34 protein-coding genes (1 of these 34 only partly in view) are annotated in these 57,671 nt (G+C 62.1%); 18 read left to right on the top strand and 16 right to left on the bottom strand.

What is annotated here, in order from left to right:
* Both K1X71_05045 and K1X71_05040 read right to left on the bottom strand, forming a co-directional pair.
* Positions 1-1,872, bottom strand: the 5' portion of a protein-coding gene (locus tag K1X71_05045) for a hypothetical protein (protein MBX7072493.1). It extends 1,875 nt beyond the left edge of the window; only the first 1,872 of its 3,747 coding nucleotides appear in the window; the start codon lies at positions 1,870-1,872; the stop codon falls past the left edge of the window.
* Positions 1,873-2,428: 556 nt separating this feature from the next.
* Positions 2,429-3,349: a hypothetical protein gene (locus tag K1X71_05040; GenBank protein MBX7072492.1), complete on the bottom strand. Its 921-nt coding sequence runs from the start codon at positions 3,347-3,349 to the stop codon at positions 2,429-2,431.
* Between the two features lie 416 nt (positions 3,350-3,765).
* On the opposite strand from K1X71_05040, the gene K1X71_05035 reads away from it, so the two are divergent.
* Positions 3,766-5,280, top strand: coding sequence for a PRC-barrel domain-containing protein (locus K1X71_05035; protein ID MBX7072491.1), 1,515 nt, complete (start codon positions 3,766-3,768; stop codon positions 5,278-5,280).
* A 39-nt stretch (positions 5,281-5,319) separates the two neighbouring features.
* Here the strand turns inward: K1X71_05035 and glgX are convergent, their stop codons facing one another.
* The 3 genes from glgX to K1X71_05020 all read right to left on the bottom strand — a co-directional run bounded on the left by glgX (position 5,320) and on the right by K1X71_05020 (position 11,030).
* The gene (gene glgX, locus K1X71_05030; GenBank protein ID MBX7072490.1) at positions 5,320-7,479 is read right to left on the bottom strand and encodes a glycogen debranching protein GlgX; all 2,160 of its coding nucleotides are present in this window, start codon (positions 7,477-7,479) and stop codon (positions 5,320-5,322) included.
* A 62-nt stretch (positions 7,480-7,541) separates the two neighbouring features.
* Positions 7,542-10,469 (bottom strand): malto-oligosyltrehalose synthase, encoded by a 2,928-nt coding sequence (gene treY / locus K1X71_05025; protein ID MBX7072489.1) that lies wholly within the window; start codon positions 10,467-10,469, stop codon positions 7,542-7,544.
* A gap of 171 nt (positions 10,470-10,640) precedes the next feature.
* A complete protein-coding gene (locus K1X71_05020; protein ID MBX7072488.1) occupies positions 10,641-11,030 on the bottom strand; it encodes a response regulator in 390 nt (129 codons plus the stop codon).
* 179 nt (positions 11,031-11,209) lie between these two features.
* Here K1X71_05020 and K1X71_05015 point away from each other — a divergent pair, with 179 nt between their 5' ends.
* Together K1X71_05015 and K1X71_05010 are read left to right on the top strand one after the other, a co-directional pair.
* Positions 11,210-11,722: a DUF488 domain-containing protein gene (locus K1X71_05015; protein MBX7072487.1), complete on the top strand. Its 513-nt coding sequence runs from the start codon at positions 11,210-11,212 to the stop codon at positions 11,720-11,722.
* Between the two features lie 258 nt (positions 11,723-11,980).
* Positions 11,981-13,324 (top strand): tyrosine-protein phosphatase, encoded by a 1,344-nt coding sequence (locus K1X71_05010; protein MBX7072486.1) that lies wholly within the window; start codon positions 11,981-11,983, stop codon positions 13,322-13,324.
* A gap of 12 nt (positions 13,325-13,336) precedes the next feature.
* Here the strand turns inward: K1X71_05010 and rpiB are convergent, their stop codons facing one another.
* Entirely contained in the window at positions 13,337-13,780 is a 444-nt protein-coding gene (gene rpiB / locus K1X71_05005) for a ribose 5-phosphate isomerase B (GenBank protein MBX7072485.1), read from the bottom strand.
* 33 nt (positions 13,781-13,813) lie between these two features.
* Complete coding sequence (locus K1X71_05000; GenBank protein MBX7072484.1) at positions 13,814-14,293, bottom strand: flavin reductase family protein; 480 nt, start codon at positions 14,291-14,293, stop codon at positions 13,814-13,816.
* Between the two features lie 410 nt (positions 14,294-14,703).
* Here K1X71_05000 and K1X71_04995 point away from each other — a divergent pair, with 410 nt between their 5' ends.
* The 3 genes from K1X71_04995 (at position 14,704) to K1X71_04985 (ending at position 18,337) form a co-directional block, all read left to right on the top strand.
* A complete protein-coding gene (locus tag K1X71_04995; protein MBX7072483.1) occupies positions 14,704-16,203 on the top strand; it encodes a GGDEF domain-containing protein in 1,500 nt (499 codons plus the stop codon).
* Positions 16,200-16,673: a hypothetical protein gene (locus K1X71_04990; protein ID MBX7072482.1), complete on the top strand. Its 474-nt coding sequence runs from the start codon at positions 16,200-16,202 to the stop codon at positions 16,671-16,673. The genes K1X71_04995 and K1X71_04990 overlap by 4 nt, the downstream gene beginning before the upstream one ends.
* A gap of 281 nt (positions 16,674-16,954) precedes the next feature.
* Entirely contained in the window at positions 16,955-18,337 is a 1,383-nt protein-coding gene (locus K1X71_04985; GenBank protein MBX7072481.1) for a DUF1501 domain-containing protein, read from the top strand.
* 36 nt (positions 18,338-18,373) lie between these two features.
* Here the strand turns inward: K1X71_04985 and K1X71_04980 are convergent, their stop codons facing one another.
* Positions 18,374-29,578, bottom strand: coding sequence for an NF038122 family metalloprotease (locus K1X71_04980; GenBank protein ID MBX7072480.1), 11,205 nt, complete (start codon positions 29,576-29,578; stop codon positions 18,374-18,376).
* Positions 29,579-30,169: 591 nt separating this feature from the next.
* Here K1X71_04980 and K1X71_04975 point away from each other — a divergent pair.
* Positions 30,170-31,768, top strand: a complete 1,599-nt coding sequence (locus tag K1X71_04975; protein ID MBX7072479.1) for a BBP7 family outer membrane beta-barrel protein — start codon at positions 30,170-30,172, stop codon at positions 31,766-31,768.
* A gap of 15 nt (positions 31,769-31,783) precedes the next feature.
* Here the strand turns inward: K1X71_04975 and K1X71_04970 are convergent, their stop codons facing one another.
* On the bottom strand, positions 31,784-32,920 hold the full coding sequence (locus tag K1X71_04970; protein ID MBX7072478.1) for a DUF1080 domain-containing protein: 1,137 nt from the start codon (positions 32,918-32,920) through the stop codon (positions 31,784-31,786).
* Between the two features lie 88 nt (positions 32,921-33,008).
* On the opposite strand from K1X71_04970, the gene K1X71_04965 reads away from it, so the two are divergent.
* On the top strand, positions 33,009-33,377 hold the full coding sequence (locus K1X71_04965; GenBank protein MBX7072477.1) for a nuclear transport factor 2 family protein: 369 nt from the start codon (positions 33,009-33,011) through the stop codon (positions 33,375-33,377).
* A 118-nt stretch (positions 33,378-33,495) separates the two neighbouring features.
* On the top strand, positions 33,496-34,032 hold the full coding sequence (locus K1X71_04960) for a DUF456 domain-containing protein (protein ID MBX7072476.1): 537 nt from the start codon (positions 33,496-33,498) through the stop codon (positions 34,030-34,032).
* A 14-nt stretch (positions 34,033-34,046) separates the two neighbouring features.
* On the opposite strand, the gene ppk1 is transcribed toward K1X71_04960, so the two are convergent.
* From ppk1 to K1X71_04945, 3 genes are all read right to left on the bottom strand, one after another.
* Entirely contained in the window at positions 34,047-36,287 is a 2,241-nt protein-coding gene (ppk1, locus tag K1X71_04955) for a polyphosphate kinase 1 (GenBank protein MBX7072475.1), read from the bottom strand.
* Positions 36,288-36,544: 257 nt separating this feature from the next.
* The gene (locus K1X71_04950; protein MBX7072474.1) at positions 36,545-38,461 is read right to left on the bottom strand and encodes a protein kinase; all 1,917 of its coding nucleotides are present in this window, start codon (positions 38,459-38,461) and stop codon (positions 36,545-36,547) included.
* 148 nt (positions 38,462-38,609) lie between these two features.
* Positions 38,610-42,002: a hypothetical protein gene (locus K1X71_04945; protein ID MBX7072473.1), complete on the bottom strand. Its 3,393-nt coding sequence runs from the start codon at positions 42,000-42,002 to the stop codon at positions 38,610-38,612.
* Between the two features lie 640 nt (positions 42,003-42,642).
* On the opposite strand from K1X71_04945, the gene K1X71_04940 reads away from it, so the two are divergent.
* Positions 42,643-43,212, top strand: a complete 570-nt coding sequence (locus tag K1X71_04940) for a hypothetical protein (protein MBX7072472.1) — start codon at positions 42,643-42,645, stop codon at positions 43,210-43,212.
* Positions 43,213-43,264: 52 nt separating this feature from the next.
* On the top strand, positions 43,265-43,933 hold the full coding sequence (locus tag K1X71_04935) for a nitroreductase (protein MBX7072471.1): 669 nt from the start codon (positions 43,265-43,267) through the stop codon (positions 43,931-43,933).
* An 11-nt stretch (positions 43,934-43,944) separates the two neighbouring features.
* On the opposite strand, the gene K1X71_04930 is transcribed toward K1X71_04935, so the two are convergent.
* From K1X71_04930 to K1X71_04920, 3 genes are all read right to left on the bottom strand, one after another.
* Positions 43,945-44,961 (bottom strand): methyltransferase, encoded by a 1,017-nt coding sequence (locus K1X71_04930; GenBank protein MBX7072470.1) that lies wholly within the window; start codon positions 44,959-44,961, stop codon positions 43,945-43,947.
* 32 nt (positions 44,962-44,993) lie between these two features.
* Positions 44,994-45,761 carry a 3-hydroxyacyl-CoA dehydrogenase gene (locus K1X71_04925; GenBank protein ID MBX7072469.1) on the bottom strand — a complete coding sequence of 256 codons (768 nt, stop codon included), beginning with the start codon at positions 45,759-45,761 and terminating at the stop codon, positions 44,994-44,996.
* A 103-nt stretch (positions 45,762-45,864) separates the two neighbouring features.
* On the bottom strand, positions 45,865-47,034 hold the full coding sequence (locus K1X71_04920; protein ID MBX7072468.1) for a hypothetical protein: 1,170 nt from the start codon (positions 47,032-47,034) through the stop codon (positions 45,865-45,867).
* A 445-nt stretch (positions 47,035-47,479) separates the two neighbouring features.
* Between K1X71_04920 and K1X71_04915 the strand changes: the two genes are divergently transcribed.
* From K1X71_04915 to K1X71_04900, 4 genes are all read left to right on the top strand, one after another.
* Positions 47,480-48,760, top strand: a complete 1,281-nt coding sequence (locus tag K1X71_04915; protein MBX7072467.1) for a serine hydrolase — start codon at positions 47,480-47,482, stop codon at positions 48,758-48,760.
* A gap of 188 nt (positions 48,761-48,948) precedes the next feature.
* A complete protein-coding gene (locus tag K1X71_04910) occupies positions 48,949-49,320 on the top strand; it encodes a hypothetical protein (protein ID MBX7072466.1) in 372 nt (123 codons plus the stop codon).
* A 173-nt stretch (positions 49,321-49,493) separates the two neighbouring features.
* Complete coding sequence (locus tag K1X71_04905) at positions 49,494-51,212, top strand: hypothetical protein (protein MBX7072465.1); 1,719 nt, start codon at positions 49,494-49,496, stop codon at positions 51,210-51,212.
* A gap of 62 nt (positions 51,213-51,274) precedes the next feature.
* The gene (locus K1X71_04900; protein ID MBX7072464.1) at positions 51,275-52,066 is read left to right on the top strand and encodes an enoyl-CoA hydratase/isomerase family protein; all 792 of its coding nucleotides are present in this window, start codon (positions 51,275-51,277) and stop codon (positions 52,064-52,066) included.
* Between the two features lie 5 nt (positions 52,067-52,071).
* Here the strand turns inward: K1X71_04900 and K1X71_04895 are convergent, their stop codons facing one another.
* Positions 52,072-53,484 carry an amidase gene (locus K1X71_04895; GenBank protein MBX7072463.1) on the bottom strand — a complete coding sequence of 471 codons (1,413 nt, stop codon included), beginning with the start codon at positions 53,482-53,484 and terminating at the stop codon, positions 52,072-52,074.
* Between the two features lie 151 nt (positions 53,485-53,635).
* Here K1X71_04895 and K1X71_04890 point away from each other — a divergent pair, with 151 nt between their 5' ends.
* The 3 genes from K1X71_04890 to K1X71_04880 all read left to right on the top strand — a co-directional run bounded on the left by K1X71_04890 (position 53,636) and on the right by K1X71_04880 (position 57,201).
* Positions 53,636-55,153 (top strand): glycerophosphodiester phosphodiesterase family protein, encoded by a 1,518-nt coding sequence (locus K1X71_04890; GenBank protein MBX7072462.1) that lies wholly within the window; start codon positions 53,636-53,638, stop codon positions 55,151-55,153.
* Positions 55,154-55,222: 69 nt separating this feature from the next.
* Complete coding sequence (locus K1X71_04885) at positions 55,223-56,428, top strand: hypothetical protein (protein MBX7072461.1); 1,206 nt, start codon at positions 55,223-55,225, stop codon at positions 56,426-56,428.
* Entirely contained in the window at positions 56,425-57,201 is a 777-nt protein-coding gene (locus K1X71_04880) for an SDR family oxidoreductase (protein ID MBX7072460.1), read from the top strand. The genes K1X71_04885 and K1X71_04880 overlap by 4 nt, the downstream gene beginning before the upstream one ends.
* Positions 57,202-57,671: the final 470 nt, after the last annotated feature.

Raw genomic sequence — 57,671 nt, 5'->3', positions numbered from 1 at the left:
GGTGGCGTTGATCGAATTGGTGAGCTTTACCAAGAACTTTTCATCGGCCTCATGGACGAGATCGCCATTGATGGTGACGGTGAACGACTTTTCGGTTTCGCCAGGAGCGAACGTCAAGAGACCGTTATTGGTGACATAGTCGCCGCCTGCGCCCGACGAGGCCGTGCCGTTCTGCGTGCCAAAGCTGACGCGCACCTGCTGAGCGCTGGATGCGCTGAGGGTGGCGACAAAGGTCATTGTCTTGGTCCCGGCGTCACCTTCGGTGATCGAGACGTCGGCAATGGACAGTGTGGGGGGGCCATCATCGTCGGTAATGGTCCCGGCACCGACGCCCTTGGCAATTGTTGCGCCCACCGCATCCGAAAGGTTGGCGGTGAACGTCTCGTTGCCTTCGTCAAGCAGATCGCCATTGATCTTCACCTCGACGTCCTTCGAGGTTTCGCCCGGCAGGAAGTTCACGGCGAAATTCGTTAGCGCTTCGTAATCGGCGCCCGGCGGCGTGGAAACGGCGGTGCCGTCTTGCGTCGACACATTCACCGACACAGGGCTGGCCGATGGGTTGCTGAGCGATATCGTGAACTTGAGAATTGACTGCCCGGCGTTCCCTTCGACGATCGACACGTCGTTGATCGACAACGCGGGTTGCGCATCGTCGTTGTTGATCGTGCCAATGGCCTCGGCCTGCGTTGGGCTGAGCACCGCGTTGCCGCCAGTGATGCCGGTGAGCTTCACGAGGAACCGCTCATTTGGCTCGAAGGTGGTGTCGCCATTGATGGTGACGCTGATCGTGCCGGTGGTCTGGCCGACCGCGATCTGCAACGAGCCGGTTACCGCGACGAAATCGTCGGTGGCGCTGGCCAGATCGGTGGCGCCGGCTTCGGTGAGCGCCAACGCCTCCCAGTCGATGGAGACCGCCTCGGTGGCGGCCTGCGAAAGAGTGACGGTGAAATTGAGCGTCTTCGTGCCGGCGTCCCCTTCTGCCACGGAGTTGTTGGCGATCGATGCGGTGGGGGCGACGACGTCGATGCTCTTGGCGCCAAACAGCACCTGAGTCTCAGGATCGAGGGCGCTCTCGTCGCCGTGGATGCCATACTCGTGGTCGTCATCGTCGGCCGCATTCGAGGCGAAGTTTAATGTTCCCACCGCCGTTGCCTGCATGGGAACCTTCCATAGCAGCCGCTCGGTATTGTCGGTCGTGGCGAAGCCAAACCCGCCCGCCTCGTCGATCAGGCCGTCGACACTGGCATCGCCGTCTTGTTGATTGGGGAAATCGGCGCCGTAGGCCAAGCTGCCAGTCACATCGGCAAGACCTCCCTGGTAGGTCACATCGACCCAAGCGCTAAAGACGCCGTCGCCATCGGCGCGCAGATCCTGCACATAAGCTCGCAACTCAAAGGACTGACCGACGTTCAATGTGGTCAACTCGACGCCGTTGCTGTCGGTGACTTTGAGGATGACCTGCATGAGATGCGTGTCGGCCTCGGCGTTCAACTGATTGACCACGCGCAGCGCGTCGATGGCGCTCACGGCGCCATCGTTGTTGACGTCGTACAGCATGCTCGGCGTGGCGGCCGCTTGCGGCGCGGCGGGGAGGTTGGCGGCCATTAGATTGGCGGCCATGCCCAACCGGCGCGAGCCACCGCGATTGAGTTCGTTGATGATCGCCAACGCGTCCATGGCGGAGGTGCGCCCGTCGTTGTTCACATCCGTGGCATTGGCCGTGTTGTGCCAGGCGTTGTAGCCGTCGATGGCGAGCAGCGCGCGGCGCTCAAGGGTTTCGAGCTGCAGCGAGCGCTTTTGAAGCTGCTTCTTGGTCCCGATTGGGGCAGAGGCGAACCGGCGAGTAATCAAGTGCAGCGGATTCAGATTCATGGATCTCTCTGCTCTAGGTTTCCTGGCAAATTGGGCCAGCGCGCAACGAAATGGCCTGTCCCAGCGCGTAGGGTTGCGTTGGTTGGCTCCTGCCACCCGGTTCATCCGGTGAAGACCGCGAGGGGGTTACCCACGCGGATCAGGAGAGTTCCTGCCGATGACCGGCCCCAGCCCGGAAACAAGTCAAGAGATTCCGGTAGGGAAAGGTCGACGCGTTCCGTCGAGATTTCCGGCAATGCTTCCAAGGTAATTAAGGACAAACGGTCCGGCAACGACCAAAAAGCCAATTGCGACGGCTTTTCTTAGGTCTGTCTGGCGCCATCGGCCGGCGTAATGCCAGTGAATCCTCGGCGGCGCGAATGGGGACCGCTGGCGAGCGCAACCTGTCGGCTGATCCGCCGGTTTTCACCCAGGAAATGCCGCATTAGTCTTGCGCGGGAATTGCGCTGCGATCGAAGCGCAAGCGGGGGTGTCCCCAAGACGCAGCCCCTACTTTAGGAGGGGCGATTGCTGTTGCTGACGCGTCTGACAAGCGCCGCGGCAGTTGCGCGGCCTGTTAAGGAGCGGCAGGCGCCCGTGCGATGCGGCGCGACACCGGAACGGCCTCGACCAGATCGGTGGGCACCAGCTTGGGGGGCGCGGAGTCGTCGACAATTGGCTCCAGTTCCTGGTCTTCCGCAAGGACTGGCGCTTCGGCCTCGTGCGAATCTAATGAGTCGATAGACGGCCGCGGCGCCGCAGTATGCGTTCGCCTGGCCAGCGGCACGCCAAAACCGCTGTAATACATCGGCTGCTCCTGGGTCGGTTGGCGCATCCGCGCGACAAGGGATTGGCCGGCGACAACGAGAGGATTCTTCGCGGGCGGCGTGTTCGTCGCGCCATAGCCAATTGAGTAACCGGCGTAGGTGCGTGGCGCCGGAGTGGCTACGTTCGGACTACGACGCTTGGCGACTGGTTGCCTGGGGGGCTGGACCAGCGCCAGCGCTGGCTGCTCGATTCGTAGCAGCACTTCCCCCTCTTTGAGTTCTTCAGGCGTCACTTCTTCCGGCGCGCTGCCAGGGGGAGGCTCAGCGGGAGTTGGCTGCTGAATGGCTGGAGTCAGGGGAATCATCGGCACGACTTGCGGCGCCACCATGTAGGGCGCGGCGACGGGGACAAACGTTCCCGGATACCCCGATGCCACACCATACGACATGTTGGCGCTTGTGCCGCATTGGCCACACTGGCCGCATTGCGGACCGCAACCATAAGCGCCGGGATAGCGGGGCCGCGCACAAGGGTCGCCGTATACTGGGTGCGCCCATTTGCCATACCCGGGACAACATTCGTAGGCGTGATATCCGGGACCGTGGCCAATGCCGATCGAACGGCACCAGGGGGAATTGTCGAGCGCCTGCGCCGCGCCGCCCTGATATGCCCATGCGGCCGCGAGCAACACGCCTCGACCAAGGTTCGCGATCCATCCACGGGCCGGCATGGCTTCTCCAATCGAACGAGTCGGACGCCGCATACGGAACTGCCTGCCGCGCGCGGCGCGGATTAATGCTTTCATCGAAACAGCAGCATGCTGAAGTCGAGTGGCGAATCGCCAATTCAGCTCGCAGCAACTGGATGCCGCGCTAGTTGTGCCGACCCGGCAAACTGCTCCAAGGAGCAGCACGTTTATGTGTCGTGCGGCGGCCACGAACTAGCTACGCCCGACAGCCGCCGCCTTTGCTCCACTGGACGGTATCGGCCTCTTTGCTGAGGCGGGTGGCGCCGATTGTACCGAGTGCGCCGGACGCCTGGAGCCTGGTTTGGCGACTTGTCGCGCCGCCGCGTGGAATGGCTGAACGCGGCTGTCTATTGTGGAACCGTATGTGTTTGACTCGGGCATCTTCCCGTGAGCTACTCATGACATCGCGAATTGGATTCTTCTCGCTCTGCGCCACGCTTTGCCTAGCCAGCGCCGCCGCGCGCGGCGACTCCTTTGTTGTGCCGACCACGATGATGCAATACTCCAAGCTGGTCGGCGCGCCGATCGTCGCGAGCGATGGAGCGCCGTTGGCCAAGCTCGACGACGTGATGATCGATGCGCGGAGTGGCGAGATCTTGGTGGCTGTGGTCACACTGACTGGCGACGGCAAGCGCATGGCCCTGCCCGCCTGTCAATTCACGCCGCGCCTGCGCGACGAAAAGGTGGAGCTCGTTTCGATCCACGATCGCGCGCATCTGGAGAAAGGACCGGCATGGGATGGATCCATCGACAAGTTAGCGGATCGCGCTTGGCTGGAGACCTGCTACCAACACTACGGCCTCGGCCATTGCTGTCCGGTGAATGATCCCTATTGCGGCTGGGGGCCGCGCGGCGCGCTGGAATTGCTGTACGCCAACGCGACCGATATCGAACTTCAAGGCAAACTCATTCGCGCGGAGTTGATCGATCTGGTGGAAGGGCTCTGCCCGGCCGTGCAGCTCTTTGTCGACGTCGAAGGGGTCACACGGCGCGTTGTGCTGGGACCGAATTGGTGGGTGCTTGGCAGCCATCCCAAGTTGACCAATGGCGCCACCATCCAGGTGCGCGGGCGCGAGTTGCGCATTCCCGGGTATGATCTGTCGCCGGAGCCGGTCGTGATGGCGGCAACAGTGACCAACGAAGCCAGAGCTTGGACCATTCGCGACGAGCAGGGACACGCCGGCTGGTACGCAACGCTGGCGGGATTGCCATATCTGACGGGCGCCGAGATGCTCGCCGCGAACGTCTATTTGCCCAGCGACGCCCGACTGGGAAAGGTGGTCGACCTGGCCATCGATCTCTTGGCCGGCAAGGCGCGGTACCTGGCAGTGGAACCGGCCGATCACCCGGAAGAGGCGTTGTACGCGATTCCGTTTTGCGTGTTGACGCCGATTCGCATCGAGAACGAATTGCGGCTGCGGCTAGCAGTCGCGCCGCCGATCACCGCGCCGCGCTTCACGCGCGAGACCTGGAACATGGCGCTGGCGCCGGAATGGGGCGCTTACGTGCTGGACTATTACGGTTGCCATCACTGCTGGTACGAGCAGCCGCTGTTCACGGCGCTTTACGATCCACGCGGCGTGGCGCAAATGCGCGGGCGGATTCTTTCGATCGAACACGCCACGGGGATCGCCGCGGGGCTGAACGCGCGGTCGACGGGCGAAGTCATTCGCATACTCTCCGCCGATGGTCCTGTGACCGTGGAGCTTGCCCCGGCCGAATTCTTCTCGCGGCACGAGGCACTACTCACGCGCACGGGTCTGGTCACCGTTTGGGGATGGTGGTGCGACGAGTGCCACTTGATTGCGCGGCGGATTCAGATCGGCGAGGTCGTCCTGGACCTGCGCGACGCAAATGGTCGACCCTTGTGGCTCGAAGCCGCCAGTCCGGCGCCCGCGAGCGAGCAGCTTTGAGCGGCGCGCCGTAGCGACGTCATCGGAGCGCTCCAAAGCCTAGAGCAACTCCTCGGGCGTGGTGATCTTGGAACGCAGCACCGCCATCGAGCAGGGGGCGAGCGTCATTTGCCGTTCGAACACCGCGTGTTGGTCATCGCGACCATTCGTGAATTCGACCGCGGTGTTGATCAACAGCTCCCAAGGGGCGCCGTCGCCCGGCGGCGGCAGAGTGAAGGGAATCTGGTTGGCATGATCGGCGTTGAACAGCATGAGGATGGTGTCGCCAGAGATCGGCGCGCCGCGATCATCGACATCGATTTGTCCGCCAAAGAGTTGCACACCTAAACAGCGGACGAAGTCGCCTTTCCAGGCTTCGTCAGACATTTCGTTGCCGGAAGGCTCCAGCCATTTGATTTCTGGGGCGCCGTCGCCGCGCAGTTCCTTGCCGTGAAAGAAGCGGCGGCGATGAAACACCGAATGCTCGTGAAACACTTTGATTACCCAGCGGGTAAACCTGAGGAGCGATTCTTGACGTTCGTTCAACGACCAGTTGAGCCAGGTGAGCTCGTTATCCTGGCAATACGCGTTGTTATTGCCTTGCTGGGTGTGGCCGATTTCGTCGCCGGCGAGCAGCATGGGTACGCCTTGCGACAATAGCAGTGTGGCGAGAAAGCCGCGTTTCTTCTTATCGCGGAGCGCGATGATCGCGGGGTCGTCGGTGGGACCTTCCGCGCCGCAGTTCCAGCTAATGTTGTCGTCGGCGCCGTCGCGATTGTCCTCGCCGTTGGCCTCGTTATGCTTCTTGTCGTAAGAGACCAGATCGTTAAGCGTGAAACCGTCATGGCAGGTGACAAAATTGATGCTAGCGTGCGGCCGGCGACTGCTCCACTCATAGAGATCACTGGAGCCGCAGATGCGGGTGGCGAATTCGGAAGCGATGCCTCCGTCGCCTTTCCAAAAATGCCGGACGCAATCGCGATATTTGCCGTTCCACTCCGACCATAAGGCCGGGAAGTTGCCCACCTGATAGCCTCCGCTCCCCAGGTCCCACGGCTCGGCGATCAATTTGACCTGCGAGATGATCGGGTCTTGTTGAATGATGTCGAAGAACGCCGACAAGCGATCGACCTCGTGTAACTCGCGGGCGAGCGTGCTGGCCAGGTCGAAGCGAAACCCGTCGATCCGCATCTCCGTGATCCAATAGCGCAAGCTGTCCATAATGAGCTGCAACACCCGTGGATTGCGCATATTGAAGGTGTTGCCGCAACCAGTGTAGTCGACGTAGTAGCGCGGGTCGTCTGGCGAAAGTCGGTAGTACGCCGCATTGTCGATGCCACGAAACGAGAGTAGCGGCCCTAGCTGATTGCCCTCGGCTGTGTGGTTGTAGACCACGTCCAAAATAACTTCGATGTCGGCGGCATGCAGCGTGCGCACCATGGTCTTGAACTCGCGAACCGCGTCGGCAGGGTTGTTGTTCGACGCGTAACTCGGCTCCGGCGCGAAGAAGCCGATGGTGTTGTAGCCCCAGTAGTTGACCAGGCCCCGATCCACCAGATGGCGATCGTCGGCGTGCGCGTGCACAGGCAGCAGTTCCACAGCCGTGACGCCGAGGTTGGTGAGGTAGCGAATGGCCGCCTCGGAACTGAGGCCGGCATAGGCGCCGCGGAGATTCTCTGGAACTTCGGGATGGAGTTTGGTGAAACCTTTGACGTGCAGTTCGTAAATGAGCGTGCGGTTGACGGGCGTTTGCGGCCGTCGATCGTCGCCCCAAGTAAAGGCGTTGTCGATTACCGCCGCCAGTGGCGCCGCAGCGGCGTTGTCGCGTTCGTCGAACGAAAGATCGGCCGCGGGATCGCCAATTTTGTAGCCCCACATTTCGTCGCACCAGCGCGCCTCGCGGCCAATTGCCTTGGCGTAGGGATCGAGCAACACCTTATGGTGATTGAAGCGGTGGCCCGCCTTGGGGTCGTAGGGGCCATGCACGCGGATGCCATAGAGTTGGCCCGGCAGCACATCGGGAAAATAGCCGTGCCACACCTGGTCGGTGTTGTCGGGCAGCGAAACGCGATACGACTCGCGCTCTGCATCAGGAGAGTCGAAAAAACAGATCTCCACTTGGGTCGCGTTTTCCGAATAAATCGCGAAATTAGTGCCGCTGCCATCCCAAGTGGCGCCGAGCGGATAAGAACGTCCTGGCCAGAGCCGCAGCTTCGACATGGAGTTTTGATTTCTTTCCAAAGAGTCTCGTCGGATGGAAGCGCGAAGGTTTCGCGATGAGGTTAGCCTTCCAATAACGCGACGGGAAATTGAGCCAACACGTCGGCAACATCGATAGCGCGATCTTGCGACGCGCCTACCCAGCGCTCGGTGAGGCAATCGCGGCACTCGACGGCCATTTCGGCCGGCAACCGTAGGGTCGTGCCGCGCCACCAGGCCGCCGGTCGCCAGCCCGCGGCGCCAGTCGCGGGACTTGCGTTTGCCTCGCGCCAAGCAGCGAGTGTAAAGCGCGGAGTGACGCAAACCACGTGCCGCCCCTCGTGTTGCCGCGCGAAGGCGCACACATGCTCCGCGCGCGATCCTTCGACGTTCAGCGGGACGTAGCCGCCTCGCAAGAAGAGGTCGGCATGCGCGCGGCGATAACGCAGCGCGCGACTGACGACAAACATTTTCACTCGCGGGTCGGGCCAAGCCGCCAGCAGCCCGCGCACTGTTTCATTAAGATTTGATTCCGCCGCGGCGTCGAGTTCACTCAAAAGCGCCTGCCGCGCGCCAAAATCAACCGGTCGGCGGTTGTCGGGATCGACCAGACTGAAATCCCACAACTCCGTGCCTTGATAGAAATCTGGCACGCCAGGCGCGGCGATCTTGATCAGCGTTTGCGCCAGGGAATTGGTGAATCCCGCCGACGCGACATGGTCTACCAGGCGCGTCAGCTCGTGAAGAAATTCCGGGCTTTGCGCCGGATCGAGAATCGTCCGCGCGAAATCGGCCACCGCCGCGTCGTGTTCCTGATTGGGATTCAGCCAACTGGTGTGGACTTTGGCTTCTTTGAACGCCTTGTCGAGGTATTGAAGGATGCGCTCCACCAGTGCGGAGCGTTCCGCCTCGTTGGGCGCGGCCAGTGGCCAGACGCCCAGCAGGGTTTGGTAAAGCAAGTACTCTTCGTTTTTGTCCGGGGCCATGACGCCATCGACATCGATTTGCCGAGAGGCGTTCAACTCGCTCCAGTGGGCCACGATTTCGGCCCATTCATCGGGCATTTCGGCGAGCACGTTGAGCCGAGCCCGCGTGTCCTCGCCGCGCTTGGTGTCGTGCGTGGCGGTGGCCAACATGGAGAAGGGCCAAGCACTGTGCCGCTCGATATTGCGCCGATGAAACTGATCGAGGCTTACGCCGGGAATCGCCGGGTCGCCACCTACTTCGTTCAACGAGGCCAACGGATAGTCGCGGTAAAACGCCGTGTCTTCCACTCCTTTGGCCGTGACCGGCCCGGTGACCTGTTGGAACTTGAACACGAAATCGCGGCGCACCGCGATCTCTTCGTCCGAGAGGCCATCGGGATCCTCCAGCAAGAGCACCGAGGCGATGAAGTCAAAAAACGCCGAGCTCATTTCGGGGTTGCGCCGCTTGGCGAAGCGAATCGCGGTGGCAATGCGGCGACGGTCATCTTCGGTGGGTTGGCTTTCGCCCGGCCGGATGTAGGTGCGATACACGGGGAAGCAGGCAATCACCTCGCGCAGCGCGCGGCGCAGCGACGTGCGCGTGAAATCCCGCGACCAACGGTGCTGCTCCGAGATGCGATCCAGTTGTCCGGCCAGCACATGCAGTTCGCTGGACATGGAAACGTTCAGGATCGTCTTCTTGCTCGCGTAGAGCACGTCGGCAAAGCGACTGGGCGCGTCGATGAAGCGGGCATAGCACTGCCTGAGCCGCACGGCGCCTTCGCGGTGCACAAAGAGCCCGTTCAGCAAATTCAAAAAGTCGTAGCCGGTGGTGCCATTCACCGGCCATGCGGCGCACAGCGTTTCGTCGTGGGCGAGGATTTTCTCCACCGCGATGTAGAAACTGGCGGGGGGCCCAGGCGGTGGAGCATCGGGCGTCTGACCAAGTTGCCGGTACGCGTCCTGCAGGTTTTCGAAATATTGCTGTGGATCGAGCAGGCCATCGGGATGGTCGATCCGCAGGGCCGTAACCCAGCCCCGGCGGATGAACTCGAACTGCAAGGCATGCACCGCCTCGAACACTTCGGGGTCCTCGACGCGAATGGCCGCCAGTTCGTTGATGTCGAAGAAGCGCCGGTAGTTGATCTCGTCGGTGGCCACTCGCCAGTAAGCGAGCCGATAGGGTTGCCGCGACAACAACTGCTCCAGGCGGTCAAAACTACGTGGGTCGTGCTGGCGTCCATTAAGTTCGCGCAGCGCGCCGTTCAGAGCGTCGCGAATCGCGGCGCTGATTTCGACCAGCGCCGCCAGGCGGCGGCGCGCCACTTCTTTTTCTCGGTAGCGCTGCTGCACCAGTTCAGGATCGCATTCATCCTGCGGCGGCAGATTATCGAGCGCAGTGGCAATGCTCTCCAGCTCCATGCGGTCCGGATCGTCGGGCGACATTTCGACCGCGACCGCCTCGAGCGCCAGCCGCAGCACGTCGGCCCAGGTGCGCGGCGCCAGAGGAAATCGGCGGTCGTGATAGGCGACTTTGAGCCGCTGATCTTCCCAGACAATCTGCAACTCTTGGTTTTCGAGCGCGCGGCCATACTGCTCGCCGAGGATCGGCAACAACACCTTTTGCTTGAGCGCGTCTTTAGGCGGATCCCAATCGACGTCAAAAAAGTTGGAATAGACCGAACTGCGGCCGTTCTCCAGCAAGTCTTGCCACCACAAGTTGTTGGGATCGTCGATGCCCATATGATTCGGCACGACGTCCATCATCAACCCCAGTCCGTGCTGCTGCAGCGACTCCGCCAATTGGCGAAAATCTTCATCTGTGCCGAGCGCGGGGTCGATCTGACGATGATCGACGACGTCGTAGCCGTGCGTGCTATGCTCGCGGGCGCGCACCAAGGGAGAGGCGTAGGCCGCTCCGATGCCCAGCTCCGCTAAATATTCGACCAGCTCGCACGCTTGCGCGAAGCGCAAATTCGGCCCAAACTGCAGCCGATAAGTGGAGACCGGAATGTGATCGGGTATCAGGTACACCGCACTGCGCAATCCCTGGGTTCATTCAGGCCCGCGGCAGGAAGTGCGACGTCGCAGGCGCGTCGGCAGCCGGCGCCACAGCCCGAACGGGCCGAATTAGTGGGGCCAATCGTGGCCTACAGGCCGGCTGCTGCTAGCAAGATCGTAGTGGATTGCGCGTCACTTGGGCAAGCGCGGTCGCGGTTACGCTGTTCGGTCGTCATTCAAGACCGACTGCAACTGGGCTAGCGCGATCGGCTTCACCACATGGACATCAAATCCCGCCTCGGTCGCGCGGCGGCGGTGATCCTCGTCGGAATACCCCGTAAGCGCCACTAACTTGATCGCTTCCAAACCCGGCACCAGTCGCAATTGTCGTGCGAGCTCAAAGCCGTTCATGCCCGGCAGTCCAATATCCAAGAGCGCAATGCTCGGCTTGAACTCGCTGGCCACGGTCAACGAGCGGACGGCGTCGTTGACGACACGCGACTCGTGTCCACAATGCTGGACCAACGTGCCAATCAAATTGGCCATGTCGACATTGTCGTCGACAATCAAGACTCGGCCAGGTTGTCGCGCGACAGGAGATGACACGCCATGAGCCAGTCTGTTCAAAATGGAGGCATAACGTGGGACACTGAATCGGCGCCACGTTCCGCTTCAGTGTCCCACCCTGCGGCGCGCGTCGTCAAGATGGCGGGAAGTGGCCGATTCGACGCCAGGTTGCATCCGGGCCGATTCAGAAGCGGATGCCCGCTGATTGGGGATTTGCCATGATCTACACGCTGGGCCACTCGACGCGGTCGATCGACGAGTTCGCCGATCTGCTCTTGGAGAACGGCGTTCAGCGCGTGCTCGACGTGCGCCGGTTTCCGGGCTCGCGCAAGTTTCCGCATTTCACCGGCGATACATTTCAGCAAGGACTTGAGGAGCGCGGCATCGGCTATACGCATCTTCCCGAATTGGGGGGGCGCCGCTCGGCCGGCGGGGCCGATGAGGGAGGCTATTGGCGAAACGCCAGCTTTCGCGGTTACGCGAAATACATGCAGTCGCCGGAATTCCGACAAGGTATGGAACGGCTCTTGGCGTTGTGCGACCAGGAAACATGCGCCTTGGTTTGCGCCGAGGCTGTGCCGTGGCGCTGTCATCGCAGCTTGATTGCCGATTGGTTAGTGGCCGCGGGGCATTCGGTAACGCACATCATGGGCAAGGGAAAACGGCAGCCGCATACGCGCAATCCGAACTCGCGGCTCATGCCAGACGGAACGCTTGTGTACGTGGCCTGAACCACCTTTTGGCGACCGACCGCGCCATTTCGACTTCGTTGGCCGTCCAACTACGCTGAGTTCGCAGGTGAATCTTGGTAAAGCACTGCGCGCCAGTTCAGAAGCCGTTGATGGATTGCGTGAACCTGGTAAGGAGTCTGCGGTCGACTCACCTCGCCATTCCGCGCAGACTGACAATCGCGAACTGCTAGCACGTGTTTGGGTTGACCCAAAAAGTCGATCACACCTATAGTCGCCCCGGTGGTTCGGACGACAGCAATGCCAGCAACTCAGGTGTGGGTGAGGATGATCCAACGCTTCTGGTCCCAACCATCGCGAGCGGCGCGGTGGTTCGTATTGGCGCTGCTACTGGGCGGCGTGGTCTACGGACTGTCGCAGCTTTGGTGGATCTATCACGCCAAGCGATTTCAAGAACTGCGGGCGGGCGTCTTCTATCGCACTGGGCAGCCCACCGAAATGGGTGTGCGTTATCTGGCCAGCAACAAGGGGATTCGAACGATTGTGCGGCTGCAGAGTTTCAACCCGACGCTGAAGCGCGGCATCTTCGATCCTGGTCAGCCCAGCGGCGACACGGAAATCGACTTCGCGCGGCAGTTGGGACTTGCGTACCGCGCTTGGCCCTTGGGCGATGAAGCGTGTTGGCCTTGGCCGGCGCCTTGGCACTTTGAGCAGTTTTTCAAACTCGTTGACGACCCGGCCAATCATCCGGTGCTGGTGCACTGCCAGGGAGGACGCCACCGCACGGGAACCATGTCGGCGCTGTTCCGCTTGGAATACGACCGCTGGCCCGTGGAGCGCGTTTTGGCAGAGATGTACTCGTATCAGTTTGGTCCGCGCGTGCCGGTGCAGGAACACAACTTGCGGACCTATTTTCCGCGGCCGCGCCCCGATGCCGCGACCTGGAAACTCCTGCTCGCCAGATTCGCGCCGGTGCTGAAGCGGTCGCCCAGCGATTACGAGTCGCTGGTGCGGATGCTGCGGTCTCGTCGAGGCGGAGCGGTAGACGCCGTGGCGCGCGCCGCGCTAGCGGCAAGAGAACCGTTTTCGCTGTGCGTGGCGCAACGATTGATCGACGCGCCCGACGATCCGCTCGCGCAGATCACCACGCAATACGCCGCTGAGTTGTTAACAGCGGTTGGGGCCAACCCGATCGAGCGTTCGATCGCCGCGGCGCTGGTCGCCGATTTTGGATCGAGCGATCAGCAAGCGGCTTTGCTCGAACTGCTCGTTGCCGAGCCAAAATCAGGCCCGGTCAGCGAGCGCTATGCCGCCCTTGTGCGCGGCGTGACCAACCGCTACACCGGAAACCGATTGGCCTATTTGCGTCCGCTATTGGACGATTTGCGTAAGCGTCCCGAACCAGAGGCGGTTGGCTTGCGCTATTGCGACACGGCCGTGGCGCGATTGACGTCGATCGTGGACGAGACGTTTTACGATCGCAACCAAGCCAATAGTTGGGACTCTGGACGCGGCAAGGCAGTGACTTGGTTCGCGGATCACGCGAAGGAGACGCAACTTACGCATCTGCTGCCGCCGACCGGCAAGGACGTGATCCGCGTGATTCGCGCGGAGAATTTGGTCGACGAACGACAACTGCAATAGTTGGTCGGCGGGTCAGCGTCCTTCTGGCGGATGATCGAGCAGATAAATGCGCCGCTCATGTCGGCCCCCTTCAAACGGGGTGTCGAGCCAGACGTGGACAATCGCCAAGGCGTCGTCGAGCGAGACCATGCGCTGGCCCAGCGAAAGCAGGTTCGCATCGTTGTGCTGACGCGCCAGCCGAGCGGAGTCCAGGTTCCAACACAATCCGCAGCGCACTCCAAGCACCCGATTGGCGGCCATCGCCTCGCCATTGCCGGAACCTCCCAGCACAATGCCGCGTTCAAACTCGCCAGCCGCCACGGCCAGAGCCACCGGACGAATAAACAGCGGATAGTCGACGGGCGATTCGGAGTCGGTTCCGAAGTCTTGAACTTCATGTCCGCATTGCGACAGTTCCGCGATAATTGCTTGTTTGTAGCGATAACCGGCATGATCGGAGCCAATGGCAATTCGCATGTGAGGTTGCCTCGCTGAGTTGCGGCCGAGCCATTACTCGGTCGATTCGATTTGTCGGTAGCGTCCGCAGTAATACAGCAGTGGTTCGCCTTCGCCTGCTTCGCCAGCGACGATCTCGCCAACGAAAATATCGTGGTCGCCACCACGATACACTTCGACCACGCGGCAATCGACCCAGCCGAGCACGCCGTGGAGGATCGGCGCGCCGGTCACGGCGGTGTGCAATGGAAGATCGCTGAAATCCTTAGGCCCCGCCATGGCGAAGCGCCGCGACAAGTCTTCCTGATCGCGGCGGAGCATATTCACGGCGAAGCAGCGCGACGATTTCAGAAATTCATAGGTGAAACTGCAACGGTCGATCGAGACCAGCACCAACGGCGGATTCAACGACAGCGACGCGAACGCGCTGACGGTCATGCCGGTTTGCTCGCCGCCTAATTGCGTTGTGACTATCGTGACACCGGAGGCGAAATGCCCCATAATTCGGCGCTGCAACACGGGATCGAATGGCACGGCGAGGTAGTTCCTGTAGGACCAGAGTTACATCAGCAAACATAGCCATCGCAGGATTTGCGGCAATGCAATGCGCGCATATGCCATCGCCTGCCGCTACGAAATTGCAAGGCACGCCATTCTAATGTTCGAGTGCCCGCATCGCATGCCCCTGGCTGGAGCAGCAAAATATTGCTTTGCCCCACATCCCTAGCGGCGGTCGGCCGCTAGGCGTGCCAAGGGCACCTGCCGGAAAGAGCGTCATAATCCAAACACCGCAGACCAGAGGCGCCGTCGAAGCGGCGAAAACGACGCATCAGAGGGTGAAATTCGCGCCCATTGGCGCCGGTTTCCTGGCCTATGTTTGTTACGGGGCAAGCGCTCTGGATGTCCGAGCGCTGTCGTTTTCATTCGATCATGAGTTGCCACCCATGCTGCTTGCCGAACATTCGTTTTTTCTTGCCGCCGCGGGCCGCATCCTGCATGCCGCCGTGTATTTAATTGCCGGCGGAACTTGTGCCTGGTGGTGGCTTCGCCGCGAGGCCCCCGTTGCCGCGGCGACAACGCCCACCTTGGAACTGCCGCCGCCCGTCGCCAACAACACATTTGACCAACACAAGGCCGAGGCGCTGCTGGCGCAATTGCACGAACTGACGACCGATGTGGCGCACGGGGTGGGCGAGCATAGCACGCACGTGGCGGCGATCAGTCGTGAGTTGACCGTGATGTCGGCGTCCAGCGACACCGCCGCCGCGGCGCCGGTGGTGCAAGCGATCGCCAGTTTGTTGGCGGCGAACACTCGCTTGGAAGAGCAACTCGCGCACGCTTCGAGCAAGATGCAAGAACAAGCGCACGAATTGGAGGTGCAACTTGCCGACGCGCTGACCGACCCCTTGACCGGCATTCCTAATCGGCGCGCGTTCGATCGCGAAATGTCGCGGCGCTTGCCAGAATTCCGGCGCATGGGCACCCCGCTGTCGCTGGTGATGATCGACGTCGATTTTTTCAAGAAGTTCAACGACACGCACGGGCATCAAGCCGGGGACGAAGTCCTCCGCTGCGTGGCGCGGGTGTTGAAGGAGACCGTACGCGACATGGACCTGCCAGCTCGATTTGGCGGCGAAGAGTTCGCTGCGATCTTGCCCACCGCCCGGATCGATGTGGCGAAGCAGGTGGCCGAGCGCATTCGAATCGCGATTGAGAACGCGCGAATTGAATTTCAAGGCGTCGAGTTGCGGGTGACGGCGAGCATTGGCGTGGCGGAAATCTGCACCGCGGACGACAAAGACAGCCTGGTGCAGCGCGCCGACCAAGGGTTGTACGCCGCGAAGAAGGGGGGGCGCAACTGCGGCTATTACCACGATGAGCGGCAATGCTTGCCGATTGTCGCAGGCCAAGGCGCCATTGCCAGCGCGAAACCGAGCGGCGAAGCCGAGGACGAAGCCGGGACGAACGAGTTCTTTCGTGAGCTGGAACGGCTCATGAAGCGATTGAAGAGTTCGCCGCAACCGGCGTCCGCGCTGTTGATCGCCATGGTGGGACCGGGCGCTGGCGCCGATGCCGAATGGCAGCGAACCGCGCATCTCTCGACTTTGACCGGTATTCGCGAGCATGCGGCGGAGTGCATGGTGGCCACGCTCAAACCGTTCTGCTACGGAGTCATTCTCAACGACAAGGACGCCAACGGCGCCGTCGCAACTGCAGACTCCATTCATTCTCAACTGGCCTTGCTGGGCCTGGCCGGACCGAACAAACCGCTCACTGCCAGCTTTGGCGTGGCCGAACATCGCCCGGGCGACGACGCGGCCTCGCTGTTGGCCCGAGCAGAAGAATCGCTGCGGTCGTCGCTAGCAGCCGGCGGCGATCAGATTTATTTCCATACCGATCAGACCACCCGCCCGATGATGGCTGACCTGCAGATCGCGCGATGACGATTCTATACGATTCTTATTCCGTTTCGCCGGCCACGGCGGCAGTGGCGCTGGCCATCGATCCGCAGACCCTTGCGGAGCCACCAGCGGCTGTCGCCACCATGATCGCCAGATTACACGCCGCCGAAGACGACGCCGACGAACGGCGCGAGCATTCGCGAAGGCAAGTAATCGCCACGGTGATTGTCTTGCCATTGGACAAGTGCGGACAGCCAAGCGACCCACCGTTTAAGGCGTACACGCGCGATCTGACGACACACAGTATTGCGCTGTTGCACACACGATCGTTGCCGCATCCGCATGCGCTGTTGCGCATTGCCATCCCGGGTCGGCCGCCGCGCTGGCTGCAGATTGAAGTGCTACGGTGCCGGGCATCTGGGGCGTTTTACGATATCGCCGCCATCTTTCGCGGCGAAATTCCAACCGACTCCGCGACCGCCGCGGGGCGCAAGTCGGACGGTCGCGATTAGCGATCGATAACCCTCTAGCCCGTAACCTGTTATCGCAGAACAAGTTGCACGCGTTTTTTCAGCCGAGGCTAGTTGCAATGTCGTTTCGCTCCAAGATATGATCATGCGCTGATCGGTGAAGCGCTGGCCGCCAACGACTGCTGATGGAATGGATTGCCAGTAGCGGCCAACAAGCGCTGGAACTGATAGTTGGATTTGCCCGGCAGATGGCAAGCCAGGTGACTAGCTCAGCGCAGTCATGTTGCGTCCCAGTAGGTTCGTCTTCAAATGCCAGGAGCGCGATGATGCTGACGATCTGGGGAAAATCGAGGATCGGCCGCTGCGACGGCGTTGCGCGGCGCGACTTCATCAAAGTGGGCGGCCTGGGCGCGCTAGGGCTCACACTGGGCGACGCTCTGCGAGCGCGCGCCAGCGCAACCGCTGCTGGCGCTCCGACGAACGACAGAGCCGTAATCTTGTATTGGGTGGATGGCGGCCCTTCGCATCTGGAAACATACGACCCCAAGCCAGCGGCACCGGCCGAGTTTCGCGGCATGTTTGGCACGATCGAGACCAGCGTGCCGGGAGTTCGCATCAACGAACTACTGGTGGAACAGGCGAAAGTGATGGACAAGGTCTCGATTTTGAGATCGGTGCATCACGACAACGGCGATCACTTCGCGGCCGCGCATTGGATGCTCACCGGTTACCTCGGCTCCAACTCGGCCAACCTCGATCCGCAATTTCCATCGTGTGGCTCGATCATCGCCAAGATGCGCGGCTCGAATCGCGGTGGCATGCCCCCCTATGTGGCGATTCCACAGGCGATGACCGTTGGCCTGCAGCCGGGCTACTTGAGCGGCGCGTATTTGGGAGTCGCATACAACCCTTATAACACCGGTGGCGACCCCAATGCGGAGGGGTACAAAGTCGCCAATCTCGATTTACCCACGGAGGTGAATCTATCGCGAGTGGACGACCGCAAATCGCTGCTCGGCTCGCTCGATCGCATCCGGCGCGAATCGGATCGCAGCGGACTGATGAACGGGCTCGATTCGTTCAATCAACAGGCGTTTGACCTCGTGACCGGCGACGCGGCGCGCAAGGCGTTCGACATCAGCGACGAAGACCCGCGCACGCGCGACAAATATGGGCGCAACACCTACGGACAAAGCGCGCTCTTGGCGCGGCGACTGGTGGAGGCAGGCGTCACCTTTGTGAACATTCACAACGGCGGCTGGGACCACCATTGGGACCTGGAGTCGGGCATGAAGTCGCGCTTGCCGAGCTTTGATCAATCGGTGGGTGCGCTGATCGACGATTTAAGCCAACGGGGCCTGTTGGATCGGGTGATGGTAGTGGTGATGGGCGAGTTCAGCCGCTCGCCACGCCTAAATGACGGCGGCAATGGCGGCGCGCCCATGAGCATGGGCACGCCCGGGCGCGACCATTGGGGCAACGTCATGTCGGTGTTGATCGGCGGCGGCGGCGTCAAAGGCGGCCACGTCATTGGGGCCTCGAACTCCAAGGGAGAGTTTCCCGTGGAGCGCCCCCTGCTGCCGGCCGATGTGCTGGCCACCATTTACCAGTCACTGGGCATCGATCTGGGGGCGTACATCATCAACCGCGCCGGTCGTCCCACGGCGATCAACAACAACGGCGCCCCGATCCACGAACTGCTGTAACAGGTCGATCCGGCGCGTCAGTAATCAGCCGGTCTGTTAAATCAAGCTCTTGCGCTTGCCGAACAGCCGGTTCGCGGTTGTCTCCTCGGCAAGCGACGACTCATCGGTTTGGCCATGTACGGCAAAGACATGGGAGAGGGCCGAGTTGTAGGCCAATGCGGATTGAATTTCCGTAGCGTCGAGACGCGGCGCCTCGGCGAAGGTTGCTTTGGGGGCGGCCGCCTGCAAATAGGCGGCGGCAAGCAGTTCGTCCGCCAGCCGCTCCGATCGCAAGGTTCGCGGTTTCTCCACTGGCGCATTCGATTGGGTGGCGACAGTCATCGCGGCGCTGGCAATCATCGGATCGGCCACGAACGGCGCGGGCAAACTGGCCGCGGCGATCGCCTCGGTTGGCGTCCAAGCAGGAGCGGCGCTGGCCATCGGCAAGGCTGCCGCCGCGGCAGGTAGCGCGGCTGCGGCGACTTGCGACGCTTTGAACGCGGCCACCATTTGGGCCTGCGCTTCGGGCGGGCTATTCAGATAGTTGATGATTTGCAGCGCGTCGATGCTGGTGAGCGTGCCGCTGCCGTTGACATCGTAATACGGCGGCGCGATGGCCGGCGGGTCGGGCAACCCCAGCCCCGCGTTGATGCGGTTAATGATGACCAGGGCGTCGATGCTGGTCACCTTGCCGTCGTTGTTGACGTCGTATTTGTTGGTGGCGTTCTGCCACGGCTTGTCGGCCACACGAATCGTCACCGATTCATAGGTGGCCGCCACCGCGCCATCGACGCCATAAACCAGCGTGTCGTGCACTGCGGCCAGATCAGCGGGGTCTAGCCCCAGCACAAAGCTGCCGCCGAGTATGGCGTCTGGCTTGACCACGCCGCGGACGCTGTACAGCAATCGCTTTTCGCCCGCGCCGAGCGGCGTGATATCGGCCAGTCCGCCCGCTTCGTCGACCAGTTGGTTCGGCTCGTCAATGACGCCGCTCTGGGCGTTCGCGTAACTGTCGCCGTAAGCGATTGATCCGGCGACAAAGTTGAACGAATCGACGTCGTAGCTCAGATCGGTGAAGCCGCTGAACACGCCGCCGGCGGCGCCCACATCACGCAGATCATTCACGTAGACATTGACTTGCACCGCGGCGTTGGGGGGCAGCACATAAATGCCACTCGCGTCTTTGCCGTAGGCTTGCTGATTGGACGGATTCACTAGCTCCATCGTGTAGGCCACCGATGGCGGAATCTGCACCCGGTAATCCTCCACCTCGCCATCCTGTGCGACGCCGGTGGGCGCAAGCCCGCCCGCGGTGCTCAAGCGGAAGCGGGCAATCGCCGCCGTGAGCGGGGTGGCGGGGACGGCAAAGCTCAGCGAGTTGGCGCCACTGATAACGCTGCGACTTTGGAAGACTTGTTCGCCGGGATCGGCCCAATCGCCATCGCCATTCCAGTCGATCCAGGCATCGAGCTTGGCGGCGGCCGATGCCGTGACGGTGATCGAGGCAGTCTTGCCGGGCACAATCGCGCCATTGAACACAACGCCGTCGTCCCCATCGTCGGCGTCGGCGGCCAGACTGGGCTTGCCGTCGCGATCATTGGTGACTGTGGCGCCAAGGCGCAGTCCGGGAACCAGGATGTGCCGTGCGCCGTTATCCGCCAAGAGCGTGGGATACGGCAGCGGCGCGTCGCCGAAGTCGATCTCGCGCAGCCCAATTGTGAAGATCGTCTTGCCGGTCGCCTGCTCGTTCGGCTGCAGGAAATTCCCGGACAGATCGCGGACGCCAAAGGGGCTGGTGTTGTCAATGGCGATTTCGTAGGAGTGGCCGCTGAGCCACAAACCCACCGTGGGCGTGAAGCGCACCAGATCGTTGGTGGTGTCGTAGCCCAGGATGTAATCCACACCCTCGACGAGCGCCACGCCGTCCATCTTGAAGGTGAAGCGGCTAGGCACGACGCTGGCGTCGTCGATGCCGGTTCCGGAGCCATCGCTCAGTTGGATCTCGATATTCGGCAAGGCGCCGCCCGAGTAGAAGACCTTGTTGGGCGCCGGGTCGAGGTCGACTCCCGCCGTGTCGTTATCGAACGGGGTGGCGAGCACCGCGGTGGGACCGGTGAAATCGCTGCGGTCGAGCGCGCCGCGATCCTTGAACACGTTGGCTCCAAGACCGGGCGGGGGCGCGCTGGCGGGATCGTCCACGCGAAGCTGGCCCGAGGCGTCGTAGGCCGGCGCCAGGATCGGCGAGACGCCGATGCCGACCGGGTTGGTCACTACAGTCACATCCGGTCGATCCTGCAATGAGTTGACCGAACTGTCGATCGCCTTGCTGCCGCCCATCAGGCGGAAGTTGCCCTTCAAGGCATCGACGAACAAGGGATCGCTGTCCCCCAGCAGTATCGAGAAACTGCCGAGCGTGGTCCCTTGCACGTTGGTTTCGTTTTCTTTGTAGAGCGCGGCGCCAACGACCGTGGTGGCCGAACTGGCGTCAACCGATATGCCGACGTCGAGGGCCGACACAATATTGTTGAGCAACGTGGGGCTGGCGTTGTTCACCACCTCGATGCCGATGCCCAAGCCGGCGCCGTAAATCGTGTTGTTGATAATGCGGCCGAACGGCACGACCGATGTCGGCATGGCGCCAACGGGCGGCACGGCGGGGGATGCCTGACCCGAGAAGCGGATGCCGGCCTTGCCCGCCCCGACGATCAGGTTGTTTTGCAGGACGACGCCCGGCGCCAAGCGGGCGTTGTTGAGCTCGATAAGATTGCGCGGCGCCCCGGGATGGGCCCAAGAATCGGGGGCCGGCGGCTCGACCTTGATGCCGTATTGCGAAGCGCTAGAGATGGTGTTGTTCTGAATAATGAGCTGACCCTGCTCGCGCAGCGCGTCGCGGTCGCCGCGCAGGTTATTGCGGTCGACAATGATCGCGCTCGAGCCTTCCGACACGGCAGCGGCGCCGAACAGTTCCACCCGGTTGCTGGTCGAGATGACGCTGGTCGAGACATTGAAATTGGCGCCCCAGCGCGAATTGATGGCGCCGCGGATGCTCTGCGCCACTTGCGGCGCGGATTGCCCACCACTGAACGGAACGGCGACATTGCCCACAATGACCGAGCCGTTGGAGTCAAACTCGAACGTGAGCCGATTGACGCCATCGCTGACTTGGAAAGTTTGGCCGTCGGCGATCTGACCGCCGCTGGGGGCGAAGAGGGTGACACTCTGCGCCAAACGATCATTGGTGTCGAATGTACTGCCGATCTGGATGCGCGCTGAAGTGCCAAGCGCGCTGTTGGCGTACTCGGCGCCGCGGCGAATCTCTAGCTGATAGGGGCCAACCAGAACCTGGCTGGGCATCCCGGGGAATAGCACTTGGTTTTGTTTGGCCAAGAACTCCGGCGTCTGGAAGAACGACGTGTCGACATCGGCGCCAGTGACCATTTCACCGCGCTCGCTGAAGCCGACGATGATGTCGTCGATGTAAAAGCCGCGGAAATTGTTGTTGGTGAACTGTAAAGTACTCGTCGGATTTCCAAACTGGTCGCCTTGCATGCCGCCGCCAATGGCGCCGGCAGTGGCAAAGTCGAAGCGCAACTGAATTGATGGCTTGCCGGCAAAGTCGCCCAGATCCACTCGCGCTTGCCGCCAGCCAGTAGCGGGGCCATCGAACAATTCCTGCACTTGCTGATTCGGACCGAACCAGCCGATGTTCGAGTTGGCGGTGGGGAAAAACGGCAACTCGGCGTCCTGGACGAGCGTCGTCTGCACGGAGTTATTGGTAGCGAGCTGAGTCCAGGTGACGCCGCCGTCGGCGCTGGCGAAGACGCGCGCCGAATCGCGCATCTTATTTTCTTTGACTTCGTTGGCGTTTTCCGTTTCCAGGAAGTAGTTGAAGTAGAGCGTGGGCTTGTCGGTGGTGTCGTAGCCGGCGAGGCTGAACGCGTTGGTCACCAGGCTGCCGTGGGCGCCTCCCGGCATGTTGTAGTTGTTGCCGATTGCAAAATCGGCGGGCACAAATCCAGGCCGATCGGGATCGGCAAGATCTTGGTGCGTGTCGCTACTCAAGATGCCGAACTGGGCCTCGGCGCCGTAAGGGATGTAGCCCCCCTTCCAATTTTCAAAGCCGAAGTAGTAGCTGGCGCCGCCGGCATAGTCGGGGCCGGTTACGTCTCGGCTGTGGTCTGGCGCCTTATTGATGCCGTGGCCGGCTTCGTCCTTCTTTTGTGTGGTGGGATGCCACAGGTTGAAGTCGAGCGGCGAGAAGGCCAATCCCGTGGCGCCTCCCAGGCCGGTGCTCACCGAGGTGGCGCCGCCGGCAAAGACGTCGTTGCGCAGCGTGCCATTGGTGTTCAGCGCATATAGCTGGCCGGACGTGCTGACGGCAAACAGCGTGTTGGCGTACTTGCCGTTTTCCACGTTCTGCGGGCCCAGCGACAGGCCGGCGAAATTGATGCCGAGGTTGGAGATGACCGTGGCCTTGCCGTTGCCGGTATTGATGGTAAAGAAGTGCCCGTTGCTGCCGACGCCATAGAGCGTGCCGCCGACAAACGCCATGCCGGTGGTGACACCGATGTCGCCGGGGGTTCCGGCGTTGATCTCACCGCGTTTAAAGAAGACGCGGTCGTCGCCGTCGTCGTTGGCCTCGCCGGTAGTGGGGTCGGCGTAGTACAACACCGAGCGCGCGGGCCCGGCGTCGCTAGCGCGAACCCCGAGAAACAATTGGTAATGCTCGTTGACGCCGCCGCCGGGACTGTCGCCATGTGCCAAGCGGCGAAATGTGATGGCGTCGACCCGATTGCTCAGCGTGCCGTTGTCGCCATCGTCGGGAATGTTGTCTTCGCCGACGGTGATCACTCCCGCGTTATCAGTGCGGATGAACACCAGTTGTCCCGCGGTGTCATCTTCAACCAGACTCCTGTCGCCGAACAGGAAGCCGTCGCTGCGCATCACGATGTCGGTGACGTCTCGCATGTCGCCGACTTTCACCCGGCGATTGCCGCCGCGCGGGTCGACGGTCCACAGTTCATTGCCCGTGGAGACATAGAGCGCCACGTCGGCGAGCGTGAACGGACGCGCATTGGCGGCCACATCGGCCGGATTGCCGATGGGCAGAATGGCGCCGGTGCTGGAATCGACCAAACCGCCCGCATCGGTGCGGTAGCCGCTGGCGCCAATGTGGTCCTCAACCACGCGGCGCACGGAGTTGACTGGCTCCAGTCGCACCAACTCGTTGAAGGCGTCCGGGGCGAAGGTTTGATCAAGCGCCCTGGGCAACTGCGCGTTGGAAGTGATGGCCAAATAGTAGGTCTTATTGGTTCCCTCAGGCAATTGCACCGAGCCAAGATAAGCGTCGAGCTTGCCAAAGGAACCGCGCGACAGGTCATTGGCCGAGGCATTTCCCAGCGGCAGTGGCTGATCATCGGCGATGCTCGAATCGCGAGCCACGAAGATGAGCTTGCCCGTGGAGTCGTACAGCGAGAGAGTCAGGTCGGGGCGCGTCAGTCCATCGGCGTAGTCGATGTCGAAGACGGTGGCCCAGGTCTTGCCGGCGTCGCTACGACCGGCAATGGATTGAATCGCCTGATAGTCGATGGTGAACTTGTACCAGTCGGCGTCGAGCGGGCTGACGAGCGCACTGGCGACCGAGATGACGTTGCGGTCGCTCGCCAGCAGGTTGCCGATATCTTGCGCCTGGTCGAGAGTGGTGTTGCCCACCGACACGCGCGCCGCCTCGCCCACCAGTGGAGAGTGCCCTGGCAGGCCTTGGATGTCGATCGCGGTGACTGCATTGCGAATATCGGCGAAGCGCACAGTGCTGCCGGGGAATTCGTCGGCCTCGCGCAGGCGAATCTGCAGTTGATATTCGCCGCTGGTCTGGCCACCACTCAAATTGTTGAGATTGGAGCTATTGCTGCGCACGCGAACGTAATAGGTGTTGGTGCTGCCGACGGCGCCCGGCAGGACCAGTCGCATGCCGGCGTCCTTGATGTTGGTTCCATAGAAGTCGGCGTTGGAAAAGTCGCCGCGCTGCATGACCCGGCCAATGCCGGTCGGCGTCTGGGAGGCGGAATCGTTGGAGCGCGCGAGGACGTTGCCGTTTCCATCAACCAACTCGACTACGGTGTCGAGCGACACCGAGGTGCGGTCGATGTCGAACCAGACCTCGGTTCCGGCCGTGCCGTTGAAGCTGTAGACGTCGACATCGCCGGAACGATCAAAGCTGACGGCGCCATGCACCTCGAAGCCGAGGCGGCGGATGTCGTCGCCGTTTTGCTCGTTAGCGGCGAGCGTGCCGAGGAATTGCGCCGTGTTGGGCGTCTTGTTGACGTCGTTGTTCAGCGTGTAGGAGGCCTCCAGTTCGTTGACCACCTCGACATTGCGGTCGTTGCTATAAGCCTGGAACTGCAATCCGCGCCAGTCGCCGGCCGTGCCGGTGTTGAGTTGGCCGCTGCCGCTGCGATTGACAACATCCCAACCAATGAGGTCGAAGGCGCGGCGATCGGCATACGTCACCACGCCGTAGTCTTCCTCAATCGGGTCCATGATGCCGATCGAGGTCGACAGCCCGAGCAGTTCACGATGCTTCCAATGACTGGCCTGGTTGCCATCGCCATTGAGTCGGCCGGTTGAAAGCGGGATTTCACCACGCCCGATGCCGGGGACGGGAAGCGACGTGGTGCGGAAGATTCCGCCGTCGTAAAAGACCTGATTGAACTGCGTGGGATCCATAATCCGCGGGGCGGTGGCGAAGTTGACGCCTTGCCCCGGCGCGACGCGGAACAGATCGAGCGGCGACATGGGGATGTCAGTCTGACCGAAATCAACGCCATCCTCGCTACTGACAAAACCCAGCACGTGGCCAATTTCATGCACGGCCACGGCCAGAAAATCCACGCCCGTCAGACCGTCGTCGCGATTGAAGTCGAAGGGAAATTCGCTGCTGAACTCGACCGTGGCGTCGATCGGCGTCACGTTGTCATAAACCGAAAGCTCTGTGGTGAGCTGGCTTGGCGAATAGCCCAGCGCCAGCGCGTTGGCGCGATTGATCAAGATCTTGGGAATGGTCTTGACTGTCTCGCCCGTCGTCGGGAACACGACATTCAGATTCTCATAAGTGGGAATCTGGCTGACGATCGACTCGGTGACGCCGGCATCGGCGATCATGTGTTGGCGCACGTCGTTGTAATCGAGCAGCGTTTCCACTGAACTAGCTTGACCCAGGATATTGGGTCCCAGCGCTTTGAAGCTCAGGTCGATCACAATCCGCACGGGGTCGTCGATGATCGACTCCCAGTACAAGGCGGCGCGCTCCATCGCCTCGACAAACTCAACGCTCGACGCGGTCGCCGCGTCCATGCGGAATTCGATCGAGGCCTTGCTCGGGCCGGAGACGGGCTTGAAGATGCTGCTGCCGGTGACTGTGTTGGGACGGCCGTCGGGATCGAAGCCGGCGCCCACGCGATCATCGTCGATCGAGGTGAGCACCACGGGGCGGCCGGGCATGCCGATCACCTGCACTGTTCCGCCAATGCGATCGTCGATGTCGAGCGGGCTGCCAGCGGCGGTGAAGCCAGCCTTGGCGCCTTGCAGCTTGACCACCAGGCTCTCGGTGGCGCTGCTTTGCAGCCGCAAGCCGCCATAGATATGCAGGTTGGGAACCTGAATCTCGTCGCGCAGCACGTGCACGATGTCGGTGTCGTCCCAAACGGTTTGAGTGGTGAGCGTGCCACCACGAACCACCATGGCGTTAATGTCGTTGTTGGTGAGCCGATTTTCGCGCACCAAGGGGCCGTGGTTGTCGTCGTAGCGATCAAAGCGGCCAATGGCGCCAGTGCTGCGACCCACGTCAGGCAATTGACGATAGCTCATCGAGTTGGCGTCGATGGAGATGGCGTCGCCCACGTTGTCGCGCAGCGTGTTGCCCGCCAATACCGGCTGGGCGCCAATCACATAGATCGTCGAACTGGTGTTGCCGCCACGCCCGTTGCGACTATAGGAGGTGAGCCCGCCGTCGTTGAGTTCGAACACGCTATTGGTGATGCGGACATTGGCCTGGTGGATTTCGATCGCGTTGAAACGGGCAAAACCTCCCTCGATCGTGGTTTCTCCGCCGCCGTAGGTCAGTCGCACGTTGTCCATACTGCCTTGCGCGGTGGGTCGGAAGTAGATGCCGCCCCAATCCCCTTCCTGCGCAATCGCGGACGAGGCGCCCATGGCGGTTTCGAACTGTCCACTGGCGCCGTAACTGTCGTCGAGCAAGGAGGTGAAGATTACCGAGTTGCCGGCGTTTCCCTCGGCGATCAACTGCGCGTTCATGCCAACTTCGATGCGCGCGCCCAGACTCTTCACGATCACGCCCGGATCAATCGCCAGCCGACCATGCGTGCGCGCCTTGCGCACGCCCCCCTCGACAATCGGTCCGCCCGGCGTGCCGGTGATCATTAGCGACTCGGCCAACACATACACGATATCGGTGTCGTGGAAGCGGGCCGACACATCGAGCGTGTCGATTGGGCTGCCCGCGTTGGTGGCGATTCGCACGAAGAGCCCGTTGATGCTGTTCTCTGGCAGGCCGGTGGTGGCGCCGTCGCTGAACTTGTTGCCTTCGAGATCGGGCCCCATGCGGCGATAATCGGCGGTGTATGTGTCTCCGCGGACCAGCGACTCTTCAAAACTGTTGGGATCGGCCGAAATGACCGCGTCGGCGCTCGCCAGAATGGTGTTGTAGCTGAGGGTGGGGCGCGACTGCTCAAGATGAATTGGCGTGTACACCTGCGAGATCGAGTTGACCACCACCTGACCGCCGCCATAGGTGATGTCGGCATGGTTGACGTAGTTGAGGAAGATGCCGGCGGCTTCGTAGTCGGAATCGGCGCGGAAGACGATGCCCCCCCAATTACCCTTGGCGGGGGTGGTGACTAGCGTGTTGGTGTCCTTGCCGACGCTTTCGTTGTCGTACGAGGTGAAGACCACGCTACGATCGGGCGTGCCGAGCACTTGGAGCGCGCCGGTGGAAAGATCGATGCCTTGCTGGAAGCTGCCGACGTTGACGTTGGCGGCGCGGAGCTTGAGGATCGCGCCGGCGTCGATCATCAACGTCACCCCTTGAGGCACGTTGAGGTCGGCGCCGTCGGACAGTGGTTGATCGAAGATGTTGCGACCGATCTCGTAGGCCAGATTGTCGCCTTGCGTGGCCAGGTTGCCATCGGCGCCGCCGTTGCCGACCACGCGCACGATTTGTCCGGCCGACGCCGCGGCGAGCGCTGTTTGCAAGTTGTTGAAGGGCGTGCCGATGGCGCCGTTACCGCCGTTAGCCGCCGCTTTGTCGACGAACAACGTGCTGCCTGCCTGGAACCAGAAGTTGTAGGCGCCTCCCGGGCGGCCGTCGCTGTCGCCATCGAACTTGGTTCCGGTGGCGTCGGTGAGCACCACGCCACTGGGTGTGGCGCTAAAGTTGAGCCGTAGCTCGTACGGCCCTTCCGAGGTGCCCCCCATGCCGCTGTTGGCGATCTTGGGATTGTTGTTGGTGTTGCCGGTGCTGGCCACGCCGATGTAGTACGTGCCCGATGTCAGCTCGATATCGATGAACGAATCGTTGCTGAAGTAGTCGTCGTTGCGGGCAAGGATGTTGCCTTGCGCATCGTAGAGCGTGATCACCGAGTCAAGCAGGCTGGAATCGGCCATGCGCTCGGCGATCGTCTCGGCGGTGAAGCGGCCACTGGTTTCGACCTGAAACTTGAAGAGGTCGACGTCTTTGTTGTCGGGGCGATACAGGTACTGTCCATGCACGATGTCGTGATCGCCCGGAAAAACAGCCTCGGACGAGCCGAGGTTGCCGTCGCTGCCCATCACGGTGACCGGCGGCAGGTCGTAGGTGTGCCCTAGGCCAAGCAAGTGGCCAATTTCGTGCATGGCGGTATTGAACCAGCCGCCGAGGGGCTCGCTGTTGCCCCAATTCACGGCGCTGTTCATCACGGCCAGGTTGCCGCCGGCAATGCCCCCCACACCGCCAGGAGGAACTCCCGCATCAACCGCGCGCGGATCGCCCGTAGCGATCGTGAACCCGGAGGCTTCGGTCTCGACGAACTTGACACCTAAGTAATAGCCGTAGAGTTCGAAGATTTCGCGGGCACGCTGCTTCTGCGCCTCGGTGATGGCGTTGACCAAGGGGTTGCCGAGCGGGTCGCTGCCGTAGTCGCGTTTGAAGTTGTATTCGCGAACCGCAATGCCAGGATCGCCATCGCCGCCGCCAAGCAGGTGGCTTTCGGCCGGGATGTCGCGATGACCTGGTTCCTGGCCTCCCCCCGGATATGCGAGCGTATATGGCGAATCGGCGCCGTAGATCCCCTGCCCTTTCACGACAATGGTGCTGCTGCCAAGCGTTTGCAGGAAGGTGGCGTTGTCGAGGTAGTCGAGCGCGTCTTGCGAGGGGGTCTTGTTGATGACCGTCGCGCTGGGCGCGGCGTTGTCGCCCACGCGCAAGCGATAGGTTCCGGCGGGGATGGCGCTAAAGGTGAGAGTGGCCTTGTTGCCCGCCGCGTCGTACGCGACCGACGTGGGATTGGTGACTGTGTCGTCGTTGGTGTTGGCCGTGCCTTTGGTGTCGATGAGTTGATAGACAGAGGGGTTTTGCGCCAGTCCGCTATTGAGTCGATCGTTGTTGAAGTAGACGACGATCTTGTTGAGGTCTTGCACCAGGTTGCCCTGGGCATTGCGAGACACTGGTTGTGGCACGACGGCGGTGATTTGCGCGCCGAGATCGAGTTCGAAGCGGCTGGTGAGATTGACGCCGCTATTGAAGGCTAACCCGGAGGTGTTCTTGAGCGCGCTGCCGCCCGCGCCAACGATGGTGATTTGATAGAGATCGTCATCGAGCGTATCGGCGAAGCGCACAATCACTTCGTTCGCGCGATTGCCCGGCAGCACCTTGTAGATGTCGCCCAGCGCCACATCGCCGGCGTTTCCGAAGACGCCGTCGCCGCCGCTGCCCACGACTTGAATGGAGTTGGTGGTGGCGGTGGCGTAATCGATGATCTGCCCTTCATCGAAGCGGAATGTAAGTTCGCGCGGCGCGATGTTGCGCACCTGGCCATCGAGCAGCACATCGCCTTCGTTGGGCTGAATGGCCACCAGCGTTGGCGCGATGGCGAACAGAATTCGCTGCTCGAATTGCTCCACTGCGAGGCTGCGCCGCTTATCGGCACGCGCCTGTGAATTGAGCGACAGATCGGCGGCTTTGCTCTTTTTGAGAAACGGTAGGCGCACGCTGGCATCCCCCTGTAATCCCGATGATGACCACGGCGCAGCACGAGGCTTTTGCCGGGTCGACCTCTCTTGTCTTCTTTGACGAAATGTTCCGGATCGGCAGATCAGGCCGACAGCGCATTCTAATTACGGTCAAATGCGCGTGCCAAAGGAAAAACGCGGTCGGCGCAAACTTTGTCGATTATCACAACTGCTTTGCCCTGGGTCGCTTGCAGCGCGCGCACCGCGAACCCAGTTGCCGCCCTACCAGCGGGGGGACTCGCGTCATTCCCTACGCGAGGGGGCCCATTCCCTGACAGCTCGCGACCTCGGCATCGCCGGCGACCTTGCCGGCCCCTCCGATTGCATCGCTGGCCGAAAGCTCAGCATCTGGGAAAGCTGCGCTGACGGGCTGAACGCGACGGTTGGCGTGGAGCAGGGAGACCTTGCGGAGACCGGCCGTTTTGTTGGAACAACCGGACTAACCAGACGAATCCATACTACCGGATGATCTTTCCCGTCCACAAGGCTCAGACTCTACCTGCCCCCGGAAAGTAGGGATGTCGAATGACCCGGCGTTGCCTTACGAACGCTTTGCTCTTGGCAAGCTTGATGGCGTGCCTCGCCGCGCGCCCTGGCGCCGCCGCAGGGCGCGAACCTGTTGTCGACCCCTATTACGCCAGGCGCCAGGCTGCGCTCCATGGGGAATCGCCACTAGCCGCCGACGATGATCCGGAGGCGGTCGAAGCCACCGACGAGAGCGAACTGGCGCAGCCCACTGCGTACGACAAGTACTATATGGCGCGCGCCCAAGAGCCGGGCACGGCGACGGTGATGGAAGCGGCGCCGCCCGCGGAGTATCTCGATCAGGGAATCGTCGACGAGCAGCCGATCTACGACGACGCCACGTACGACACAGCGGCTTACGACGACAATGGGTGCGCTGGCTCCAACACCTGCAACGGGTCTGCCGACTGCGGTTGCGGAGCATGTGGCGCTCATGAAGGAAAATACCTGAGCGACTTCTTCGCCTGCCCCAAACGCTTCTTTGGCATGGGTGGCGGCGGCACCGATCTGTACAGCAGCGTGCTCTGGACCGACGCGCAGCGGCAATATCATGCCTGGGTCGGCATCGACTATCTCAATTTTTGGGCCAAAGGCAACGCGCTGCCGCCGCTGGTGACGACCAGTCCGCTCGGCACCAGTCAGAGCGATGCCGGCGTATTGGGCGAGTCCACGACGCAGATACTTTTTGGCAACAACCGCGTGAACACGGGCAACCGCCCCGGCGGACGCATCCAATTCGGCTACTGGCTGGCGGAAGGCGAATTTCTCGCCTTGGACGGGCACTACTATGCCTTGGAGAGCGAGTCGACCAACTACAGTCGGTCGTCCAGCTTCAGTCCGGCCAACGCCAACTCGATCATTCTCGCGCGGCCGTTCTTCAATGCCGCGCTTGATATTCAAGACTCGTTGGTGCTGGCGTACCCCGATTTCATTGCCGGCGGCTTGTCGACCGATCTGAGCGGCAGCGTCAACGTGTCGACCTCGAGCGATATTCAGTCGGCCGGATTCGGGCTGCGGCACCTATTATTCGTTGATTTCTACAAGGATCATCGCTCGTTCCTGACAGGAGGCTACCGGTTCTTCAAGCTGGACGAAGATCTGTCGATCGCGCATCGCATCTCACCGGACGGCGGCATCTTTCTGCCGGGCACGTTCTTCGATTCGTACGACAACTTCAACACCACCAATCAGTTTCATGGCGGCTACGTAGGCTATTTGCACGACATTCGCCGCGGCCGCTGGTCGCTGCAAACCAACTTGCAAATCGCGATGGGCAACATGCGGCAGATCGTCGATATCCAAGGGCAACAAGTCATCTACGACGGCATCAGCACCACGACCAGCGAAGGCGGACTGCTGACCAAGCCCAGCAACATCGGCCGGCACGCGTTCGACAAGTTCTGCGTGATCCCCGAGATCGAGACGAAGCTGGGCCTGCAAATCCTGCCCGGCGTGCGGGCGACCTTTGGTTACAACTTCACCTATGTCAGCCGTGTGGTGCGACCGGGCAACGAGGTGGACTTGGTGGTGAATCCCAACCAGAGTCAGCAGCAGATCGTGGGGCCGGCCCGCCCCGAAGTGAAGTACAACCCTACCGACCTCTGGCTACAGGGCTTCACGACTGGCGTGGAATTTCGGTTCTAGTCGCGAGAGTCGTCGCTACAGCGGCTTGATCTTTGGATCCTTGAAGCGAATCCAAGCGTCGCGACTGTGCATCTGCAGCGCGATGTGACCGGGCCGCACAATGGTGAGCTTGTCGGTGGTGGCCACGGTCACGCCGTTGACCCGCACCCGACATTCGGCGCCGACCACGCGCAGTTGCAACAAGAACCACTCGTCGTCAGCCACGGGCAGCGGATTGGCCCGCACCAGATCATAAATGCTGCCGGTTGGGTTGTTGCTGTCGGGGATGTTTTCGATCTGTATCTCGTTGCCTCGATCCTTGGGCACCAGCGACTTCCAGCGAAAAAAGACGCCGCCATTGGCAAAGTGGCTCGAACGGACATAGGTCTGAAATTCGAAGTCTTGCCACTGGTCGCTGGTCACCAGATAACCGTTGCCGTCGCGGGCGAGTATTTCGCCGTTTTCGACCGACCACTGGGCATCGTCGGGCTCGAGGATGTCCCACCCCGAGAAATCTTGGCCGTTGAACAGCGAGCGCCATTGTTCGCGATCTGGCAGGCGCTTGACGCGCACGTTGCGCAGCGCGATTGGTTTGCCGCGATCCTGCAGACCCAGGTAGCCGCGCCGCAAGCGGTCGCGTAGTTCGGGATTCGCTTCAACATCCAGGTCTTGCACCGTTTCGCCGTTCAAGACGACTTTCAACCGCGGCCAATCGAAGGTGATCTCCATTGCGTTCCATTGACCGAGCGGACGGCTATTCTGCTTGAGCGGCGGCACGGCGGCGAACACCGCCCCAGTGGAAATGACGGCTGGCCCTGGGTTGCGAGTGTCGTCGGAGAGTTGAATCTCGAAGCCAACATTGGAATTTCGCCCGTGGGCGGGGGCGTGCAAGAAGACGCCCCCCTCGCCATACAGTCGCAAGCGAAACTCAAACCGCAAGACAAAGTTTTCAAACTCCTCTTCGCTGCGCAGCCAGGTGGGATAATCGCCGCTGCCATCGGAGACGACTTGCCCATTCTTGACGGAGAAGCCGGCTGGGCCTTCGGCGACCCAACCCGTGAGGTCCTTGCCGTTGAACAGCGGTTGAAAGCCGTCGTTCGCGTCATCGGCCCGTGCGATTGCAAGCTGTCCGCAGACGATGAACCCAAGAAAGGGAATGGCGATCCGCTTCACGACGACTCCTCTTGTTGATCATGGCGTCCGCTTTTTTGGACTGAGCAAGCGTCACGAGTATACTCGCCCAGCGAGGAGGGTGTGTCCCATGCAGGCCGATGAGTTGACCCAATTCGTTCGCCAATGGTTGGAAGCCTGGACCGGCAACCGCCCCCAGACGCTGCTCGGCTACTACGCCGCCGACGCCTATTACCAAGACCCGGCGCGCTCACTCGGCCTGCGCGGCCACGATGCGATTGGTCAATACTTCGCGCGACTCTTGTCCGCAAACCCCAAGTGGGTTTGGGAGCTTGTGGAGTTGTGGCCCACCGAGATGGGATGCTTCGTCAAATGGAAGGCCACCGTCCCCAAGCCGACCGGGGAAATCAGTTTCCAGGGGCTCGACATCGTCGAATTGGCGGGACACGAGATCACGCGCAACGAGGTGTACTTCGATCCCAGCGTGCTGCGCTTGTAGTTGCAACAGCAGCGCGCGATTCGCTGATCGCGACTCCTGCGACGCAGGCTTGGTCTGGACACGCCATTGCGGGTAGAACGTAGGTCGAGTCGCCCAACATCTGTCGAGGTACTTGCGCTTGGTGCTCGCCATCGAAATCACGCTGCTCGTGCTCGCTCTGCTGGTGGGCTGGGGGCTCACGCTGTTCGCGCTGCCGGGCACGTGGGTCATGGTCGGCGCCGCGGTGATCTATGCGCTATTGGCGCCAGCAACCGGCGCCGCGGCTATTGGCTGGCAGGCATTGGTCGCGCTGGTCGTGCTGGCCGCGCTGGGGGAATTGATCGAAACGGCCGCCGGAGCGGTTGGCGCCCAGCGCGCCGGGGCCAGCCGACGCAGCGTCGTGCTGGCGATTGTTGGCTCGATCGCGGGCGCCATGATCGGGGCCAGCGTGGGTAGCCCGCTGCCGGTTATTGGCACCATTGTGGGCGCGGTGCTCGGCGCGGGCATCGGCGCCTTTGGCGGCGCGATGTTGGGCGAAACCTGGAAAGGACGAAGCCTCGATCATAGCTGGCGCGTGGGAGAAGCGGCGTTCAAAGGTCGCTTGTTGGGCACGGCGGGCAAGCTGGCGGTCGCCACCGCCATGGTGCTGGTGGGCATCGCGGCGCTGTTTTTCTAGCGGCAAGGCGCCGACTACAGCGCACGCTCTTCGTTTGACGGATCGGTCACGACGCGCGCTTGAACCGGGTGGTCGGCATCGAGCGCCAGTGGCGATCGCGACTGCTGCAGCGCTTGTTGCACGCGAAAGGGCGCCTCACCTTCGGCGGGCGTCGCGCGCACGTAACTGCCATCTGGTTGTTCAATTCTCGACTTCGCAGTGTCGCGCAAATAGGCGGGAACAATCTCTTGCAAGATGCGCGCCTTGAGCGGCGCCGCCTCGACCGGAAACATCACCTCCACGCGGCGATAAAAGTTGCGAGGCATCCAATCGGCGCTCGCCAAAAACACCTGCGCGTCGTCGTCCGGACCAAACACAAAAATTCGGCTGTGCTCGAGAAATCGATCGACCACGCTGCGGACACGAATATTTTCGCTGATGCCGGGCATGCCGGGTCGCAAGCAGCAGATGCCGCGCGTCACCAGATCGATCGGCACGCCCGCCTGGCTGGCGTTGTAGAGCGCCCGGATGACGCGATGATCGACCAGGGAATTCATCTTGGCGAAGATGCGCGACGGTTTACCGCGCTGAGCCAATTCGGTCTGCTCGCTAATCAGTTCAATCGTGCGGCGATGCAAATCGGCCGGTGCCACGATCAGCTTGCGCCAGACGTGACCCTGCGAGTAGCCCGTGAGTAAATTGAACAGCGCGGAGCAATCGGCGGTCATGTCCTCTTGCGCGGTGAACAATCCCAAATCGGTGTACAAGAGCGCCGTTTGCGGGTTGTAGTTGCCGGTGCCCAGATGCACGTAGCGGCGCAGCGTCTCCCCCTCTTGACGGACGACGAGCGACACCTTGCAGTGAGTCTTCAGGTCCAAGAACCCAAAAACCACATGCACGCCCGAGCGTTCGAGTTGCCGCGCCCAACTGACGTTGGCCGCCTCGTCAAATCGCGCTTTGAGCTCCACCAGGGCCGTGACGTGTTTACCGTTCTCAGCCGCTTGCATCAGCGCCTTGACGATGGGCGAATCGCCGCTGGTGCGATAGAGCGTTTGCTTAATGGCCAGCACCTTGGGATCGTGCGCAGCGCGGCTCACGAAATCGACCACCAGATCGAAGCTGTCGAACGGATGGTGCAGCAAAATATCCTGCTCGGCGATCAGCGAAAAGAGATCGCCGCCGCGTTCGGCCGCGGTTATGTGTCGCGCTGGGATGAACGGCGGATTGCGCAGATCGCCCATGCCGGGCAGATCAAAGATTGAGGTGAGCGCGGTGAGGTCGAGCGGGCCGGGGATGCGATAGATCTCGGTGTAGCCATCGATAGCGCCGTCGCCCGCGTGCAGTTCTTCGGCCTCGATCAACATGCGGACCAACTCTTCGTTGGCGTCGGCCGACACCTCCAGCCGCACCGCCTCGGTGCGTTCGCGCAGGCGAATGCGGTCTTCGACCAGCTTGAGCATGTCGTCCGACTCTTGCTCCAAAAGCTCAATGTCACTGTCGCGCGTGATGCGAAAGGTGGTGGCCGACAGCACCTCGAAGCCGCCGAACAACTCGGGCAGCCGCGCGCAGATGGCGTCTTCGAGCAACATGAACTCGTGCTGCCCCGGTTGCTTTGAGCCCAACGGAACCAATCGCGGCAACACTTGCGGCAATTGCACGACCGCGAACATGTGGCGCGGTCCCAAACCGCGACGTCGTTCGAGCATGGCCGCCAAATAGAGAGCGCGATTGTGATAGCGGGGATTGGGATGGCTCGGATCAATGGCCATCGGCGTGAGAATCGGAAACGCCCGATCGCTGAAGAAGCGATCGAGCGCGCTCTTCTGATCGGCATCGAGCTCATCGGGCTTGAGCAGCAGCACGCCGGCCGCGGCCAGTTGCGGCGCGACCGATTCGTTCCAGCAGCGATACTGGGCGGCCACCAGCGCTTGCGTGCGATGATGAATCAACTTGAGCTGCGTCAGCGGGCTCAAGCCGTCGGCCGCGTAGTCCTGCGGCGCGCCGTCGCCGAAGGTCTGCTCGTGCAGCCCCGCCACCCGGACCATGAAGAACTCGTCCAGATTCGAGCTGAAGATCGACAAGAACTTGACCCGCTCCAGCAAGGGATTGGTGGGGTCTTCCGCCTCTTCCAGCACGCGACCGTTGAACTCCAGCCAACTCAACTCGCGGTTGACGAAGTGCTCTGGCAGATACGCCGAATCGCCAGGCGATGGGCGTCCATCGCCGTCCATATTGGCCACGGCAAACTCTGGTGTAGGTTGAGTTTCGGTGCTCATGCCATCCAATCAGACAAAGCGGGGCTGGGACAGCGGACGGCGGCCCAATCTGGACACAAGCCGCGTCAAACCTCACAACTCAATTCTAAGTCGGCGCGACCGCGGCGAATACCGGTCTAAAGCGGCCCCTACTACACAATGGATCGCGTGAAGCTCATAACCGGCATGCGCGACAGGCGCAAAGGCGATCGCGTGTGGCTGTCGTCTCACTCCCTACTGTGAAATGACGCGGCACAGTTGACCGACGAAACGAGCGGCTAAGGCGCCTTGGGCAATTGTTCGAGCCGCAAACGCGCGCGAGCGACTTCGTCGCGCGCCCAAGTTTTGTCGCCGTACAGTTCGACGACCCCCGCGTAGATGGAGCGTGCTTTGGCCACGTCACTACTCTCGATAGCCTCTGCCCGCGCCAATTGGCGGCTGATCTGCTCCAGGTTGGCGGCTAATTGCTCTGGCGCATCGGCCTGCAATCGATCCAGTTGCCGCTCCGCCAGTTCCAGGCATTGACGCCCGCGATCGCTGATTTCCGCGTCATCGCCATAAACGGCGAGCAGCGCTTGTAGTTTGGTAATGCCTAGTTCGGGGTCGAGTTCGGCGGCGCGAATTGCCGTGGCATACGCGCGCTCGACCGGCGAGAGTTCTTCGGCGCCGCCGCGTGGGCGGCGCTGGAATTGCCGTTCCAATTTTTCCAGGTCGATCTCGGCGCGGTATCCGCGCAACTCGGGCGCGCGGTTGTCGTTGGGATAGCGCGCCAGAAATTCATCGATATCGGGGCGCGCATTGGAGAGCGCGTCGGACTTGTCGCTGGCCGCCGCCAACAGGATACGGCGGTAGAGCGCGTCGGCTGTAGGGGGCTGCAAGAAATACCAGGCGCCTGCCGCCAGACTTACGAGCGCGCCCAACAGGAGCACCGTCTGCGGAGAAATCAGCGGTCCGCGCGACGCGACTGGCGGGGCATCAACATCTTCGGTTTCTTCCACGCTGGTGAAGCGTTTGGCCGGAGATGCGAGGCTACTCTTGGTGGCGCCGACTGGCGCCGCCATCGTGGGCTGGCCCGGACCAGCCTCCTCGGCGCCAACCAACTGCACCGTGCCCGACTCGGTGTGCCCCGTGGAAGGCAACTCGCCCGGCGCCAGCGTGCGCTGCTGATGCGGAGAGGGAGCGATGCGCGTGGGGGGCAGATCGTCGTCCGAGCGCAGCTCGAAGCCCAGTTCGTCTTGCTGTTCTGGCGGTGGTGATGATTCAGCGTCGACCTGCGTACCCACCAGCGTGGCGTCGAGCGGCACGTTGGGAGTGTAGGTGAACTCCTCGTTGTCGACGTCCGCCGCGTCAAGCTCCGACCGGCGTTCGCGCCTGAGCAATCCATGCTCCATCGCCTCCAAGCGGCGCGCCAACACCATCGCCGTGGGAATCCGCCGATCGGGCTCCTTGACCAGCAAGTCGGCGACGATCTGCTCCAATTCCACCGGCGCCTCGGGCGCAAAGGTCCGCAGCGGCTCTGGCTCGGCATAGCGCTGCATGTGCAGCATCTCGGGGAGCGAGCGGGCGCGAAATGGCGGTCGGCCGGCGCATAGCGCATACATCACACAGCCGAGGCTGTAGAGATCGCAGCGATTTGTCACCGGGCGACCATCGGCCTGCTCGGGGGCCATGTACTCAGCGGTGCCGATCACGCCGCCATCGGCGGTCATCCCCGAGTGGCCAAAGAGCTTGGCGATGCCAAAGTCGGAGAGCTTGATCTCGCCGTCCGTGCTCAGCAGCAAATTGGCGGGCTTGATGTCGCGATGGATGATGCCGCGATCGTGCGCGTGTCGCAGGGCCCGACAAAGCTTGATGCTGATCTGCAGCACCTCGCGCCAGTTGAAGCGACGGCCGGCCTGCAACTCGTCTTCGAGGCTGGCGCCGTCGACCAATTCCATACCGTAAAACAAGAGGCCATCTTCTTCGCCAAATCCATAGAGGCGAACGATGTTGGGGTGCCGCAGTTTGCGCAGCGTATCGATCTCGGCCTCGAAGCGCTCGCGAAAGCCGTCGTCGCGGCCCAGCGCGGCCGAGAGCACTTTGACCGCAGCGATGATGCCGGTGTCGAGCGCTTCGGCGGCGTAGACGGTCCCCATGCCGCCGCGCCCCAGCTTACGGCCGATGCGGTAGGGTCCCAGTCGTTCGAGAGCAGCCATATTCGACCCAGCGGCGCGGCGGTGACGGATTGGCCACACGCGTGGCCCAATCAATCGTAGCAAATGCCGCGCGCCGACCGCGAGTGGCGGACGTTACGATTCACGCACTGCTGCGCATACAATTCACGTATTGCTGCGCAATTGTGGGTTAGGTGCTGCGACCGTTCAGCGACGAGGCAAAGAACACGTTCTGCAGGAGGAAGCTGGCTAGCACCCCTTCCTCGCCGAAGTTGTAGTTCTGCGCGCTGGCGCCGATATCGAGCGTGAACGTCATCTCGTCGTTGTCGGTGATCGCGCCGCCGGCGCTCCCTAAGCTCTCGGCGCCATCTTCCAAGCCGGCAGGCTGCGACTGACGGACCTTGTAAATGCCGGGCAAGAGACCGTCGAACCGGTATTGTCCGCCCGGTAAGGTGTCCATCTTCAGGCTGACCGAATCGCCAAACAACGTGGTCCCGGTCAGGGTGATTTCGACGCCCGCCAATCCAGGCTCTTGGTCGCCGCGGCTGCCATTGCCATCGACATCGCCATAGACATAGCCGGCGACGCTACCAAGGCCGAGATCGAGAATCGTGCCGGTGGCGCTTGGGCGAGCCAACTCCGCCCCCTGCACGTTGGTGAAGTTGAGGAAGAAGGTTTCGGTCGACTCGGCGATGGTGTCGCGGTTGACTTTGACCGTCACGGACTTGGTGGTTTCGCCCGGCGCGAAGACCAGTTGTCCGCTGGCAGCCTCGTAGTCGCTGCCCGGCGTCGCGCTGCCGCCGCCGGTGGCGTAGTTCACCACCACGGTTTGCCCGCTGGCCTCCGACAAGTTGATGGTGAACTCGGCGTCAGCCAGTCCTTCGGTGACGGTCGAGTCGTTGACGGTGATCACCGGCAAGGGATCGTCATTGAGGATCGTGCCGAGCGCCTGATTGCTGCCGGCCAACACGGCCGAGGTGATATTCGAGATTTTGGCGAAGAAGCGCTCGTTGGCCTCGCTGAGTGTGTCGCCATGCACCGGCACCGAGAAGGTCTTGGAAGTTTCACCGGCCGCGAAGGTGAGAGTGCCGCTCACATCGTCGTAATCCACGCCGGGCGTGGCCGTGTCGGCCTGCGTGGCAAAGTCGACGGTGACAACGCGATTATCGACTCGATTGAGCGAAACCGTGAAGACGAAGTTCTTGACGCCCGCATCTCCTTCTTCTTCCGAAACATCGCTGATCGAAACGGTGGAAGAGGGGAGAATGTTGATTAACGTGCCTTGGTAATCGACCGCCGCTGTCGGAACGGGTGAGTCGACGCCGTAGAGCGACACCTCGCTCAGAGCGCCCTCGGCCGGATTCGGCGAGAAGATGGCGTTGCCCGCGGTAAGTCCCTTGACCGGGACGCTGAACAGCAGCCGTTCGGTTGGACCGAGGGGCGTTTCGCCATCGAACCCCCCTACCTCGTCGATTTGCCCATTGACGACGTTGCCGGTGTTGCCATTGGGATAGATATCGGAGAAATCGATGGGTCCGGCGACGGCAATGCGCGACGCATCGAAGTCGACATCCAAGAAAGCGCCAAACACCCCTTGGTTCTCGCCGGTCGCACGCAGATCGAGAACGAACGCATTGATCAAGAACGTATCGCCACCAGTGATCGAAGTCAGCGGGTTACCCAACAGATCGGTGGCGGTCAAACGGATGCGGACCTGCTTTTCGACCTGCAAATCCTGGATCGTGCCGACCCCTTGGCCCTTGCCAGGGATAATCTCCGCATTGACCGGATTGCTGAGGTTGACGAAGAAGGTTTCTTCGGACTCCGACAGTCCATCGGCCTTGACCTGCACCGTGATTGTCTTGGTCAGTTCGCCCGGCGCGAACGAGAGCGTGCCGTTGGTCGGCTGAAAATCAGCCGTGGTTGCGGTGTTGGCCTGCGTGGCGTATTTGACGGTGACCGGCAGGCCGCTCGCCTGCGACAGCGTGACGGTGAAGGTCAGCGGCGTGGTGCCCGACACCGGCTCAGAAATCGGCAAGGGGCTATCGATGGAGAGGCCTGGCGGCACGTCGTCGTTGGTGATGGTGCCGATGCCTTGGGCCTTGCTGATGGTGGCGTTTTGCGCGCCGCTCAGATTGACGAAGAAGGTTTCGTTGGCCTCAAGCAACTCGTCGCCAATCACGTTGACCGTGATGGTCTTGGTGAACTGGCCGGGGTTGAAGGTGAGGTTGCCGGTCACCGGCTGAAAATCGGTGCCGCCGAAGGCCGTGCCGTTGGCCGTGGCATAGCTGACCGTGACCGGCACGCCCGGCTGGCCGACGAGCGAAACCGTAAAGACATAGGCGGTGGATCCAATGCCCCCTTCGGCCTTGGTCACGTCGTCGATAGAGAGCGTGGGGGGGCCATCGTCGTCGAGAATGGTGCCCACCCCTTGCGAATCGGCAATCACCGAGTTGGGGCTGGCGTTGGTCAGATTCACGAAGAACGTTTCGTTGGGCTCGCTCACCTGATCGCGGAAGACGCCCACCGAAATAGTCTTGGTGACCTCGCCGGGGGCAAAGGTCAATTGCCCCTGACGACTCTGAAAATCGACTTCGCCCTGCGCCGTTCCGCCCGCAGTGGCGAAATCGACGCGCACCTCCTGGGTGGCCGGTTGCGAAAGAGTGACGGTGAAGTTGAAGTTCGTGAGGCCCCCGCCGGTGCCTTCGCTTTGCGTCACATCGGTGATGGAAATGGCGGGCAGGCCGAGCACTTCAAGTTGCGTGGTTCCATACGCGATATCGGTCGCCGGAACCGGGTTGTCCTGGCCATATACGGCCACATCGCCCTCTTCGGCCGGATTAGAAATGAATGAGATAGTTCCTGGTCCTTGGGCCACCATCGGCACGGTGAATAAAAGCAACTCTTGGCTGCCGAGGGGATCGAACCCGTCGAAGGCGCCAGTGTCGTCGATGACGCCATCGGTGCTGATGTCGGATGTTTGGCCATTGGAATACGGAGGCGCGTTGAACGACACGGCGCCGGTCACGCCAGCCAAGGCGGCGTTGTACAGCACGTCGGTATAGGCGGAGAAGACGCCACCTTGTCCGCCCAGGCCGCGCATGTCGCGCACAAACACTTTGAGCTTGAAATTGCCCCCCACGCCGATGCTGGTGATGGCGTTGTCGCTCAGGTCGGTGACCTGCAAACGAATCTGCACCACGGTCGACTGCTGCGCGTTGAGCTGGTTCACCACGCGCAGTGCGTCCATCGAAGTCACCCAGCCATCGCCGTTGACATCGAGGTTTGATCCGGTCGAGGCGGGCAAACTGGCCGCCATGAGTTGCGCCTGGCCGGCAGCGGCGCCGACGCGGTAGCTGCCGACGCGATTCAACTCGTTGACGATTTGCAAGGCGTCGATCGCCGAGACGCGGCCATCGCGATTGACGTCGGTGGCGCTGAACTGCGAGGCGACAAGTCCGCTGTCGATCGCCAGCAACGCGCGATGCTCCAGCGTTTGAACGCCGGAGAGCGCGGCAAAACTGGGGCGACGGAGCGCCGGGGCATATCGAGGCTGGCGGCGCTTAAACCAATTGATGTTCATACGATCTCGTCGTGGCTAATGCGGAAGGCGACGTCGCTGCGACGCCGGCCGGTTGTTGGTCCAGTAATGCGCGTCATGCCCCAAGCCGCTGACGTCGATCGGCGGGACGTCAGTCGTTGGCTTTCGGCCGCATTCCCTGTAGCGCGATTGTCAAATGGCGCCGGTCGAACGTGTTGCGACGATCGGCGGAACATTGACGCCAACAAAGCCAGGGTAAACTGCGCTTTCCAGGACTTCAACCAACAAAGGTCGCGAATCGCCCGACTTGTTACACCCCCCATTTCGCAGGGGCAGAGGCGCCACGAACTTGCTGGCAAACGCTTGAAGCCGCCGCGATCATGGCCCCGCGCGCCAGGCGCATGCGACGCGTCGCATGGCGAAAAATCTGCGGTTGGTAGCGTTTCGGCCGGCTGGACTTCAACGAAAATAACGCTGGCGCGCGGGGGGCCGCGCGGGAAGCTGGCGGGAAAAGCTCCGCCCCTATTTGCGGCGGACCGGGACGTGGTTATTGTCGAATCTGTGGACGCGCTGGACCCAGTGCGCCCACCCAATGCCGCGAGGATGAGGACGCCTCGTAGGACCCAGGGAACGCGCGCCCCAAGACTTGGCGCCGCCCTCTTGTTGACCAAGGTTTCCATTCATGTTGCACTCGCCGAATCACAAGTCGGACGACGTCGACCAGATTTTGTTGAATGCCCAATTGCGCGACGAGCTAGAGCCATATCTCGACGACTCGCTCGTGGCGCTCAATCGCGACGAGGTTCCCACTTCGCGGGAGAACGAGTTTTTGGCCAGCATGCTGGCCTGGGAACGCGCTCCGGCGATTCCGATCAGCCGCTGGTTTGAACCGGAGTTGAGCCTGCCGGCGCCCGAAAGCCTAGACGACGCGGCGCTGCACGACCGGCTGTGGGAGACGGTGCAGCTTTTGTTCGACCAGCGCATTGTGCTGGACTTCACCGACCACCTCACCGATCGCCAGCTTTACACGCTGATCTATCGCGACATCCTGCCGAGCTTTGAGAAGCGCATTGAGGGATCGCCCGCCTGGCTGCATTGGGACTGCGCCGACGCCGGCAACGACGCCGACGCCTGGCTGCGCTACTACGCCAGCGAGGCGGAGCGCGAGGACTGGGCGGAGGACTCGGACGATTCGCTGCCTCCCAAAGAAGAACTGCCGTATCGGCGCAATTTGCCGCGCGGACCGCTATAACGGGCGGTAGCTGGACACACGCGACTCCACCTACCGCGCAGCGAAGCCGCACATGCACGACCTGGACGCCACCATCCGCGCGCGCCGCAGTGTGCGCGGTTTTATCACCAATCGCCCCGTGCCGCGCTCCGTGCTGCGCGAGGCGCTCGAATTGGCGCAGCGCGCGCCCTCGAACTGCAACGTGCAGCCGTGGCGAGTGTTTGTGGCCTCTGGCGCGCGGGTGGAGCGGCTGCGACAAACGCTGCGCAGCGCGATCGCGGCCGGCGAGACGCCGCAATCCGACGATCCCGTCGACGAGTTTCCGGGTGACTATCGCCGCTTGCAGGTGGAATGCGCGGTCGAGCTTTATCAAAAGATGGGAATTGAGCGCGGCGACCAGGCAGGACGGCTGCGGGCGTTTGTCCGCAACTTTGAGTTCTTCGACGCGCCGCACGTGGCCGTGGTGTGCATGGAAAAGTCGTATGGCCTCGGCGTAGCGCTCGATGTGGGCATGTGGGCGCAAACCTTTATGCTCGCCTTATGGGCCCGCGGTGTTAGTTCTTGCGCGCAGGCCAGCTTGCGGCTGTACCCGGCGATCTTGCGCCAAGAGCTTGGCATCGCCGACTCGCTGCGCGTGATGTGCGGCATCTCGTTTGGATACGAGGACGCTGCCGTGCCGGCCAACGCCTCGCGACAAACCCGCGAGCCGCTGGAGAAGAACGTGGTGTTCCTGGACGAGTAAGCGGTTCGCGTTCAGGCGGTCACGGCTTCGATCACGCTGACATCGGCCGTGGTGGGGATGATCCGCGACAGCTTCAAGCCAGCCGCGCTGAACAACTGGCGATACTCCGCCGCAGTGCGTTCCTTGCCGCCGGGCATGACGAGCATGTTCAGGTCGAGCATGGGGCCGAAGTTCGACTTGAGGTCATCGCCAAGGACGATCTCGATTAACAGCACGCGACCGCCGTCCGCCATCGCCCGGCGACAGTTGTCGAGAATGGCGATCGAACGTTCGTCGTCCCAATCGTGAATGATGTGCCGCATCAAATACGCGTTGGCGCCGGTTGGCACGTTCTGGAAGAAGTCGCCCCCCACGGCCCGACAACGATCGGCGATGCCCGCCTCGCGAAGCTTGTCGCGATTGCGATCGACCACATGCGGCAGATCGTACAACGTGCCGCGCAAGTTGGGATAGCGCGCGAGCACCATCGACAGGAGCGTGCCATTGCCGCCGCCGACATCGACGAGGTGATCGATGCCAGAAAAATCGTAAGCTTCGATCATGGCGGCCGTTTCGCGCCCATGAATGGCGGTCATGGCGGCGTCGAAATTAGCGCCGGCAGCGGGATGCTTGGCCAGATAGTCAAAAACCGGTTCGCCGTAAACATGATCGAAGGCTGGCTTGCCCGTTTGGAGGCTGTAGAGCAGTTCGCCCCAGGCGCGATGATGCTCCTCGCCGATCATGATGGCCATGGCGCGCTTCGAGTCGGGATGGCCTGCGCGAAGCAGTTCTCCGACCGGCGTCAGCGCGAACCGATCGCTCGCATCCTTCTTGAAGAGGCCCAGTCCGACCAACGCGCGCAGCAGGCGAAACAGCGGCTCGGCCAGCATGCCGGTTTCTTGAGCCAACTCGGCCGCGGTTTTTGGGCCGCCGGCGATGCGTTCGGCCAGGTCCAATTTGGCCGCGGCATAGATCGCCTGCGTGACCCACGAGGCGGTGAGCATTTGTTGCAACGACTGCGCAGGAGTCGGCGTGGCCGCGTTCGGCATGGGCGCGTACCCTTTGAATGAGAATGCGGGGACTACTTGGGGGCCATGCGAATGGCGCCGTCGAGACGGATGGTTTCGCCATTGAGCATGATGTTTTCCACGATGTGTCGCACCAACGCGGCGAATTCGTCGGGTTCGCCCAGCCGCGGCGGAAACGGCACCTGCTGGCCAAGCGACTGCTTGGCTTCATCCGGCAACATCGCCATCAGTGGCGTGTTGAATAGGCCCGGCGCGATCGTCACGCAGCGGATGCCAAAGCGGGCCAACTCGCGGGCAATCGGCAGGGTCATGCCGACAATGCCCCCTTTCGAGGCCGAGTAGGCCGCCTGGCCAATCTGTCCGTCGAACGCCGCCACCGAGGCGGTGTTGACGATCACGCCGCGCTCGCCCTGCGCGTTCGGCTGGCCCTGGCTCATGAGCGCCGAGGCCAGTCGAATTACGTTGAAGGTGCCGATGAGGTTCACCTTGATGACGACCGAAAACACCTCCAGGTTGTGCGGCCCGTCCTTGGCCAACACCCGCATCGCCGTGCCGATGCCGGCGCAATTGATCGCCCCTTGCAGCCCGCCAAACTCCTTGCGGGCCAGTTCCACGGCGGCCGTCACGGCGGCTTCGTCGGCCACATCGGTCTTGGCAAAGCGCGTCTTGGCGCCAAGTTCCTTGGCGAGCGCCGCGCCTAGTTCGTCGTTCAGATCGCAGATCACGGCGTTGCCTCCCGCCGCGACCAAGTTGCGGACCGTCGCCGCGCCCAGGCCCGAAGCGCCGCCTGTCACTAGAAACGTGTTGCCTTGCACCTGCATCGATCGAGTTCCCTTGTAGCGAATGAAAAGAGGCGCACCATCGCACATGTCGCCAGCGCGTAGAGGCTACTGCTTGAGCCGGCGCGTCGCAAGTCGCGCTGGACTAGAAGCGCTCGGCAACGTGCTCGAATTGCCGCGCGATGGAAGCCCGCGGAATCTCCACGGGCATGGGCTGCAGGTCGTAGGGAATCTCGCGCCCATGTGTCTTGATCGACTTGGTTTGCACGCTATTCGCCTGCGTGGCGCCTGGCGCGGCCGACTGCGCGCCGAATTGCCGCATGATCTGATTGATGGCCGGGTGCAGTTCGGTGCGTCCGTCGGCCAATTGATTGCCAATGGAATCGAACGATCCAACACAGACCACGCTGGAATACCGGTCATGGAACTCGTACGCCTCCACCCCCTTGGCGCGCAGCGCAGCGACCATGTCATGCGCGTCCTCGGCGGCATGCACCAACTTGCTGGTCATTTGCCGCCCGCTTTCGATTTCTTTGATCTTCTTGGGATCTATAATCACTTCGCCGGTGAACGTGGCCACGCGCACGCTGTAGCGCTTTTTGCAATCGAGCAGGCTGAATTTCAGCCCCTCGTTCATCTGCACGGTTTCGCGATCGAGGCCGTTGGGCACAAAGTACTCGCGCGGGAGCAACGGGTTGGTGGTGACGAACGCGTTACCCAGCGGACCGCGACCGGCTTTGACGTTTTCGATGAACGCCGACCGATTCTCGTCGACAAAGCCCGATTGAATCTGCTTCTGCATAAAGCGCAAGGCGGCGAGCGGTCGGCTGACCTGCTTGCCCTCTTTCATTTTGAGGCAGTCGGGCGAGAGTTCCTTGATGCGATCCAGGTCGCGCTGGGCTTGCGGATCGTCAACGGCGGGATAGTCGCCCACCAGCACGGCGATCTCGCTGATTTCCTCGCCGCTCTGATACTTCATCTTGCGCGGCTGACCGTTGCGGTCGTAACCCAGTGTGCCGGCGTCGGCCAGATCGATCGACATGGCGTGCATGTACGCCGGCAGTTTGTAGCGCTTGCGAATCTCCAGCACCAGCTCGCGGGCTTGCTTCTCCGCTCCGTCGCCGGAAAACGTCACCGCCAAGATCATCCAGGGCCCGTTCGTGTCCTTGAGCGAATAGGTCCTTTCTGGATTCGCATCGATCCGCTTGAAGCTGATCAGATCCCACGGCGCGGCAAGCGCGTCGCAGGCGAGCGCTGCCACCGTGCCGAGCAGCAAGCAACGGACCAGCGCCGTTCGCAATTTTATGGCTGACATCAAACTCAATTTCCGCGGTTTTATCGCGCGACTGGCTAGCGACTTTTAGTCCGCCCCAAGCGGGCGGGGAACGGTATCAAATGCCGCTGGGACGTTCCAGACCGCTTTGGCTCATGTCCCAGTCGGCAAGTGATTTTCCGCGTCCGTGCGCGGCCTCACCGCGGACTTGAATCTGCGGCCGCCGGAGGGGCCTTGCCCAGTTGGTAACTGTTCATTTCCCCACCATTGGGCAACTTGCTAGCTATTTGCATCTCATGTGCTAGAAACGACTAACACTCATCTCGTTCTCGGCTCGCGCCGCCAGTGCTCCTCCCAGGAGTTAGCGAGTCCGAGGGCAAATACCAACAGGAACCACATGCAGTCACACCACCTGTGGTGCGCGCTGGCGGTCAGCGTTGCGCCAACTCTCGCTCTTGCGCAGACTTACACTCGTAACTTTGATACCGTGACCTCTCTAGCACGCGACGCAGTAGCTGGCGCCAATGTCGCGGAGGCCGTGCCAGGATTCGAAATCTTGCTGATGCACCGCGGCGAGGTCGTTTTCAATCAGTCCTTTGGCTACTGGGCGAGCGGTCAATCGACGCATATCGATTCCGCAACCAAAACGTTGTCTGGCGCCGCAATCATGGCGCTGACCGACCAGCGGCCCGGCTTCTCGCTCGACTCCCGGCTGAGCCAGTATCTACCGCAATTCACCGACGCCAAGGCCGAGATCACCATTCGCGACGCGTTTGCGCATACGTCAGGTCTGGGCTACACGTCGTATGCGATCACCGATCCCGACCTCACCTTGCAGGAGTCGGCCAGCCAATTGGCTGCCGAGCCGATTTACTTTCCGCCGGGCACTGCGTTTGTGTATGGCGGCGTGTCGATGCAGGCGGCCGGCGCGGCGGCCGAGGTCGCCAGCGGCATGTCTTGGAACCAGTGGTTCCAGCAGCGCATCGCGGCGCCGCTGGGACTTGAGGTAACCGAGTACGCCAAGACCACCGAAAGCAACCCCTGGATTGGCGGCGGCGCCGTCAGCACGGCGCCCGAGTTCGCCCGGTTCATGGAAATGCTGCGCAGCGGCGGCGCGATGGACGGGCAGCAGGTGCTGTCCGCAAGCGCGGTGCAGGCTATGTTCACTCGCCAGACGGCGCTCGATGTGGATGTGCGCTACACGCCGCTCGGCGCGAGCGCGGACTATGGTGTGGGCGTGTGGCTCGACGAGCGCGATGCGCAAGGAAACCTCATTGGCGCGATGGCGGCCGGCGCACGAGGGTTCACCAGTTGGATCGACTTCGATGATGAGATGGTGGGCGTTTTCGCCACAGAATACACGCCGTTCGACAACATTCAGGCTTTGCAATACGCGATTCGGGCCGCGGCGGCCGCTGTGCTGGACGCGCCACTGGTTCAAGTGGGAGACGCCAATCTCGACGGCCGAGTCGACGGCGCCGATTACACCGCGCTGGCCGATCATCTCTATACGCTGAACCCCGGCATCGCGGGGGGCGACTTCAACCAAGATGGACTCGCCAATGGCGCCGACTATACCTTGTGGGCCGACGCGTTCTTTCCCTTGCCAGGGGGCGCGTTGGCCGTGCCCGAACCGGGCGCGTTGAGCCTGGCGGGCATGGCGGTCGGCACGCTGCTCATCGCGCGGCGAGCGCTTCAACGTGGAGGCGTCAGCGGGGGCATTTCTTCCTCGAAGACGGGTCGCTCTCGTCGGGCGGGCTCCAGTTGAGCGGGGCGAGCGCGGCCGCGGACAAACACCCAACTGGGGCGTCGCGATTGACTATCGCGCGGCTTCGACGATTGCGCGTCGGGAGTGGGCGCAAGCGCCGGCGGCGGCAACACGATTTCACCCTCTGGCTGAACGGGTGGATTGATAGCTGGCGTTGACTCCGGCGGCACTCCCCTGAATGGGAAGCCATGTTCATCGCGCGGCGCAAGCGCGGGTTGGGTGGGGACTGGATGAAATTTAGGAAAGTCTCCGTGTCCCGCAGGCGGCGCTTCTTCCTCGGCCGCGGACTCGGCGGCGCAATCATCGCATTGGCGGCGGCAGTCGCCACCACAGGCGCCGCAGCAGCCAGCGCCAAGACCCCAGTGGGCGCAGATGTGATCCAGTCCCAGCGACAAGGAGCAATTCAGCGACCGCATACATTGACACCCCATGCTCGACGCCAGGAGCGCTGCCAGCAGCAGGGTCGACGCGAAGGCTCGAAAATTGATGGGGTGTTTTCGCATCCGTGCGAACCAGGCATCTCGATGGCGATGTCGCCTGTTTCTTCTTTCGTCCGGTAGCCCCGGCAAGATTAGAAGAATCGACAGCGTCGCCGTAGGTTCAGCAATTTGCGTACGCCGCGTAGTCCACGCGGTAATCTGAGGCGACAGGGACTAGCGTGCTCAAATCTGTCCTGATACGCTCAACCGCTCGCAACCCTTTTTGTTTTCCCAGCTTGTGGAGTGCGGTGGACGTGAAACGCAGCATACTTGGGATCGCCATTGGTATCGCCTTGCTGGCAACTCGCGCGCCAGCGCAAGATCCGCAACCGGCGGCGCTCAAGCCAATGGTCGTGCTGGTGGCGTCTAGCTATCAGGGACTCATTGCCGATTTGCAGTTCATTGGCAAGTCGCTCAACGATGATTACTACATCGATCGCCTCAACGCGCTGGTGGACAAGGTCTTTCAGACCAAGGGACTGAAGATCAACAACCTCGGCGCGATCCATGCCGAGAAGCCGCTGGGGTTTGCGATCGTCACCGATGGCACGAACGTCATTCCGATCAGCATGATCCCGCTTTCTGGCGACGCGCAGCAACTGTTTGCCGCGCTGGCGCCACTGCTGGGCCCGGTGCAGGCAGAGGGAGAAATCTTTGCCGTCAAGCAGGGCCCGTTCGCAGGTCATGTGAAGGTCCAGGATGGCTGGGCCTATTTCGCGCAATCACCTGAGCATTTGGCGGCGCTGCCCGACCCTGCAATAGTGTTCGGAACGCTGCCGCAAAGCTACGACATGGCCATGCAATTCAATGCGCAGAACATACCAGAAGTGTTCCGCGATTTGGCCATCGACCAGTTGCGCGTCTCGCTGGAGAACGTGGGCGCCAAGGGCCCCGACGAGAGCGACGCGCAGTACGCGTTTCGTCAGCAATTGGGGCTATTGCGGTCGCAACTGGTGAAGCGGGGGCTCGGCGAGTCCGAGTCGACGACGATCGGCCTGACAATCGACGCGGATCAGAAAAACCTGCGGGGCGAAATGATCGTCAGGCCACTGGCCGAGTCGCCGTTGGCGGCGCACCTTGCCGAATTACACGATCTGAAAACCCGCTTTGGCAACGTGCTGGTGGCCGATGAGAAGTCGATCCCCTCGCTGCTTATGAATATGACCGGCCCGCTCGACAAGGGCTCGATCGATGAGTATGTGGGGCAGGTCAAAGCATACGGCGATCTGGTCGCCGCCATTCTCGACAAATCGACCGAGGTGAAATCGGACGAGGAACGCGCAATCCTCAAGGAGCTAGCGGCCAGCATGGTCGAAGTGGCGCGAGGCACTGTGGAATCGGGCAATCTGGACGTGGCCGTGCAGATGGTGGAAAAACCACAGCGCAGTCTGGTCGTCGCGGCCCGCGCGGCGGATGGCAGCAAGCTGCAGACGATTGTCGACAAGATTGGCGAACTGGCGAAGGGAGACCCCGGCTTTGCCTCGGTGAAATGGAACGAGGCTGATGCGGGCGGGGTGGCAATTCACAGTCTGAAACTGACGATCGAACCGAAGTCGCAGTTAGAGGAATTAGCCAAGCTCTTCGACGGCGAAATCAAGCTATCGGTGGCGGTGAAAGACGACAATCTTTGGTTCGCCGTAGGGAAGCAGGGAGTGGATTTGATCCGCCGCACGCTCCAGCTGAGCGAAGTGGACACCCCGCCGATGCAGGCCAAAATGAAATTGGCCCCTATCATGCGGATGGGTGGACAGCTCAACGAAGAACCACAATTGCGCTCGGCCATTGCGCTGCTAACCACGCAATTGCGTGGCGCCGATCACGCGCAGATGACGGCCACCGTGGAAGATGGCTCGCTCGTTGTTCGCGGAGAGGCGGGGCAAGGCGTGGTAAAGCTGATGGGCGCCGTGACTCAATTCGCGGGGCTCATTTTGGACATGCAGAAGACGAATTCGAAGCCACAGAAAGCCAAGTAGTTTCGCCCATCCGCGTCGTATTGCCGAGTCCGGTCCTCCTATTCTTCGCGAGCTTGCAAACCATGAGCGATGCCGTATTGGTCACCGCGGAAATGCGCGGCAAGGTGAAATGGTGCTGCTTCAATCGCCCCGAGGTGAAGAACGCCATTACACCGGAGTCGGCCGATCGGATGCGCGAGCAAATTGAGAGCGCGCCGGCCGAAGGGGCGCGCGTGATTGTCATCACTGGCAACGGCGGCTCGTTCTGCTCCGGCGCCGATCTCAAGGCGCTGGCGCCGGTGATGGCCGAATTCAAAGGGGTGAAGGAAATTCTGGTCAATCATTATCACAAGCTGGTGCGAGCGATGGTCGGCTCGCCCCTGCCGGTAATCGCGGCCGTGGGGGGCGCGGCGGCCGGCATCGGCAGCGACATCGCCCTGGCGGCCGACATTCGATTGGCTAGCGAACATGCCTTCTTCGCCGAAATCTTCGTGAACATTAATCTCGTCCCCGATGGCGGCGGCAGCTTCAACCTGCCGCGACTCGTGGGACTGGGGCGCGCCTTGGAGATGGCTTTCACCGGTCAACGTGTGCCGGCTCAGGACGCGGCCCAGTGGGGATTGGTCAACCATGTCTACCCGGCTGGGCAGTTTGAGAGCAAGGTGCAGGAGTTCGCCGCGCAACTCGCGGAAAAGGCGCCATTGGCCATGGCGCGCTCCAAACGCCTGATGCGCGCATCGGTCGACGGCGGCTCGTTAGAGGCGGCACTAGCGGCTGAGGCCGACACTCAGGAAGAGTTGATCGGCACGCACGATTTCCGCGAAGGGGTCGTCGCCTTCTTGGAAAAGCGCCCCGCGCGGTACGAAGGCAAATAAAGCGACTACATCGCCGCGGGCGGGTGGACCAGCGTCCAGTCGAACGCCTCCTGATACGCAGCGCTGAGGGCTAGTACGCGCGCCTCGTCGAAGCGGCCTCCAACGATCTGCAAGCCGACCGGCAGGCCGCTGGCGGACATGCCCGCCGGCAGGCTGGCGGCGGGCTGACCAGTCATATTGAACGGCACGCAATAGCTGAGCCAAAACAGGCTGCGCTGCGGCGCGCCGTTCAATTCCTTGGGACCCAGCGTGCCATTCTGTGGCGCGGTAATCGAGGCGGTCGGCGTGAGCAGCGCGTCGTATTGAGCGAATAGCGGCGCCAAGCGCTCTAAATAATCGTCGCGCGCCCAATTGGCGCGAATCAAATCCTGAAAGGTTAACCGCTGCGCTTGATCGTAGATCTTACGATTGGCGGGAAACACCGCGTCGCGCCAAGCCTCGCGCGCCGTTTCCATGGCGGTCGCCGCCTCGCAGAGCACAATTTGTTGTTGCGCCGGGCCCAGATCGGGCAGGTCCAGCGCCACTTCGTCGACCACGCAGCCCAGGTCTTCAAATCGCAGCGCTGCCTGTTCGCAAATTTCCAGCACCTCGGCGTCGGCCGCCAGATCGCCAAGCCGAGGGCACCAGGCCAGCTTCCAACCGCGAGGTTCATATCGACAGGCCGCCACAAACGATTCTGCAGGCGCGGGCAACGACTGCCGGTCGGCCGGATGAGGTCCCGATAACACGTCGAGCGCCAGCGCGGTGTCTAGCACATTGCGCGACAACACCCCCTGATGCGACAGCGACTCCCAACCGCGCGGGAAGGCCACGTGCGGAATGCGGCCCATCTGCGGCTTGAGACCATAAATGCCGCAAAATGCCGCCGGAACGCGAATCGACCCGCCACCGTCGCTGCCGGTGGCTAATGGCCCCATGCCACAGGCGACCGCTGCGGCCGAGCCACCGCTCGATCCGCCGGTATTACAATCCGCCTGCCACGGATTGTGCGAGTCGCCAAAAATGGAATTGGCCGTGAGCGGTACGAGGCCAAACTCCGAGGTGTTGGTCTTGGCAAACAGAATCGCGTCGGCGGCGCGCAACCGTTCGACAATCGGATGATCCCACTCGGCGACGAAATCTTCGTACAGCTTGCATCCAAACGTGGTGCGGACGTCGGCCATCAGGTGCAAATCCTTCACGCTCACCGGAACCCCTGCCAAGGGCCCCACCGGCTCGCCCGCCGCAATGCGACTTTCGAGGGCCAACGCCTGCGCGCGGGCCGATTCGTCGAGCCGAGTAATGAGTGCGTTGACGCGCGGATTTACGCGATCGGCCTGCGCCAATACAGCTTCCAATGGCTCCCGCGGCGACAGGCGCCCGGCGCGGACCTGCCGAGCGATCTCCGAGGCCGACATCCAGCACAGCTTGTTCGACATACTTGCTCCCAACAGTCGTGTGTTGGCCTATCGTACCTACTGCGAGCCAAGAACGACTAGAATGATCCGCAGTCGTCACCTACTTGGACCGCCCAACGCCATGCTGAATCCCGCGCTTTCGATCCTTGTTTCGCTAATAGCCGTGCCCCCCATGAGCGAGCCCCGGTATCCTTTTTTCGAACCGCTCGATCCCCCCAGACGCTGCCAGGTGATCGCTCATCGCGGGGCGGGGCTACTGGCGCCGCCGAACTCCCCGCCGGCCATTGAGCAGGCGATCGGCGACTTGTGCGAGTGGATCGAGATCGACGTGCGCTTGACGCGCGACGGACAACATGTGCTCTGCCATGCCGAGACGGTCGACGCGTGTAGCGATGGACACGGCCGTGTCGCCGATCTGACCTGGGATGAGATCAAGAGACTCGACACCGGCGCATGGTTCGCCAAGCGATACTCGGGAACTCGTATGCTCGGCCTTTCCGACTGCCTCTCGCTAACCAAGGGGCGAGCTAACTTGTGGCTCGACTGCAAGCAAATCGATCCGGCGCGGCTGCTGGAAGAAATTCACTCGGCGGATATGGAGCGGCAAGTACTGATCGCGGCGCCGCCCGATGTGCTGCGCAAGCTGCGCGAGCTATCCGGCGGGCGCATGGCCGTATCGCTGGCGTGGAGCGCCAACGCCGAATTCGAGAAGCAGGTCGACGAACTCAGACCCGCCGCGGTTGAGATCGCCGCCAGCGAGTTGTCGCGCGAGCGCGTCGCCCAGTTGCATGCGCGCGGCGTGCGCGTCATTGCCAACTGCCTCGGCGCCGCAAATGATTGTCGCGCCAACTGGTTGCTTGCCCTCGCCAACGAGGCCGATCTGGTGCAAACCGATTTGCCCGAGGAGTTTCTGGCGACCGACATCTTCCACCGCGAGCGTGCCTGGCCGGTGCAGTTCTCGTTGCACCGCGGCGCGCTGCGCTACGCTCCGGAGAACACCTTGCCCGCGTACGACAAAGGCGTTCGGCTGGGGGCGCACTATCAAGAATTCGACGTGCGCTCGACGCTCGATCAGCACTGCTATCTATTGCACGACGCCACCCTGAACCGCACCACCAGCGGCGAGGGCCCCATCTCGCAGGCACGCGCCGACGCGATCGAGCGACTGGACGCCGGCGGTTGGTTCGCCCCGCAATTTCGCGGCACTGGCGTGCCGTCGCTCGACGATTTTCTGGCACACATCCAAGAGCGGTCGCTGTTGTACTTCGACGCCAAAGCCATCTCGCCGGAGCACTTGGCGCGGGCGTTGGAGCGCCACAAGCTGACCGAGCGGGCCGTGGTTTTTCAGGGGCCGCAATACCTGGCACGGCTGCGCCGCTTGGCGCCAACAATCCGCGTCATGCCGCCGCTCTATCGGGCCGATGCGCTTGATGCGCTGGTCGAGCGATTGCATCCTTATGCGCTGGATGTGTCCTGGGAGGCGCTTTCGGCGGAATTGATCCGTCAATGTCATGACCGTGGAGTTCGCGTCTTCGCCGACGCGATGGGCGAGACCGATCGCGCCGAGTCGCACTTGCAGGCGATCGAATGGGGCATCGATCTCATCCAAACCGATCGGCCGACGCAACTGTACCGCGCGGTGGAACTTTATTGCGCCAAACATCCACAGCCGGCGGCAGCGGCCCATTGACACGACGCCGCCTCGGCTTACAAATGCGCTGCTCCCCCTTGCTGTCTCCAACCTGGCGATTTCCCCACGATGCGACTAGCTCTGATCGGCGCCGACCCACAAGTGAACGCGCTGCTCGAACGCGTGCTTGACGATCCAGAGCACCAGGTAGTATGGGCGACGGAATCGACCGCGCTGGCGCCCGCGGTGCGCGGCAAAATCGGTCGCGCCACTATTGATGAGCATTGGGAGACGCTGCTCGCGGGGCGCGTAGCCGACGCGGTGATCATAGCGCGCGGAGAACCCGATCTGCGGGCCGAGCAACTGCGCAAACTGTCGCAAAGCGGCGTGCCGCTGATCGTCTCGCATCCTGCTCACCCCTCGATGCTGGTGTGCTACGAGATCGACATGATCCGCCAGGAATCCGGCGGCGCGGTGGCCCCGTTGACGCTCGTCAGCGATTCAAGCGGGTATATGCGTTTGCTCTTTGCGCATGGCAAGGGAGTGCTAGGCAACTTGGAGCAAGTGGTTATCGAACGCCAACTGGCAGACCGCTCGCCCGAGTCAGTGCGCGCGCGCTTTGCCTACGACATGGATCTGGCGCGCCCCTTTACGAGCGATCTGACGCGACTCTCCGCCATGGCGCCCACCAGCGAGCCGGCCGGATACGCCAATCTAGGCGTGCAGCTATCGGGCCCCGCTAATGTGCTCACGCGCTGGTCGGTCGCCGCGGTCGAGACTGCGCCGGGCGCCAAGTGGACGCTCGCTGGTCCGCGCGGGCGAGCGGTGCTTATCTTGCCAGACGAAGGAACGGCCCGGCTCGATGTGCAGTGGGAAACCGGCAACGACACCTATGAGTTTCAGCCCGCCGATGGCGCGGAGGCCGCCATGACGCGATTGCAGCACGAACTGTCGGACGGCAATCGGGCATCGCGCTGGCCGCTGGCCTGCCGCGCGGTGGAACTGGCCGACTCCATACAGCGGAGTCTGGAAAAAGGGCGCACCGTCGAGCTACATCAAGAGGATTACACCGAAGACAACACCTTCAAGGGGGCGATGACCTCGCTGGGCTGCGGCCTGTTGTGGGGGTCGCTCTTGGTGCTGGTCATTGGCGTCGTGCTGGCCGGCTTTGGACTGGGTTTCGCGGAGTATTGGCCGCAACTGGTTTTGGTCGTGCTGGGCTTCTTTTTGTTGCTGCAATTTTTGCGGTTGGCAATTCCCCCCAAGAAGCACACAGTCGCCGCCGATCCGCCAGCGCATCCAGACACACTCCAGACCTCGGATACTAAACAATGAGCGAAAACCGCTTCGCCGGCAAAGTGGCGATTGTGACTGGCGGTGGACAAAGCATTGGCCGCGCCTCGTGCGAGGAGTTCGCCGCCGAGGGCGCCGCGGTCGTGATCGCCGAGCGCAACGCGGACGCCGCGCGTGAAGCGGCCGCCATGATCAAATCCGCCGGTGGCCAAGCGCTGGCCGTGGTGACCGACGTGTCGGACGAGGACAGTGTTCGGCACATGGTCGAGTCAGCCGTGCGGGAGTATGGCCGCGTCGATATCCTGGTCAACAACGCCGCGGTGTTTGTCTTGCGCGGCATCGAAGCCACTAAAGAGGAGTGGCATGAAATTCTCGATGTCAACGTGATTGGTCCTTCGCTCTGCGCCAAGCATGCCGTGCCCGAGATGCGCAAAGCGGGGGGCGGAGCGATCGTGAACCTCGGTTCAATTTCGAGTTTCATCGCGCAGTCCGGCTTTCTCACCTACAACGCCACCAAGGGGGCGGTCGCTCAAATGACGCGCTGCATGGCGCTCGATCTGGCGGCCGACAACATCCGCGTGAACGCGGTTTGCCCGGGCACCGTTTGGAGCCCAATTGTCGAGCGACTGACGCGCGAGCGCGGCATGGATCGCGCGCAGGCCGAGTCGCATCCCGAATATGGCGGCTCGCACATGATTCAGCGGATGGTCGAGCCACGCGAAATCGCCCGTGCGATTCTCTTTTTGGCGTCAAGCGACGCCTCGTTCATCACCGCCGAAAATCTGATGGTGGACGGCGGGTACGTCTCCAAATAACGACGTAGCCTTGTAAAGCGAAGTGTTAGGCCGCCGCCTGCCGAGCACTTGCCGGCCTACGGTCGGCGCAGTCGCTACGACCGGACGGCGAATCGATCCTGTCGCAGTATTGCCGTGCTGCCCGCCGCGCCGGCGCCTTCGAAACCCGCGAGCCTGTGATGACGCCCCGTCGGATTCTGGAACTGGACGGACTGCGCGGCCTGGCCGCGCTGGCCGTGCTGTTGTTTCATTACACGGTGCGTTACGACCAACTATTCGCGCCGCGCCGCCAAGCGGGCTTTCGGTTCACTGTGGGCGAATGTGGCGTGATGCTGTTCTTCATGATTAGCGGCGTGGTGATATTGCTCACGCTCGAACGCTCCGGATCGACGTTCGATTTTTGCTGGAACCGCGTCACACGACTATATCCCGCCTATTGGGCGGCGATCCTCGTCACCATGCTCGTCGTGCATTGCGTTGGTCCAGCGCAA

Source organism: Pirellulales bacterium (assembly GCA_019694455.1).
In the GTDB taxonomy this organism is placed as follows: domain Bacteria; phylum Planctomycetota; class Planctomycetia; order Pirellulales; family JAEUIK01; genus JAIBBY01.
Note: the sequence above shows the minus strand (reverse complement) of the source record. Positions and strands in the feature narration are given on the sequence as shown.

Bases quoted from the DNA above. Each gene is read 5' to 3' on its own strand.
- K1X71_05040 (MBX7072492.1), bottom strand. From the start codon at position 3,349: ATGCCGGCCCGTGGATGGATCGCGAACCTTGGTCGAGGCGTGTTGCTC.
- K1X71_05035 (MBX7072491.1), top strand. From the start codon at position 3,766: ATGACATCGCGAATTGGATTCTTCTCGCTCTGCGCCACGCTTTGCCTA.
- glgX (MBX7072490.1), bottom strand. From the start codon at position 7,479: ATGTCGAAGCTGCGGCTCTGGCCAGGACGTTCTTATCCGCTCGGCGCC.
- K1X71_05015 (MBX7072487.1), top strand. From the start codon at position 11,210: ATGATCTACACGCTGGGCCACTCGACGCGGTCGATCGACGAGTTCGCC.
- K1X71_05010 (MBX7072486.1), top strand. From the start codon at position 11,981: ATGCCAGCAACTCAGGTGTGGGTGAGGATGATCCAACGCTTCTGGTCC.
- rpiB (MBX7072485.1), bottom strand. From the start codon at position 13,780: ATGCGAATTGCCATTGGCTCCGATCATGCCGGTTATCGCTACAAACAA.
- K1X71_04995 (MBX7072483.1), top strand. From the start codon at position 14,704: ATGCTGCTTGCCGAACATTCGTTTTTTCTTGCCGCCGCGGGCCGCATC.
- K1X71_04990 (MBX7072482.1), top strand. From the start codon at position 16,200: ATGACGATTCTATACGATTCTTATTCCGTTTCGCCGGCCACGGCGGCA.
- K1X71_04985 (MBX7072481.1), top strand. From the start codon at position 16,955: ATGATGCTGACGATCTGGGGAAAATCGAGGATCGGCCGCTGCGACGGC.
- K1X71_04975 (MBX7072479.1), top strand. From the start codon at position 30,170: ATGGCGTGCCTCGCCGCGCGCCCTGGCGCCGCCGCAGGGCGCGAACCT.
- K1X71_04965 (MBX7072477.1), top strand. From the start codon at position 33,009: ATGCAGGCCGATGAGTTGACCCAATTCGTTCGCCAATGGTTGGAAGCC.
- ppk1 (MBX7072475.1), bottom strand. From the start codon at position 36,287: ATGAGCACCGAAACTCAACCTACACCAGAGTTTGCCGTGGCCAATATG.
- K1X71_04950 (MBX7072474.1), bottom strand. From the start codon at position 38,461: ATGGCTGCTCTCGAACGACTGGGACCCTACCGCATCGGCCGTAAGCTG.
- K1X71_04945 (MBX7072473.1), bottom strand. From the start codon at position 42,002: ATGAACATCAATTGGTTTAAGCGCCGCCAGCCTCGATATGCCCCGGCG.
- K1X71_04940 (MBX7072472.1), top strand. From the start codon at position 42,643: ATGTTGCACTCGCCGAATCACAAGTCGGACGACGTCGACCAGATTTTG.
- K1X71_04935 (MBX7072471.1), top strand. From the start codon at position 43,265: ATGCACGACCTGGACGCCACCATCCGCGCGCGCCGCAGTGTGCGCGGT.
- K1X71_04930 (MBX7072470.1), bottom strand. From the start codon at position 44,961: ATGCCGAACGCGGCCACGCCGACTCCTGCGCAGTCGTTGCAACAAATG.
- K1X71_04925 (MBX7072469.1), bottom strand. From the start codon at position 45,761: ATGCAGGTGCAAGGCAACACGTTTCTAGTGACAGGCGGCGCTTCGGGC.
- K1X71_04920 (MBX7072468.1), bottom strand. From the start codon at position 47,034: ATGTCAGCCATAAAATTGCGAACGGCGCTGGTCCGTTGCTTGCTGCTC.
- K1X71_04910 (MBX7072466.1), top strand. From the start codon at position 48,949: ATGTTCATCGCGCGGCGCAAGCGCGGGTTGGGTGGGGACTGGATGAAA.
- K1X71_04900 (MBX7072464.1), top strand. From the start codon at position 51,275: ATGAGCGATGCCGTATTGGTCACCGCGGAAATGCGCGGCAAGGTGAAA.
- K1X71_04895 (MBX7072463.1), bottom strand. From the start codon at position 53,484: ATGTCGAACAAGCTGTGCTGGATGTCGGCCTCGGAGATCGCTCGGCAG.
- K1X71_04890 (MBX7072462.1), top strand. From the start codon at position 53,636: ATGAGCGAGCCCCGGTATCCTTTTTTCGAACCGCTCGATCCCCCCAGA.
- K1X71_04885 (MBX7072461.1), top strand. From the start codon at position 55,223: ATGCGACTAGCTCTGATCGGCGCCGACCCACAAGTGAACGCGCTGCTC.
- K1X71_04880 (MBX7072460.1), top strand. From the start codon at position 56,425: ATGAGCGAAAACCGCTTCGCCGGCAAAGTGGCGATTGTGACTGGCGGT.